We start from the raw sequence: 57671 nt of genomic DNA, 5'->3' as shown, positions 1-57671 counted from the left end.
CATCCGGTGGACGGCCGTCGGGAACGGGCGACGGCCGTCCACCGGATTCCGGCCGGCGCGGCGGCGACCGATCCGCGACAGTCGCGGGGGATTCCGGGAACCCCGGTCCTAGAGTGCCGGCCATGACGGTGATCGTGCGACTCGGCGCTGGGCTCGTCGTCCTCGTGGCGGCCCTGGCGTCGGGGCCGGCCCCGGCCCACGCCGGGCCGGCCGGTACGGGCCTCGGGCTGGAGCTGCGGACCGCCGCGCCCCGGTACCTGCCGGGCGAGCAGATCCGCCTGACGCTGACGGTGAGCAACGCCACCGGCGCGACCTGCGCGCTGGCCACGGTCGCCGACGGAACGGTGCGGGTGACCTCGGTCCGCCGGGACGGACACGAACTGGTCCCGGCCCTCGGCCGCAGCTTCTACGGCGACGGCATCGCGGCTGCCGCCACCGCCGGCACGGCGACCGTGGCACCCGGGGGGACGGCGACCGTGTCGCTGGTCGGCATCCGGACGCACGACGGCGACGACGCCGGTACCGTGGTGCTGCGGTCGGTGGCGGCGACCCCCGACGGCGGCGGGCTGGACACCCGCTGGCCGGTCGGCGTACCCGGACGCTACGAGGTGACGGCGGGCTACACGACCCTGCCGGTGACCGGGCTCGACGACCCCTGCACGGGGGCGACGGGACTGCGGACCGTCAGCTTCACCGTCGGCGACGGCACCCCGGTGCCTCAGCGGCGGTGGCCCTGGCTGCTCGGCGGTGCGCTGCTGGTGCTGGTCGTCGGGGCGTCGGCGGCGCTGCTGCTGCGTGGTCGCCGCCGCCCGGCCGCCGCCACGGTGGCCCTGGTGCTCGTCGGCGTCGGGACCGTCGTCGGCGGCACCGGCCGACCGGCCCGGGCCGACTACCAGGTCGACCCCACCGCCGGGGTGCCGGTCAGCGGCGTCGACTTCCAGGCCGCCGTGGACGGCTGCCTCCAGGGGTTCGCGGCGGCCGGCGGTGACCCGGCGGGCATCCTGCCCCGGCTCAAGGACGCCACGACACCCCGGGTACGGATCATCCCCACCCCCGGCGGCTCCGGCTCCTTCGAGACCCCGGACAGCAAGGACGGCAAGGGCTCGTCCACGGTGACCTGGAACCCGACCTCGGTCGAGCCGTACGGCGACGGCGTCGCCCGGGATCCCTGCGCGGCGCTCTACCACGAGCTGAACCACTCCGACGACATCTCCCGTGACAGCGTGCCGAAGGGGGACTGCGGGGGCACCGGGATCAAGGCGGCCGAGGTCAAGGCGACCCTGGCGGAGAACAGGTACCGGGCGGCCAAGGGCCTGCCGCCGCGCACCGAGTACGACGGCAAGACTCTGCCCAAGAGCTTCGACGAGTGCAGGAAGCCGGCGAAGAAGACCCCACCGCCGAAGGGGCCGGTCAAGCTCTGCGAGGACGGGGCGGACTGCGGCGGCAGCAACGGCGACCCGCACCTGGTGACCTTCGACCGGCACTACTACGACTTCCAGGCCGTCGGCGAGTTCGTGCTGGTCGACTCGACGGCGGGGGAACCCCTCACGGTCCAGGCCCGGCAGAGCCCGATGGGGGACTCACGGACGGTGTCGGTCAACACGGCGGTCGCCGTCCGGATCGGCGCGCACCGGGTCGCCCTCACCCTGGTCGACGGCGACACCGAGGTACGCGTCGACGACGCCGTCCTGGTGCCGGCCCCGGGGCGCACCCCACTGCCCGGCGGCGGCACGCTCACCCGCCGTGGCTCCGACACCGGGGAGGCCGACGGGTACGACCTGGGCTGGCCCGACGGCTCCGCCGTCGCCGTCGACCAGATCGGCCCGTACGGCTACCGGGTGCTGGCGAAGCTCGCCCCGGGCCGGGCCGGGAAGGTGCGAGGGCTGCTCGGCGACTTCGACGGCGACCCGACCGACGACGTCGCCACCCCCGCCGGCGCCCCGCTGGCCCAACCGGTGCCGTTCGACAAGCTCCACCCGTCGTACGCGGACGGCTGGCGGGTCACCCGGGACACCTCCCTGTTCAGCTACCCCGACGGCCGGGACACCGCCTCGTTCACCGACCGCGCCTTCCCGGCGGAGGCGGTGAGCGTGGCCGACCTGGATCCGGCGCGGCGGAGTCAGGCCGAGCAGGTGTGCCGGTGGGCCGGCATCACCGACCCGTGGCAGCTCGCCAAGTGCGTCCTCGACGTCGGGGTGACCGGCCGCCCCGAGTTCGCGGTCAGCGGCGTCGGCACCGAACGGATCGCCCCACCGGCCGCCGCGCCGATCGCCGCGACCCCGGTCGCCACCGGGACGCTGATCCCGGGCGGTAGCCCGCTGGCCTTCCCCGGCCGGGCCGGCGACGCCGTCTTCGTCGACGTCACCGCGCCCGGCCTGGCCGACGGGTGTTCCCCGTACCGGCTGTTCGACCCGACCGGCACCGAGCTGGCCAGCGGCTGCCAGGTCGCCGGCCGTGGTCACATCGACCGCACCGACCTCACCGTCGACGGCACGTACACGGTGGCCCTCGACGACGCCGCCGACGGTACCGGGCGGGCCGCCGTGCGGGTCTACCTGGCCCGGGACGTCACCGGTACGCTGCGCCCGGACGCGCCGGCGGTCTCCGCGGCGATCGTCGATCCGGGCGGCCGGGCCCGGTACCGGTTCACCGGGGTCGCCGGTCAGCGGGTCTTCGTCGAGGTGCCGGAGAGCACCCTGCCGGACCAGTGCTCCCCGCTGGAGCTGCTCGGCCCGCAGGGAACGCGGCTGGGCAGCGGCTGTGTCGTCAACGGCAGCGGCGACGTGGACGGCACGGTCCTGCCCGCCGACGGCACGTACACGGTGCTGGTGGATCCGGTGGACCGTACCGTCGGCACGGTCGCGCTGCGGCTGTTCGCCACCCGCGACCAGGTCGGCGCGATCACCGTCGACGGCCCGCCGGTCGTCGCGGCGCTCGACCGGCCCGGCGCGGTGCGGAGCTACCGGTTCACCGGTACGGCCGGCACGTCGGTGACCGTGACGGCCACCGGCGCCACCCTGCCCGACCAGTGCTCTCCGCTGGAGCTGCGCGACGCCGGGGGTGCGGTGCTCGGGTCCGGCTGTGTGGTCGACGGCGTCGGTGGCATCGGAGCGACGGTCCTGCCGGACAGCGGTGTCTACACCGTCGTGGTGGACCCGTCGGGGGCGGCCACCGGCACGGTCACCCTCACCCTGCGGCGGTGACCCGTTGCCGGCCGACGGATCGTCGCCGCAGGTGGCAGGGGTACGAGTGGTCCGGGTGGCGGAGATCGTGCCACCGTCGGGTCGACCGGGCCGGTACGGCGGACGACCGGGGGACGACGGCTGGCCGGCACCGGCGTCCCCGCGGGGCTTGAAGTCCTATCCCGGGGATAGGAAAATCCATCCATGCTGCTCGTCAGGCGCTCCACCTCCTGCCGGTCGTCGACCTGATGCGGGTCGCCGCGCACCGCTGTCCCGGACCCACCACCACCGTCTGAACGGCCGTGCCGTCCGATCCGCCCGCAGGAGGCCCGTGAGATGACCGTGCCCGACGCTCTCCCACCGCCGGTCGAGGCCGACGCGGACACGCTGCGTACGGTGCTGCGGCACCAGGCCAGCACCGTCACGGTGATCACCGCGCCCGGCGCGCCGGCGGTCGGCTTCACCGCCACCTCGTTCACCTCGGTGTCGCTGACCCCGCCGATCGTGTCGTTCTGCCTGAACCTCGGCGCGTCGAGCTGGGCCACCATGTCCCGGACCCGGCACCTGGCGGTGCACCTGCTCGCCGGCCACCAGCAGGAGCTGGCTCGCACCTTCGCCACCAGCGGCATCGACCGGTTCGCCGCACCGACCCGGTGGCGGGTCGGGCCGGAGGGGGTGCCGATCCTCGACGACACCCTGGCCTGGCTGCTCTGCCGGGTGGTCGAGCGGGTGACCGTCGGGGACCACGCGATCGTGCTGGCCGAGCCGGAGCTGATCCGGCACCCCGGGGCCGGGTCGCCGCTGCTCTACCACCGGGGCCGGTACGCCGGCCTGGCCGGTGTGCCGGAGGGGGCCTCCCGCCGTTCCGCCGCGTGACCACCGGCGGGCCGCTCCCGGAGGCGGGTGCACCGGTACCAGCTATATTGACGAAAATCGTTCAATGAGCTGGAGGTGCCCGACGTGAGACTCCGTCCGATGGTGGCGGCGACGGTCGTGGCGGGTCTCGCCGTGGCCGGCCTCGGCACCGCGACGCTCGCCGGGGCCGCACCGGCCGCACCGACACCGGGGGTGGCCGCCGCCCTGGCCGTCGGCGACTTCGACTTCACCCGCCCGCAGGTGGTGGCCAGCGGCCTGACCGTCCCCTGGGGGATGGACTTCCTGCCCGACGGCAGCGCCCTCACGGCGCTGCGCAACTCCGGCCAGGTGCTCCGGGTCCGACCCGGCCAGGCACCCGAGCAGGTGGCCCAGATCACCGGCGTGAACGCCACCGGCGAGGGCGGGCTGCTCGGCCTCGCGGTCTCCCCGGGGTACGCCCAGGACGGCTACGTCTACGTCTATCTCACCACCGCCACGGACAACCGGATCGTCCGCTTCCGGCTCACCGCGCCCCAGAACCAGGAGCCGGTCCTCACCGGGCTGGCCCGGGCCAGCACCCACAACGGTGGACGGATCGCCTTCGGCCCCGACGGGATGCTCTACGCCGGAGTCGGTGACGCCGGGCAGACGGCCAACGCGCAGAACCCGCAGAGCCGCAACGGGAAGATCCTCCGGATGCGGCCGGACGGGTCGGTGCCATCGGACAACCCGACGGCCGGCTCCCTGGTCTACAGCCTCGGCCACCGCAACGTGCAGGGCCTGGCCTGGGACGCCCAGGGGCGGCTGCACGCCGCCGAGTTCGGGCAGAACACCTGGGACGAGGTCAACCTCATCGTGGCCGGCGGCAACTACGGCTGGCCCACCGTCGAGGGCCGGGGCAACGACCCCCGGTTCCGTGACCCGCTGGTGGTGTGGTCGACCGCGGAGGCCTCCCCGAGCGGCGCGGCGATCGCCGGCAACCGGCTCTTCGTCGCCGCCCTGCGCGGCACCCGGCTGTGGACCGTGCCGCTCACCGGGACCGGTGGGGTCGGCACCCCGACCGCCGAGCTGACCGGCGTCTACGGACGCCTGCGGACCGTCGAGTACGGGCCGGACGGCTGGCTCTGGGTCACCACCAGCAACCGGGACGGACGGGGCACCCCGGCGGCGACCGACGACCGGATCCTGCGCTTCCCCCCACGGGACACCACGCCGCCCCCCACCACGCCGCCTCCGACGACGCCGCCCCCGACCACCACACCGCCGCCGACGACGCCCCCGCCCACCACCACCCCGCCGCCGGTCTCGTGCCGGGTCGGCTGGCAGCCCAACCAGTGGAGCGGCGGCTTCACCGCCGAAGTGTCGATCACCAACCTGGGCACCCCGGTGACCGGCTGGACCCTGACCTGGACGTTCGCCGCCGACCAGCGGATCACCAACGCCTGGAACGCGCAGGTCACCCAGTCGGGTGCCGCCGTCACCGCCCGCAACGCCAGCTGGAACGGCACGGTGCCGCAGAACGGCACGGTCAGCTTCGGCGTCCAGGGCACCTTCGGGTCCGGTAACCCGCGCCCCGCCGCGTTCCAGTTCAACGGGGGCGCCTGCCTGGCCCAGTGACGCGACGCGGCCGGCCGGGCACCACCACCGGTCGGCCGCCGTCCGCCGAGCCATCGCTCCCACCGCGCGGCCGGGACCGGGTGAGCACGCTGCCGGGAGAGGGGGCCGGCGTCGGTCGAACCGGGGCAATGTACCGGATTCGCCGACGCCGGCCCCTGTTCCGGTGGAGCCTGCGAGGGAGGTGATCGTGCACGGTGCGGCGGAACGGGGTGGTCGTGAACCGGAGGTTCGCCGGGCTGCTGCTGCTGACCGGCCTGATGCCGATGATCGAGGCCACCGTGCTGGTCGCCCTCGGATTCCGGGCCGCCGAGGGGGTTCCGCCGCAGGTCACCGCCTTGTGGCCCTACGACACGTACCACGATCTGCGGTGGCTCTACGTCTACCACCGCACGTGGTGGGGGTTCGTGCTCTGGCTGGGGTACGTGCTGGTCGCCCGGGGCCTGTTCACCACCGGCCTGGTGGTGCTGGCCTGGCCGGCCGGGGTGCCCCGGCCGTCGCTGGGGTGGCTGCTGCGGCGTAACGTCGCGCTCGGTGTGCTGGTCGGCGTGTTCGTCGCGCCGTGGGCGGCGATCTCGGTCGCGGCGTCGGTGGTGGCGCTGTCCTGGGTGCTGCTGGCGTCGCTGCTGCCGATGTTCCTGCTCGCGCCGTTCCTGCAACGGGTGGCCGTGGTGGAGCACTGGTGGCGGGGGCTGCCGTCGATCTCGCTGGTGGGCTGGTCGCTGTTGAACTTCGTGGTGCTCACCCTGGCCGGTGCCCTGTGCTGGCGTACGCCCGGCTGGTGGACGGTGCCGGTGGCCGGGGTGGCCGGGACGATCAACGGGCTGCTGTGGAGCCGGACGGTCCGGGCGGCGCTGCTGCCGTCGCGGCTGCGCTGGGCACGGGTGCCGGTGACCCCGCTGGCGGCGCTGCTGGCGGTCGCCGTGCCGCTGGCCATCCCCCCGGTGACCGAGCTGGTCCCGGGCAACGAACAGTGGATCAGGACGGCGGTGCTGGAACGACCGCTGCCGTCCCAGGTGACCCACGCGGTGATCGTGCTCACCGGCTACGGCTCCGACTACGGCGGCGAGCAGCCGTCCGATCCCCGGGTGCAGCGGTTCTCCTACCGGGGGCTCGACCCCGACGGCAGGCCGCTGGCGTACCGGTCGGCGGACACCACCAGATCGATGGCGGACAGCGTGTCGCTGCTCGCCCGGCAGGTGGACGGGCTGCACCGGCGCACCGGGCGGCGGGTGGCGCTGATCGGGGAGAGCGAGGGGGCGATGGTGGCCCGCACCTACCTCGCCCGCCGGCCCGATCCCGCGGTCGACATCCTCGTCATGTTCAGCCCGTTGATCTACGCTGGCCGGGCCTACTACCCGCCTCCGCACCACGCGCAGGGCTGGGGGGTGGTCACCGGGTGGCAGCTGCGGCTCATCTTCGGGCTGGCCGAGGTCGGCGGCGGGCCGGACGAGCCGTTCATCCGCTCCCTGCTCGACGACGCCCCGTTCTACCGCAACCAGCTGATGTGCCCGGTGCCGGGCGTCCGGATCGTCGCCTTCCTGCCCACCGCGACCGCCACCGAGGCACCCCCGGGCGAGTACAGCCGCATCCCGGTCTTCCAGATCCCCGGCGTGCACGGCGGCCTGCTGGACCGCCGGCTGGTCCAGGACCGGTTGATCGATTTCCTGCTCGGCAAACCGATCGCCCAGACCCGGGCCGAGTACCCGCTGCTCCAGAGCTTCGCCGCCGGCTGGCAGGCACCGCCGCTGCCGATCGCGGCGAACCCGGCCTGGGCGGGTAACCGGCAACCCGACCCGGCGTTCACCGGGAAGGTCTGCCTGCCACCCGACTGACCGGCCGTCCGGACCGGCCCGGCCCGTCGCCCGCCGGCCCGACCGGCGACGTCAGCCCCACAGCAGCTGGACGACCACCAGCACGGCCACCAGGTCCGGGCCGCGCGACACCTGACGGACCAGGTCGACCGGCACCATCGCGAACGGGGTGTTGACCATCGCCCCGCCGTACCGCATGGGTGGGCGGGTGCCGGCCCAGCAGGCCGCCGCCACGACCCCGGGCAGCAGCACCGCGTCGAGCGGAACGGGGACCGGCCGCAGGGCGGGCAGGGTGGCCAGGTACCAGAGCGTGGCACCGACCGCCGGCACCACGAGGTGCGCCAGCCGCAGCACCGCGTCGGCACCGCCGAGGGACCGCCGCAGGCCCGGGGAGCGGCTGACGGCCCGGAGCCCGCCGGTCAGCCGACCGGTCGCCAGGTACGCCAGGACCACGTGCGCGGGACCGGCGATCGACGGCAGTGCCACCGCGACGGCGTACATGGTCAGCAGCGCCCCGGCCCAGCCGACCAGGGCGCCCCGGCGGCGCGACAACCGGCGTACCTCCGCCTGGAGCAGCACCGGGAACCGGCCACCGGCGCGGAACCGTCGACCGCGCACCAGCCCGACCGAGCGCCACCGGCGGCCCTCCACCAGCGCGGCGAGCAGCGACGGATCCAGCAGCACCGCGGCGGTCGTGGCGGCGTTGGCGAACTGTGCCCCGGTGGTCAGCGCCGCCCGGTCCACCCGCCCGAGCCGGCGGAGCGCGCGGACGGTCGACGCCACCGCGACCGGCAGCAGCGCCAGCCCGACGACGGCGGTGAGCGGCACCGGCGGCACCGGCAGCGACCAGCCGGCGGGGTGCCCGAGCACCACCAGCACCGCGATCGTGGCGGCGACGGCGGGCAGGCCGACGGCGGGCAGTCCCGCCCAGCGGGGCGTGGCGCGGGCGCTCTGGGCGACGACCGCCCACCCGGTCGCGGTGGCCCCGCAGGTGACCCCGGCCAGCGCCGCCCAGCCCAGGTCGGCGGGGTGGTCGGCGCCCCCGGCGAAGGCCGCCGCGACCGCCAGCAGCCCGGCACCGACGATGCTCCCGCCGGCCAGCCCGGCGAACCGGGGGAGCAGCCACGCCCGGCGGTCCACCGGAGAGCTGACCAGCCAGGCCTGGGTGGCGGGGGTGACCAGCAGGGGTCCGATCAGCCGCAGTCCCCACCAGGCGAGCCCGGCGCCCGCCGTCACGGCGGCGACGGCGATCCAGTACCGGTCGCCCGGCTCGGTCCGGGTGACCTGCGGGGTCACCAGGTGGTCGCGGATCGCGGCGACCGCGAACCAGCCGTACAGGGCGACGAAGAGGACCAGCACGTAGGCGTCGGTGAGCACCTCGCCCAGCGAACCCGGATGGTGTCGGCGGCGGGCCTGCCGCAGCCGGGCACGCAGGTGCCGGGGGGTGGGCGCGACCACCGGCGGCGGGGAGATCCGGATCGAGGTCACCTCAGCTGCCGATCTCGATCCGCCGGTCGGCGACCGCGTCGATGAGGTCGGTGTCGTGCGAGGCCATCAACACCGCCGTGCCGGCCGCCTTCTCCCGCAGCAGCCGCTGTGTCAGCCAGGCCCGGCCCCGGACGTCGAGCCGCTGCTCCGGTTCGTCGAGGACGAGCAGCCGGCGCGGGCGGACGAAGCAGGAGGCCAGGGCGAGGCGGCGGCGCTGCCCGCTGGACAGGGTCGCCGGAAGCTGGTCGCGCGCCGGTTGCAGACCCAGCTCGGTGAGCACCTCCTCGACCGGGTCGGCGGTGCCACCGTGGGCGTAGGCGACCAGTTCGAGGTGCTCGACGACGGACAGGTCCGGAAAGAAGTCGATGTCGTCGAGGGCGGCGGCGACCGCCGCGCGGACCCGGGGGTCGGTCTCGTCGCAGCGACGCCCGTCGAGCAGCACCTCACCCTCGTCGGGGCGATCCGCGCCGACGACGCAGCGCAGCAGGGTGGTCTTGCCCGAGCCGTTCGGCCCGACGACGACCGCGACCTGCCCGGCGTCGAGGTGGAAGCGCACGTCGTCCAGGACGACCAGCGCGCCGAACCGGCGGGTCAGCCCGCGTACGGCAAGGGTGCTCACAAACAGCCACTGTCGCACGCGGGCCGGTGTGGCCGCCGACCCGCCCCGACCGGGCGGCGCGCGGTCAGCCCTTGACGGCGCCGATCAGCACGCCCTTGATGAAGTGCCGTTGGATGAACGGGTAGACCGCGACGATCGGGGCCACGGTGAGGACCACCACCGCCATCTTGATCGCCTCGGTCGGTGGCATGGACACCCCGGTGGTGCCGCCGGAGGTGTGCGGGGCCTGGCCGGCCAGCAGGTAGCTCTGCAACACCCGCTGGATCGGGTACATGTCGTTGCGGTCGATGAACAGCAGCGCGTCGAACCAGACGTTCCAGTAGCTCACCGCGTAGAACAGCCCCACCACCGCGATGACCGCCCGGGACAGCGGCAGCACGATCCGGACCAGGGTACGGAAGTGGCTGGCCCCGTCGACCCGGGCGCTGTCCAGCAGCTCCTGCGGGATGGCCTGGAAGAAGCCGCGCACCACCACCAGGTTGAACACGCTGATCGCCGGGGGCAGGATCAGCGCCCAGATGGTGTCCTTGAGGCCCAGTCCGGTCACCACCAGGTATTTCGGCACCAGCGGCGGATAGACCAGGAACGGGACCAGGAAGTAGATCAGCAGCCAGCGGTAGCCCACCGACCGCGGCTGGGACAACCCGTACGCGGCCAGCACGGTCACGGTCAACGCCAGCGCGCTGCCGATGACGGTGACCAGCGTGCTGATCCACAGCGCCCGGGTGACCGCCCCACCGGCGAAGATCGTCTCGTAGGCCGCGGTGTCGATGCCCCGGGGGATGACGACGATGCCACCGGCCTCGGCGAGGGTCTCCCGGGAGGACAGGCTGGTCACCAGGATCACCCAGAGTGGAAAGAGCACGCTGAGCACGAGCAGACCCAGGAAGGTGGCCTTGAGCCCCTGGCCGATCCGGGTCGGTGGCTCCTCCCACACCGGCCGGCGGTTGCGTCCGGTACGGGCCCGCAGTGCGACGGTCTCGGTCATTTCGAGTAGATCCCCCGTTCGCCGAGCAGGTGGGCGACCCGGTTGGCGGCCAGGATCAGGCCCAGCCCGATCGCGGCCTTGAACAGGCCGGCCGCCGCGCCGTAGCCGTAGTTCCCGGTGGCGATGGAGAAGTGGTAGACGAACGTGTCGAGCACCTCGGCGGCCTGCCGGCCCACCGCCTCACGTTGCAGCAGGAACTGTTCGAAGCCGACCGAGAGCGCGTCACCCAGCCGCAGGATGAGCAGCAGCACGATCACCGGTCGCAGGCCGGGCAGGGTGATGTGCCACAGCCGGCGCCATCGGCCGGCGCCATCGGCCGCCGCCGCCTCGTAGAGGCTGGTGTCGATCGTGGACAGCGCGGCGAGGAAGACGATGGTCCCCCAGCCGACGTCCTTCCAGACCGCCTCGGCGGTGACCAGGATGATGAAGGTGTCCGGGTTGGTCATCACGTTCCACGGCTGCATCCCGGCGTCGCGCATGGTCTGCGCCAGCAGGCCGGCGCCGCCGAGCATGGCGACGAAGAAGCTGACCACCAGCACCCAGCTGAAGAAGTGCGGCAGATAGACGACGGTCTGCACGAAGCCGCGCCACCGGCTGGACAGCAGGTTGTGCAGCATGATCGCCAGGAAGATCGGCAGCGGGAAGAAGAAGACCAGCTGGAAGGCGGTGATCGCCAGGGTGTTGCGGAACGCCTCCCAGAAGGCCGAGTCCTCGAACAACAGCTGGAACTGCCCGAAGCCGATCCAGTTGCTGCGCGCGAACGCCTGCAACGGGTTGTCCCCCAGGTAGGGGTTGTAGTCCTGGAAGGCGATGACGTTGCCCAGGATCGGCAGGTAGCTGAAGACCAGCAGGACGAGGAAGCCGGGCGTCACCATGGCCAGCAGCTGCCAGTCCCGCCGCAGCCGGGTGCGCAGCGGCACCCGGCGTGCGCGTGCCGGGCGCAGGCGGTGCCGCGCCCGGGTGGTGGGCCCGTCGGGCCGGGTCCGGTCGGACCCGGCCACGACGGCGGTGTCGCGAGTGGTCATCGCCCGGCCTTGGGCAGCGACCTGGCGAGCAGTTCCCGCGCTTCATCGCCCCCGTTGGCCTTCCACTCCTGCACGATGGCGTCGATGTCGGAGAGTGGCCGGCGGCCCCGCAGCATGTCGGTGATCTTGTCCTCGGTGGGCACCTGGTTGGCCTTGTACGCGGCCGGCATCTCCAGCTTCACGCCGTCCCAGGGGTCCTTCTCCAGGTACTTCACCATGGCGTTGGAGTAGTTCAGGAGATCCGGCACGTAGTTCGGGGTCTCCGGGTACGGGCCGATGGTCGGGTTGCGACCGCTGATGAAGAAGTACTGGTTGGCGATCTCCTTGAACGCCAGGTCGGTCTTGACCGGCCCGTTGGGCGTGCTGGTGTGGTGCTTGCCCGCCACCCCGTAGTCGCGGAGCTGCGCCTCCTGCGTGCCGAGCGGCGCGGAGCACCAGTTCATGATCCGCAGTAGCTCCTCGACCCGCTCCTTGCCCACCCCCTTCTTGACGAAGGTGAACGAGATCGGCTCGTCGTCGCCCCAGACCAGCGGGTCGCCGCCGGTGGCGGAGAAGACCGGCACCGGCTGGATGTTCAGCTTGGCGTTGACCTTCTGGTGCTCGGCCTGGGCGCCCTGCCAGAAACCCACCCCGTTGCGGGTGAAGACGATCGCGCCGTTCTTGGCGAACAACTGGGCGCTGTCCGCGCCTCTGGTGGCGATGATCTCGGGGTGGACCAGGCCGTCCTTGTAGATCTTGGCCATCACCTCGACGGCCTGCCGGTACTCCGGGGTCTCGTACTTGAACTCCGGGGTACCGTCGGCCTTCAGTCGCCAGCCCTGCTTGGAGGCCGGCACCTTGTGGTACATCTGGATCATGTCGAAGACGTTGTCGAACGCCCACACCTTCTTGGCCGGGTCGGTGACCTGCTTGGCCACGGTGAGCAGGTCGTCGAGCGACGCCGGCACCGCCAGCCCGCGCGCGTCGAGCAGGTCCTTGCGGGTGAACAGCGCCCAGGGGAACGGCCCGTCGGTCGGGTTGGGCACGGCCATCAGCCGCTCGTTCCACAGCGAGTTGCGCCAGGCCCCGCTCGGGAACGAGGCCAGCATCGGGTACGCGTTGGCCGCGTCGCCCTTGAGGTGGTCGGTGAGGTCCTCGAAGAGCACCTTGATCGCCTCGGCGAAGCGCGGGATCTTGTCCACTTCCCATTGGGGCACGCAGAGCAGATCCGGGACGTCCCGGGCGCCGAGCATCGCGTTGAGCTTGTCCGCGTAGGTGTTGCCGTCCTGGATGGTGAAGTTGACCGGGGTGCCCAGCTCGGCGTTCACCGCCTGCAGGTAGGCGCTCTGCGCGACCCCGGGTGGGGCCGGACCCCACGCCGGGGTCATCGCGGTGACCTCCTTGCCGCTGGTGCCCGGCCGCTCGGTGATCGCGTCGACCAGCGAGGTGGGGTACTTCGTGTAGCCGTCGGGCACCGGTCGGGTGCCGACGATGTCGGGCTTGATGCTCTGCGCGAGATCCTGCTGCCTCGGCAGCAGGTCGGCGTAGGAGTCCAGGTTCTGTGCGGCGCCGGAGCCGGCCGGCTTCTCGGAGCACCCGGCGAGCAGGGGGCCGCCGGCGATGGCGGCCGTGCCGAGGCCGACCAGGCCGAGGAAGTGTCGGCGCGAGGCTGTCGAGCCGGGTTCATGGGGTGTCATCGGTCCCCCTTCGAGAAGGGTCGGTGGCGGATTCGCAGGTTGGGGCAGGCTAGTTGGTCTGGATGTTAAACAAACTAATGGACGGCGGGAGATTCCTACAAGGGGCATCGATGTCCCGGCCTCGCTCCGCCCGGGGCGGCCCCGTCACGACGAGCGGTTCCCGGACCGGCTGCGTAGGCTCCCGGCATGAGCGCACCGTCCCGCATCCTGGTCTACGGGGTGTACGGCGCGGGCAAGTCCACCCTGGCAGCGGTGCTGGCCGACCGGCTGCGACTGCCCTGGCACCCGGTCGACGACCTGCTGTGGCTACCCGGCTGGGTGGAGGTGCCGGTCGACCGGCAGCGCACCCGGATCAGCCAGATCTGCCAGGAGGAACGCTGGATCCTCGACGGGGCCTACCACGGGTGGCGGGACGTGCCGCTGGCCCGCGCCGACCTGGTCGTGGCCCTGGACTACCCGCGCTGGCGCTCGTTCGGCCGGCTGCTGCGCCGTACCCTGAGCCGGCTGGTGACCGGGGAGGAGATCTGCAACGGCAACCGCGAGTCACTGGGCAGCGTGCTGTCCCGGGACTCGATCCTGGTCTGGCACGTCGGCGCGTTCGCCCGGGCCCGCCGACGGATGCGGGCCTGGCAGGCCGACCCGACCGCGCCGCCGGTGCTGCTGTTCCGCTCCCCGGCCGAACTGGACCGCTGGGTGGCCACCCTGCCCCGCCGGTGAGCGGGCCCGGGCCGGCGCACCGTCAGGAGCGCGGCGCGGCGCCGTTGTCGACGAACCGGAACACCGTTTCCAGGGTGGCGTCGCCCAGCTCCTCCAGGATCAGGCCGCGCTGGCTGGAGTACTGGAGATAGGCGGAGCTGTTGCTGATCGCGTAGGTCCGCTTGCCACCCTCCGAGCCGCTCACCACGATCGAGAACAACTGGCGCGGTTCCGTCGGCAGGCAGGGGGCCGCCGCGACGGTCAGCGGAGCGGAACCCGCCGACTGGACCTGCCAGCAGGCCCGGTCCCCGTCGGCGTCCGGCTCGGCGGTACGGACCAGATAGTGACCGGACTTCTGCGGTACGAACACGAACAGCCGACGCCCCTCCTCGCCGTCGACCTCACCGAGACCGCCGTCGTCGAGCAGGGACACCACCGACTCCGCGGCCGACGTCCGGACCAGCACGAACTGCCGCTGGCCCAGCCCCAGCGGATCGGTGCGCGGCGCACCCGACGAGGGACTGCCCGAACTGCCCGTCGTGCTCGGCGGGGGACTGCCCGAATCACCCGTCGGCCCCCCGGTGGCCGGGGCCCGGGAGGTGCCCGGGGTCGGCGTGACCGACGGGGTGCCCGGTGGCGGACCCGGCGTCCGGCCGTCCGGCCCGGCCGGCAGGGTGCCGTGCGGGGCGTCGGCGAGGCGGACCGCGGTGACACCGGCCCCCAGCGCGCCCACCAGGGCGACCCCCAGCGCGGCGGTCGCCACCTGCCGACGCCGCCGCCGGATGTCGCCCCGCCGCCGGACCTCGGTGACCGGGGCGAGTCGGCCGGTCTGCCGGGCGTGCCGGGCCAGCCCGTGCAGAGCCCCGTCGAGCGTGTCGTCAGGCTCCATGGCTCCTCCCGCCCGTTGTCTGGTGTTCGCCGCCGGTCAGATAACTGGCCAGTCCCCGGCGTCCCCGGGCCAGCCGGGTCTTGACGGTGTTCGGATTCGTCCGGGTCTCCACGGCGATCTCGGTCACGCTGAGGCCGACCAGATGGTGCAGCACGATGACCCGACGCTGCTCGGCGGGGATCCGCCGCAACGCCTCGACCAGCGCGACGTGGTCCACGGAGACCGCCTCGACCTGCTGGCCGACCGCCTCCCGGCGGTGCGCCCGGACCCGGTTCACCGCCTTGCGCCACGCGCTCACCGCGACCCGGTAGGCGACCTTGCGCACCCACGCCTCGGGGCTGTCACACTCCCGCACGGTCGACCACCGCCCCCAGGCACGGGCGTACGCCTCGGCCACCGCGTCCTCGGCCTCGGTGCGGCTGCCGACCATCGCGTACACCTGCCCCAGCACCCGCTGGGCCGAGGAGGCGTAGAACGCGTCGAACTCCTCGGCGTCACGCATTGATCAAGCTCTCCACCTGCCCGGTCGCATCTGGTCCACCTCTCAGCCACCCCGGCCCGGCCGGACCGGTCGGGACCGCCCCCCGTCCGATCCGACCGGCCCGACGTCACCGGCCGACGGGTGCCGGTCCGTTGTCGTTGAACCGGAAGCTGCTCGTCGGCTCGGCGTCGCCCAGCTCCTCGAGGATGAGACCGTACCGGGACGAGTGGCGCAGGAACGCACCGGCACTACTGATCAGGTACGACGGGGTGGTGCCGGCGGCGGTCATGATCTCGAACTGCTGGCGGGGGTCGTCAGCCTTGCAGGTGGCGGCCTGCACCACCAGCGGCTGCGTGTTGCCCGGGTTGTGCACCCGCCAGCACAGCGGCCCGGCACTCGACCGCGAGTACGCCTTGAGGAGGTACCGCTGCCCGCCCACCGGGGTCGGCACGAAGAGCTGCCGACCCTGGTCGTCGTCGACCTCGGCCAGCCGCCCCGAGTCGGTCAGCGACAGGCCGCCCTCGAACGCGCCGACCCGCACGATCGTGTACTGGCGGTTGCCCGACAACCCACGCGGCGCGGTGCTGGTCTTCGGCGGCGTGGCCGACAACCCCGCCGGCACGGCCACCGCCTGCTGCTCCACCGGGGCCGGTGGCACGTCGCCGCCACCCGGCCGGGTGTCCACGGCGCAGGCGGCCAGCGCACCGGTCAGGGCCAGCAGGCCGGCGCCGGTGAACCATCGCTTCATCGACATTGTCCGCTCCTCAGGATGGGTGGTGTGGGCGGCGGGTCGCGTCGACCTGTCGTCCTCGCCGGTGGGCGATTCACCCGTCAGGACGTCCGCCACGGCCACCCGGTTTCACCTCCGCCGAGATTTCTCCGCCGACCCGCCGATCCGCCGATCCGCCGACCCGCCGATCTGCCGCCGCGCCCGCTGATCCGCCGGTCCACCGCCGGGCGTGGGGCGGGCGGGGTGACCCGGAACGGCGCGCGGCGGACGGGCCGGATCCGCGGCGGAGTTTTGGGATGCTGTGATGATCCGGCTCGACATCGCCCGACTGGAAGGGAACCTCCGATGGCAAAGGTCATCTCCACCCTGTTCACCTCGGCCGACGGGGTGGCCGAGATCGACCCCGACTGGCACTTCCCGTACTTCGACGACAACATGGGACGGGCGGTCACCGAGGACTACGGCACCGCCGACGTGCTGCTGTTCGGCCGGGAGACCTACGACAGCTTCGCCGGGGCGTGGCCCGACCGGGAGGCCGCGGGCGGCGACGACGCGCCCTTCGCCAAGCAGCTCGGCGACCTGCGCAAGGTGGTCGCCTCGCGGCAGCCCCGGGAGCTCTCCTGGCGCAACTCCGAGCTGCTCGACGGGGATCTCGTCGAGGCCGTCACCGCCCTGCGCGACGACCCCGGGGTGGGGGGCGTCCTCATCCCCGGCTCGATCTCGGTGGTGCAGCAGCTGTTGGCCGCCGGGCTGGTCGACGAACTGCGGCTGCTGGTGCACCCGGTCGCGGCGCGCAAGGGCCGCCGGCTGTTCGACGACGGGGACACGCCGTACCACCTGCGGGTGACGGCGACCGAGGCGTACCCGACCGGGGTGATCCGGGTGATCTACGCGCCGGCCGGTGCGCCCGCCGCCGCCGACTACGACGCGGCCAAGGAGCAGTTGGCCGCCGGGGAGTAGCCCCCGTCCGCGCGGACCGCCCGGCCCCGCCGGCCACCGGTGTCGCGTGCCGCCGGCCGCCACCGACGTCGGGTGGCGTCGGCCCGGTCGGTGGTCCGCGCGGCGACGCCGCCGACCTGTCAGGCCGGCGGCCGGTGGCCCAGCTCGGCGGCGGTACGGCCGCCCTGGGCACGCAACCAGTGGACCAACTCGACGGCACCACGCCGGACGGCCGCGTCCAGCGCCGTGCGGTGCTCCCACGGTGGCACCCAGTCGAGCCGCGCGCCCCGCTCCCACAGATGGGCGGCGCAGGACTGCCGACCGCCGTGACACGCTCCCCAGAACGCCGCGTCGACCTCGCCCGACGACGGCCGGGTGACACCGGTGAACGCCTGCTCCACCCGGTCGAGCAGGCCGAGCGTGGCCGCGTCGGTGAGGGTGGTGCGGGCACCCCGGACGACGAGCCGGTATCCGGCCCGCCACTGGGCGAAGGCCCGCGCGTCGGCGAGCGGCGTGCCCCCGCCGATCACGCCCCCGGGCGCCTCGATGTCGGCACCGGCATCCAGGAGCGCGTCGATGACGTCCACGTCGTCGCAGCTGGCCGCCCAGTGCAGCGGGGTTTCGCGGTGCGGGCCGGCGAACCGAGCGTCGACGTCGGCACCGGCGGCGACCAGGACGGCCACGGTGGCGGCGCCGTGCGGAAACCGGCCCGGCCAGTCGGTGACCACGTGCAGCAGCGTGCGGGACCTGACCCCGGGGACGTCCGGGCCGGCCGGCCGGTCGACGAGGCGCGCGGTGGCCAGCCCCGGGTGCGCGGTGAGCAGCCGCCGCAGCGTGGTGAGGTCACCGCCGCGGATCGCCCCGGACACCGCGACCGCCAGCGGGTCGTCGACCGGTAGCAGCAGGGATCCACCCGTCACCCGGGCGACCCTACCCGGCGGCGTCCGGAGGCACCGGCCCGGCGGTCAGCCGATGGCCGGTGCGCCGGCTGCGGAACCGACCGGCGGGGCGGTGAACTGGAGCTGCCACCGGGAGCCGTGGCGGCTGAGCCGCACCACCGCCAGCGGGGCGACGTCGAGCCGGAACAGGGTGGCCGTCGGGAGCTGCAACACGTGCCCGACCGCCACCCGGACCACCATCGGATGGGTCACCGCCACCACCCGGCCACCCCCGCCGAGCCCGCCGTCGAGCCAGGCCCCGACCCGCTCGCGCAGCGCGACGAGGGACTCCCCGCCGTGCGGTGCGGCCTCCGGTGTCTCCCACCACCGCCGCAGCGCGTCCGGCTCCCGGGCACCCACGTCCGCCAGGCTCCGCCCCGACCAGCCGCCGTACCCGCAGTCGGCCAACGCGGTCTCGACGGTGGGGCGCAGACCGAGAGCGTACGCGGTCTGCACCGCCGCCAGCGCCGGGCTGGTCAGGCAGCGTTCCCCGGTGCTTAGCGGCCCGCCCCGGCCCTGCCCGGCCAGAGCGAGGGCGGCCCGCCGGCCGCCCTCGTCCAGGTCTTCGTCACCCGCGCCGAACACCGCCCGCCGCAGGGCGGCGGTGTGGGCGTGGGCGACCAGCCGCAGGCCGGTCGTCGGGGTCACGGGTGGATCGGTGTTCCCGTGCCGATCATCGGCTCACCGGGCTGACCGACGGCGGACCGCCCGCCGCCGGCCGTCAGTGCGCTGAACAGCAGGCCGAGCGCCGTCCAGAGCACCACCTGGGTGCCGAGGGCGGCCAGCCGGAAGTTCCACAGCAGGGTCGCCGGGAAGTCGTCCGGCACCTCCTGGAAAGCGGGCAGCACGACGTAGCCGACGATGGTGACCAGCAGGAACCCCCCGGTGGCCGCCCCGAACCGCTGCCACGGCGGCGCGTCGGCGCGGACCGACCGGTAGCCGAGCGACCCGGACCAGACCGCCACCAGGCCGAGCACCACCAGGGCCAGGTAGGCCGCGGTGCGCTGGTCGATGGTGTCGGGGTTGCCGACCGCCGGTGGATTGGCCGGGTACTTCAGGAACGGCACGACCACCGCGCCGAGCAGGGCACCACCGGCGAGCAGCAGCGCCGACCGGCCGTCGTCGGTGCCGGGCCGACGGCGGCGCAGGAGCAGGTACGCGGTCGCCAACAGGCCGCCCATCGCGGCCCCGAAGAGACCGGTGGCCAGGAACAGGCCGGCGCGCTGGCCGTCCCGGCCGACCAGCTCGTCGGCGTGGTGGTCGTCCGCCACCGGACCGGCATGGGTCGCCGCCTCCTCGATGGCGATGGCCGCGTCGATGCGCGGCTCACCGACGAGGTAGCCGAAGGCCCCCGCGAGCAGGCCGGCGACGAGACCGGCGAGCAGACCGCGGAGCAGGACGCTGGTGAACGTGGGGGGATTACGGACAGGGGTCAGTGGCACGGGACACCGAGCAGGTGCCGGCCGTCGTGCATGAGCTCGTGCAGGTACATGCCGCTGCGCGAGACCGCGCCCTGGTCGAACGCGACCAGGTAGGTGAGCAGCAGGAGTACGGCGACGACGGCCAGGGCCGCCCCCCACACGCGTGCCGACCCGACGGGGTGGACCAACGGCTGGGCGGAAGTGGGACTCGACATGGGACACGAACCTTCCCGGGGATGACGCGTCCCCATCGCAAGGCTGCGGACGACCGAGCGTCCTGGCTCGCGGACCCGTCGACGACGGAACCGCTCACAGTGGCGCGACCGCGCCGGAATCTCACCGGCTTACCTCGCGACGCCGCAGATAGTGGATCGACCGTAACGGCGCGACCCCCGACCGGTCAATCGTCACCACGTGGAATGTGAGCCGACCGGTCGGGAACCGGCGACGCGGCGGGTCGACCGTCCGCGTCCGGCGGCCCGTCCCGGGGCGGCCGGACGCGGACGCGGGTCATCGGCCGGCGGGCGTCGGTGCGGTGGCCGGACGGCGTCGTCGGGAGACTGCACCCAGGACGGTGTCGACGGCGAGGAAGGCGAGCAGGGTGAGCCCGAACAGGGGCAGCGCCCAGCCGACCGCCGCGGTCACCGGCACGCCGACGAGCAGGACCCAGCGCGGTAGGCCACGGACGCCGCCCCGGGCCGGTGGGGTGCCGGCGCGAGCGCGCCGGTCGCTGCGGGTGGGTCGACGTTGCCACCACATGCGGTAGCCCCAGACGATGACGCAGAGCAGCCCGAGGGCCAGCGCGGCGAGCAGGATCTGGTTGACCGGGCCGAAGAGGACGCCCATGTGGGCCTGGATGCCGAGGCCGCTGAGCTGGGCCAGCAGCGGCCAGTCGGCGAAGTCGCTGCGGGCGGTGACCGTGGCCGTGGCGGGGTCGACGGCGACCCGGTCCTTCGCGACGGGCCAGGTGTTGTCGACCTGGGTGACCGTCCAGGCCGAGCCCGGCTCGGGGGCCGGGGCGATCTCGACCGGACCGGCCAGCCCGGCCGTCCGGGCGGCGGTCAGCACCCGGTCGAAGGCGGCCGACTCGACCACTCCGCCCCCTGTGGACATGCCGTGATGGCCGCCGCCGGTGTCGGTCGGGTTGCCCGGCGTGGCGGTGAGGGCGGTGGAGAGCTGCGGGGCGCGGGCGTCGAGCGAGTCGAGGCCGGCACCGAAGTTCGCCCCCGCGTACCGGGACCAGGTCAACCCGGTCGCCGAGAGGAACAGCAGGCCGACGGTGAGCCACACCCCGAGGGTGGCGTGCCAGCCCCGGGTCCGGCGGACGCCCCGGGCGGCGGACAGGTCCGGCACGAGCAGATGCCGCACGGTGGCCCGGGAGGCGCGGCGGCGACGCCACCACAGCACGACCCCGCCCAGCGCGATGACCCACAACCAGCTCGCAGCCAGCTCCGAGTAGTGCCGGCCCGCCACCCCCAGGTGCAGGTTGCGGTGCAGGTCGTCCAGCCAGGTGGTGGCCGGCGTGGAGCCGAACCAGGTGGTCAACTGGCCCTGCACCCGGGCCGTGTACGGGTCGACGTACACGGTGTGCTGCTTCTCCCCGTACTCCGGTGCCGAGAACACCACCCGCGTGGTCCGGTCGCCCGTACCGGGCTGCACCGACGTGACGCTGCCCTCGGGGTGGGCGTTGCGCGCCGCCCCGACCTGGTCGGCCACCGGCAGTGGCCGCTCACCCACCCCGGTGACCGTCAACCGGTCGCCGTAGAGCACCCCGTCCACCTGCGGAGCCACCGTGTAGGCCAACCCGGTCAACGCGGCGACCAGCAGGAAGGGAGCGACCAGCACCCCCGCGTAGAAGTGCAGCCGCAGCAGCAGTGCGCCGAACGGGGAACCGCCACGGGTCGGTCGGGTGGGCGGGTCGGCGGGTGGCGCGGGTTCCGGCCTCGGCGGGCCGGACAACTCGGTGACAGACATACTCATCCGATCGGAATAGTCGAAATGAAGCCGATGGTCGCTCCGTGCCCGCGGGGTGGGTCGGTGTGCGTGGTGCCGGCGTCGCCCGATGAGATAGTCGGAGCGGCCGCCCCGACGGTTCCCGGGAATGTCCCGACCGGCACCGACGCCGGTCGGTGCGGGTATCCACGCCAGACCGGCACCGGTGCCGGAACCCTCGCCGCGCCGGTCAGGTCCCACCGGTCCGGCCGGGTCGGCACCGCCCGGCGGTGGTCGCGGCTGCCGGCGCTCACCGTGGGGCCGACACCGGACGGGTCCGGTCCCGTCGTCCCGGGGTCGGCCCTCAGCGGCGCGGTGACCGGCGTCGCCAGCGGAGCACACCGACGGCCAGGATGAGGACGACCGCCGCGCCGCCGGCCACGCCCAGCATGGTGCCCCGGCCTCTCCCGTCCCCGGCCGTCACGGCGGCGACGGCCGGGGAGGCCGGCCCGGTCGTGGGCACGGCGGTCGGCGCGGCAGCGCCGGCCGGGTCGGCCACCGTGAACGGGTACGACCCCTGCACCGGGTGCCCGTCGGCGGACACCACCCGGTACGCCACGGTGTACGTCCCGTTGGGCAGGGTGTCGGTCAGCTGGACGGTGCTCTTCGTCCCGGTGACCACCGGATCGCCGGTGGGGACGCGCCGTTTCGTCCCGTCGGTGAGCACGATGGTGGTGAAGGCCGGGTCCAGCCGGGCCAGGAATTCGAGCGTGATCTCGGTGGGCGCGCTGGGCAGCATCGCCTCCCGGGCGGGGGAGGCCGAGGTGAGGCTGTTGTGCGCCCGGGCGGGTGTCGCGGCGACGAGCAGCGCCAGCCCGGCGGCCAGCAGCGCGGCGGCGAGCCGGACGACGGCGGGACGGCGGGACGGTGTGATCATGATGCTCCGTCGGGCCGGCTCATCCGAGCACCTGCTGGCCGATCCAGCCGTCCGGCGGGCAGCCGGGCGGGACGGCGAAGACGGCGGAGCCGATCGGGGTGGTCCACTCGTTGAGCAGGTCCCGCTCGGCCAGCCGGCGTTGGATGGGCAGGAACTGCGCGGTGATGTCGGCCTGGTAGGCGGCGAAGATCAGTCCACTGTCGGCGTGCCCCTGCGGGGTCGGCACGCCGTCGTAGTTGTAGGGACGGCGCAGGATCTTCTGCCGGTCGTCGGTGACGCGGGCCCGGGTGAGGTGGGAGAAGTCGGGGATGACGGTGAGACCGTCGTCGCCGGTGGCGGCGAAGTCGGGCTCGTCGTGTTCGGCGGTGCCGGTGAGCGGCGCACCGGTGTCGAGGCGACGCCCGACGGCCAGCTCGCGGTCGGTCCGGCCGAGCAGGTCCCAGGTCTCCAGGTCCATGCGGATCCGGCGGACCACCAGGGTGGTGCTGTCCCTTAGCCAGGCCGGCCCGTCGGGCACCCACACGGCGGTGTCCAGCGGAGCCCCGGGGCGGGGGTTGGCGGTGCCGTCGAGCTGGCCGAACAGGTTGCGCTGGGTGTGGCCGGCGGGTTCGACGCCGGGGCCGCGCCGGAAGCCCTGCTGCACCCAGCGGACGGTGGCGAAGGGCCTGCTGTCCTTGACCAGCACCCGTTGGGCGTGGGCGACGGTCACCGCGTCGTCGGCGCAGATCTGCAGCAGCAGGTCCCCACCGGACCAGGCCGGCTGGAGCCGGTCGACACGGAACGCGGGCAGGTCGACCACCGACGGCGGCCGGCGGTCGTCGAGCCCGGCGGCCCGGTACAGGCCGGGGCCGAAACCGAAGGTCACGGTGAGTCGGGCGGGCAGCAGCCCGAGCTCCGCCTCGGTGTCGGCCAACGCCGGTCGACCCTGGGTGAGGCGGGCGGCGTCGTCGGTGAGCAGCCGCAGCAACCGGCCCAGCGCCGCCCGGTCGGTCCCCGGTCGCAGGGTGAGGGCGACGAACGCCGCGTGCGCCTGCGGCTCGGTGGCCACCCCCGCCTGCCGGGGGCCGTGGAAGGGCTCCACCAGACCGCCGACGGCCGCCACCGGAACCGGCTGCGCGCCGGGTGGCCGGTCGGCGGCCTCCCCGGCACCGACGGTGGTGACCGGCCCGGCACCGACGGTGGCGACCACCGCGCCGCCGGCCAGCGCGCCGCCCGCGGCCAGCGTCCCGCCGGCGAGCAGACCCCGGCGGCTGACCGTGCGGGTGCTCGGGCTGCCGGTCACGACGTCGGACCGGTGGTCGGCTGCCCACCCGTGCCGGGCGTCGGTGCACCGTGGCCGGGGGCGTAGCTCTCCTGTGCACCGGTGAACGGCTTGGCCACGGCGACGAACCGCTGGGTCCGGCCGTCACCGAAGGTGAGGGTCACGGTGAGTTCGTCACCGGCCCGCACCGGCTGGCTCAGGTCCATCAGCATCAGGTGGTCACCGCCGGGCTCCAGTACGTGGACGCCCTTCGCCCGGATCACGATGCCGCCCTGCTTCTGCCGCATGACCATCGCGCCGTCCTTCGTGGTCATCTCGTGCAGTTCCATCGGGGACACGGGCGTGGCGGCCGAGGCCAGCGTCACGTCGGTGTCGCCGTCGTTGACCAGGGTTCCGAAGACCGCCGTCATGCCCCTGTCGGCCGCCTTGACCCACGGATCGCGGATACCGAGCACCCCCGCCGGGCTCGCCGTCGCCGACGCCGCCGGGCCCGACCGCGCGGTCGCCGACGGGTCGGAGGGGCCGCAGCCGGCGACGCCGACCGCCAGCACCGCCGCGCAGGCGGTGGCCAGGACGCCGGGCGCACGACGGCGCTGCCCCAGGTGACCGGTGGTACGCATGGTTTTCCTCCGTTATGTTGGCTTCTGCCCCGTTGGTCGGTCAGCGGCCACCGAAAGTTCCCGGCCGTGTCGATCGGATCCCGACGGCCGATCCGTCCCGTCGGGTCAGGCCCGTTCGTCAGGTCAGGCCCGTCCGTCGGGTCAGGCCGCCGTCCGGTCGTGGGTGTGCGCCGAAGCGGGGTGCGGGGGCAGCAACCGCAGCGCCGGCGTGGGGGCCGACCCGTCCTCCCGGGGCAGCCGCCAGGCGGGGCGGTCGGGGCGACCGCGTCCCGCCGGGCCGTCCGGCCGCAGCCGGGGCCGGGAGAGGGCGACCACGATCAGATAGCCGGCGAGCAGAAAACCGTGGCTGACCAGCCGGGTCGGATCGACCCGTCCGGTCATCAGGTCGTTGGCCGAGAGCAGCACGAGCGCCCCGACGAAGGCGCTCAGGGTCGGCAGTAACCCGCTGGTGGGGGTGCGCCGGGCCGCCACGAAGAGGAAACCCGCCCCGACGGCGATGTTCCACGCGGCGGACTCGTGCCACAGGTGTCCCGACGTCAGGGTGTCGAGCGCGCCGTGGGCGTGGCCGCCGGCCGGACCCCGACCGACCTGGACCAGCCCCAGCACCAGTTGCAGGGCGCCGATCAGGGCCAGCCCGGCGCGCAGGCTGAGCACCAGGCGCTCCCGCCACCGCCGGGGCGCGGGCAGCGCGGCCAGGACGACCCCGGCGAGATCGCGGCCGACGAGCGCGGGGCGGGACCGGTCGGGTTCGGGGCCGACGAGCGCGGGACGGGACCGGTCGGGTTCGGGGCCGGGGGGCGGGGGAGAGGGCTGGGCGGGGGAGAGGGCGACGAGCCCGGGGCGGGGCTGATCCGGGGCGACGAGTGTCAGGCGGGACCGCCGGGTCAGCGTCGCGGCCAGCGCGAACCAGTCCCGGCAGCCCGCGCACCGGCCCAGGTGGTCGTCGGCCGCGGTTCGCTCGGCGGGGGTCTCCTCGCCGTCGAGCTGCGCCGACAGGATCTCACGCCACTGCTCGCACCCCATGTACCGGTAGTCGGTGCGCGGGCGGTCCTGGTTCCCGTGCCGGGCCGGCGGGTGTGGTCCGCGTCCCGGTACGGCTCAGCCGGCGGCGCTTCCCGGCCTGCGGCGGAGCGACCGGGGATCGCCGTCGACCGCGAGGACGAGATCCTCGCGGGCCCGCGCGACCCGGGAGCGGATGGTCCCGACCGGGCAGCCGCAGACCTCGGCGGCCTCGGCGTAGGACAGGCCGAGGACCTGGGTGGCGACGAACGCCTCCCGGCGGTCGGCGGGCAGCGCCAGCAGGAGGTCGTTGAGGACCACCTCGCCGTCGAAGCCGCTGTCCCGGGCGTCGGGCCTGTCGTGCCACTCGGACAGCGGGACGGTCCGCGGTCGGGAGGTGGCGGCGCGGACGTGGTCGACGGCGGTGCGGCGGGCGATGCCGAGCAGCCAGGTACGGGCCGACGAGCGGGCGGCGAACGACGGGAGCGACCGCATGGCCCGCAGGTAGGTCTCCTGGGTGAGGTCGTCGGCCTCGGCCGGGCTGATCAGGTGGGCGACGAACCGCCGTACGTGCTGCTGGGTCGCCCGGATGAACCGGGCCGCGGCCTCTCGGTCACCCCGGCCCGCGGCCAGCGCCCACGCGGTGATCTCCGCGTCGTCGTCGGTCACCTGCCACCTCCGTGTCCGGTGCTACCGGCCGCCATGGTCCGGCATCACCCCGTCGGCTGTCACGACGGGGTGTAGTAGGTCCCGGGTGAGCGTACGGCATACCCGGCGTCACCCCCGCCCACTGGTACGGGTGGGAGCCGTCGGCGGATCACTTCCGCGCCCGGTCGTCGCGCGGGGTGCCGCCGGCAGTGGTGGGTGAACCGTCGGCGAGTTTTGGACACCGCGACTCGATGTTGGGTATCGGCGACCAAAACTTTTGCCATCTGCGTAAAAAGTTCGTGAACTGTTGCGTGAAGTCCACGCTTCGTGAGGATGATCCGATGCGCCGTCTCCCTCCGACCCGCGGACTCGTCGGACGTGCCCTCACGGGGCTCCTCGCGTCCGTGCTCGCCTCAGCGATCGTTCTCCTCCCCGCCCCCCGGCCGGCGCAGGCGCACGGCACGCTGGCGATGTCCACCCCCGCCGCCGGTGCCACGGTGGCCGGGCCGCTGACCGAGGTGGAGCTCTACTTCACCGAGCAGGTCGCCGCCAACGCGTACTTCACCGTCACCGCCCCCGGCGGCGCCCGGGTCGACGCCGGCTGGCGGCAGGGCACCCCCCGGCCGCTGGAAAAGCCGGTACGGGAGTACCTGATGGTCGACGGGAAGTTCGAGCCCAGGGAGTACAGCACGGGGTTCCCGGCGGTGGTGGCGCTCTCCCACCTCCCGGCGGCGGGGCAGTACGCGGTGAGTTACCTGTCGGTGGCCTCCGACGGCGAGCCGGTGCGGGGCACGATGAGCTTCCGGTACACCGGTCGGGTGACGGCGGCCCCGCAGGGCTGGCGTGCCCCGGTCGACCAGCCGGACCCGGCGCTGGTGGCCGCCGCCGAGCAGCACGCCAGTTCGGGACACACCGCCGGTCCGGCCCCGGGTGGCCCGGCGGCGTCGGCGGTGCCGACCGCGCCCTCGTCGACCGCCGCCCCGGCCTCCCCGTCGGCCGCCGCCACCGACGACGAGGGCGGCCTCGGGTGGCTGGCGTGGACCGGCGCCGTGGCGCTGGTCGTGGCGGCGGTCGGCTACGCGGGTTGGCGTCGTCGCCCGGTGCCGGCCGGTCGACCGGCCGGCCGCTCCGGCGGCCGGCAGCGCGGGCCGGCCACCACCCGGCGGCGGGACGCGACCGCCCGCCCGGGACGGTCCGCGACGGCGGCCGGTCGGAAGGGCACGGCCCGTACCGCCGCCACCCAGCGTGCCGCGACCACTGCCCGCCCCGCCGCCGCGACGCGGGTCACCGCCGCCGCCACCCGTGCCGCCACCACGGCACGTACCACCACCGCGCGCACTCCCGCCACCACCGCTCCGCGTACCGCTGCGGCCACCACGCAGACCGTCGCCCCACCTTCCGACGTGACCGTCGCCCCGCCGGCCGCCACCACCGCCCCGCCCGCCGGGGCGACCGACCGGGTGGCCGGCGACGGCCTTGTCCCGGCCGGTGCCGACGGGGTCCTGACCGGTACCGGCCCGACCCCCGGTTCGCGGCTGGGTAACCGGAACCTCGCGCTGGTGGTGGGCGGCCTGGTGGTCGCCCTACTGGCCGGCTTCGGGCTGGGACGGATCGGTGCCGACACGCCGCCGGCCACCCGGACCGGCGGGACGGCACCGGCCACCGGGCCGGTCGCCGCGGCGGGGGACGGACACCAGCACGGGCCGGGCACCGGACCGCACACCCATCCCGGCGACGGGGGCGGGGCATCGGGCCAGGTGACCGGGCTGTCGGTCAACGCCGGTGGCTACACCGTCCAGCCGACGACCCGGTCCCAGCCGGCCGGCGTACGGGTGGACTACCAGTTCCGGATCGTCGGGACCGACGGTCGGCCGGCGACCCGGTTCGCGGTCGTCCACGAGAAGCAGTTGCACCTGGTCGTGGTGGGCCGCGACCTGAGCGGCTACCAGCACCTGCACCCGACGATGGCGGCCGACGGCACCTGGAGCGTCCCGCTGACGCTGGCCCGGCCCGGCGGCTACCGCATCTACGCGGACTTCTCGGTGACCGGGGCCGACGGCACCGCCCTGCCGCTGGTCCTCGGCGTCGACCACCAGGTTCCCGGTGCGCAGACGCCGGCCCCGCTGCCGGCGGCCCAGCCGACGGCGACGGCCGGGCCGTTCGCGGTGACGATGACCGGCACCCCCACGGTCGGCGTGACCGTGCCGCTGTCCTTCCGGGTCGACGGCCTCGACCCGGCGCGGCTGGAGCGCTACCTGGGGGCGTACGGGCATCTGGTGGTGGTGCGCGAGGGGGACCTGGGCTACGTGCACGTCCACCCGGAGCCGGAACTGGTGGACGGGGCGGTCCAGTTCTGGCTGACCACACCGAGCGCGGGCCGCTACCGGGCGTACTTCGACTTCCAGGTCGACGGAAAGGTGCACACCGGGGAGTACACGCTCGACCTGACCTGAGCGCCGACGGGGCGGTGGCGGGCGGGGCCGGTCGGAGGGCGGCCCGGGGTCGGCCGGTCCGTCCGGCATGATGGGCCGGTGAGAATCCTGTCCATCCAGTCGTCGGTCGCCTACGGCCACGTCGGCAACTCGGCGGCCGTGTTTCCCCTGCAACGGCTCGGGCACGAGGTCTGGCCGGTGCTGACCGTGCACTTCTCCAACCACACCGGGTACGGGGCCTGGCGGGGGCCGCTGCTGGCCCCGGCCGACGTGGCGGAGGTGATCGAGGGAATCGCCGACCGTGGCGTGCTCGGCAGCGCCGACGCGGTGCTGTCGGGATACCAGGGCGACCCGGCGATGGGTGCGGTGATCCTCGCCGCGGTGGAGCGGATCAAGGCGGCCAACCCGGCGGCGGTGTACTGCTGCGACCCGGTGATGGGCGACACCGGCCGGGGGATGTTCGTCCGGCCCGGCATCCCGGAGTACCTGCGTGACGTGGTGGTGCCGCGCGCCGACATCATCACCCCGAACCACTTCGAGCTGGACTTCCTCGCCGGCCGGACGACCACCTCCCTCGACGCGGTACTGGACGCCGTGGACGTGGTGCGGGCGACCGGTCCGCGACACGTCCTGGTCACCAGCGTGCTGCACGGCGAGGTGCCGGCCGGCTCGCTGGAGGTGCTGGCCGTCTCGGACGAGGGCGCCTGGTCGGTGACCACCCCGCTGCTGCCGATCAGCCCCAACGGGGGTGGCGACGTGACCGCGGCGCTCTACCTGGCGCACCTGCGGACGACGGGATCGCCGGCGACGGCGCTGGAGCGCACCATCGCCTCGGTCTTCACCGTGCTGGAGCGGACCCTCGCGGCGGGCACCCGGGAGATCCAGCTGATCGCGGCCCAGGACGCGATCGCCGATCCGCCGACCCGGTTCGCCGCCCGCCGGCTGCGTTGACCGCGGGTCGGCCGTGTCAGCTGCGTTGACCGCCGGTCGGCCGTGTCAGCTGCGTTGACCGCCGGTCGGTCGTGTCACCCGGGCCGGCTGCGCCGGGCGGGATCAGCCGGCGTGCAGGGCATGGGCGAGCCGGTGGACGGCCTCGTCCATCAGGTCGGGCGGGGCGGACGCGTAGCTGAGCCGCAGGTGCGGGGCGGGCGGCTCGGCGGCGTACCAGGGGCGGCCGGGGAAGACGACGACGCCGGCGGTGGCTGCGGCGGCGGCCAGCGTGACGTCGTCGGTCCCCTCGGGCAGGCGGACCCACAGGTGCAGGCCGCCGCGCGGGACCGGCTGCCCGGCGAGCTCGGGCAGGTGCCGGTGGAGCGCGGTGAGCAGCGCCTCGCGGCGGGCGCGCAGCGCGGTGCGCAGGGTGCGCCGGTGCCGCTCCCAGGCCGGGCCGCTGACGAACTCCATGGTGGCCTGTTGCAGCGGCCCGGCGACGAAGAAGTCGTCGAGCAGTCTCGCGGCCCGCAACCGGAGGCCGGCCGGGCCGCGGGCGCCGATCGCGGCGATCCGCAGGCCGGGGGCGGCGGACTTGGTCAGCGACCGCAGGTAGACGACGTGCCCGTCGGGGTCGTCGGTGACCAGCGGCGGCGGGGGCGACCCGTCGATGGTGAGGTCACGGGCGTAGTCGTCCTCGATCAGGAAGGCCCCGGCGTCGCGTACCGCCTCGGCCACCCGGGCCCGACGACGCGCCGCGAGCGTCGCGCCGTGCGGGTTGGCGTACAGCGGCTGGCAGTAGAACAACCGTGCGCCGGTGCGGGCGAACGCGGCGGCGAGCTGGTCGGGGCGTACCCCGTCGGCGTCGGTGGGGACCGGCACCACCCGCAGCCCGGCGGCCCGGGCGGCGGCCAGCGCGCCCAGGTAGGTCGGTGACTCGACGAGCAGGGTGTCGCCGGGCGCGGCGAGGGCGCGCAGCGCCGACGACAGGGCGGCCTGACCACCGGAACAGATCACCATGTCCTCGGCGCGCAGCGCACCCCCGGCCTCCCGGGCGAACCAGGCCCGCAGATCGGCCCGGCCGTGCGCCGGGTCGCGCTGCCAGGACGCGGGTTGCCGGGCGGCGCGGGTGAGCGCCGCGCCGAGCGCGGCGGCGGGCTGGAGATCGGCGTCCAGGTAGCCGCCGGAGAGCGGGATCGCTCCGGCGGGCGGCAGCGCCAGCAGCGCCCGCATCTCGTCCTCGCCGGGCCGGCCGGGGCCCAGCGCCACGGTCTGCCAGGACAGGTCGGCGGCGGGTGCCGGTCGGGGCGGGACGGCCACGAAGGTGCCCCGGCCGGCGCGTGCCTCGATCAGCCCCTCGGCGACCAGCTGCCGGACGGCGGCGGCGACGGTGACCGGGGAGGCGTGGTGCCGGGAGGTCAGCTCGCGGACCGACGGCAGCCGGGCGCCGGGAACCGCGACGGCCACCGAGCGGCGCAGATCGTCGATAACACGCTCGACTGCGTTATCGTGTTCCATGAGAGCTGAGAGTAACGCTACTGTGCCCGTCGCGGTAACAGCCGACCGGTCGACCGGCCTCGTCCTGGGCGCGCTGGGCGTCTGCGCCTTCAGCCTGTCGCTGCCGGCCACCCGGGTCGCGGTGCAGCAGCTCGACCCGTGGTTCGTCGCCTTCGGCCGGGCTGTCGGCGCGGCGCTGCTGGCCTGGGCGTACCTCCGGTTCACCGGTGCCCCACGACCCACCCGCGACCAGCGCCGGCGACTGGCGGTCGTCGCCCTCGGCGTGGTGGTCGGCTTCCCGCTGTTCACCTCGCTGGCGCTGCTCGACCAGACCGCCGCGCACGGCGCGGTCGTCATCACCGTGCTGCCGGCCGTCACGGCCGTGTTCGCGGTGCTGCGCAGTGGGGAACGGCCGCCGCCGCTGTTCTGGATCGCCAGCGGCGGCGGGCTGCTGACGGTGCTGGTCTTCCTCGCCGTCGGGGGCGTGGTGCGCGGTGCGCCGGCCCCGTCGGACCTGTTCCTGCTCGTCGCGGTCGTGCTCTGCGGCCTCGGGTACGCCGAGGGCGGCGCGCTCGCCCGCGAGCTGGGCGGTGCCCGGACGATCTGCTGGGCACTGTGGTACGCGCTGCCGGCCACCGGCGCGGCCACCCTGGTCACCGCCGTGGCCCGTCCGCCGTCGGCCGACGCCGTCGCCTGGTCGGCATTCGGCTACCTGACCGTGGTCTCCATGTTCCTCGGCTTCTTCGCCTGGTACGCGGGGCTGGCCCGGGGCGGCATCGCCCGGGTCGGCCAGCTCCAGCTCGCCCAGCCGGTGCTCACCCTGCTCTGGTCGGCGCTGCTGCTCGGGGAGCGGGTGCCGGTCGGCGCGCTCGGCGCGGCCCTGCTGGTGCTGGTGAGCGTCGTGCTGATCCAGCGCACCCGGGACCGGGCCGCGACGCCACACCCACGCCCGCACCCGGAACGCGATCCCGCCAGGGGGTAGCCCCCGGGGCCGGTCAGCCGTCGCCGGCGGGTCGCGCCGCGCCGGAACGGGACGCCGGGGAGGCGCTTGCCGGCGGTGGTGGTGCCATTGTCGTCTCCGGCGGCCGTGGCGGCGAGATCCAGGTGACCAGCACCACTGAAATGATCATGAGGAGGAACCACGAGGCGAGCTTGGTCGGCGACACGGGATCCCAGCCGGTCACCTGGCCGGGGTAGAGCCACGCCTGCGACCAGGTGGCGATGTTCTCCGCCAGCCAGATGAAGAAGGCGACCAGGAGAAAGGCCACCGGTAGCGGCATGCGCAGCCGGTGCCGGAAGACCCGGAAGTGCATCACGCAGCGGCCGAACACCGCCGCGACGGCGGCGATGAGCAACCACCTGACGTCCGGCAGATAGTGGTTGGTGAAGAAGTTGACGTAGATCGCGGTGGCCAGGACGGCCGTCAACCAGCGCCGGGGATAGCGGGTGAAGCGCAGGTCGAACAGTCGGTTGACCCGGACCAGGTAGGACCCGACCGCGGCGTACATGAAGCCACTGAACAGCGGCACCGCGCCGAGCCGCAGCACCCCGTCCGGGGCGTAGGACCACGAGCCGACGTACGTCTTGAACAACTCCATCGCCGTCCCGACCAGATGGAACAGGACCACCACCCGCAGCTCGCGCAGGGTTTCCAGCCGACCGGCCAGCATGCCCACCTGGATGGCGACCGCGGCGACGGTAAGCAGGTCGTTGCGGGCGAGGGCGGCGTCCGGCGGATACCAGAGCCGGGCCGCCAGGATGACGGCCAGCATCGCCCCGCCGAACACGCAGGCCCAGGCCTGCTTGAGCCCGAAGGCCAGGAACTCGGTCAACCAGCCGGCCGGCCCGTGGCGGGGCAGCCGGGCGAGGACCGCGTGCAGGCGGACGTCGAGCGCGCGTTCGGCCGTGGTCAGGGCGCTCGGTCCGGGCACAGGGGGCATCGGTGGCGACGCTACCGGTTCCCGGGTCGGCGGCTGCCGACGGTCAGGGGGAGGTCGAGAGCGCGCTGAGGAGGCCGATCCCACCACAGCAGAGCAGACCGACCAGGGGCAGCACGACGAGCGCGATGCTGTAGTTCGACCACATCCCGAACTTCGTCACGTCGGTGCCCTGCCCGTCGCGGACCCGGTTGCGCCAACCGCCGAAGTTGAACACCAGCGGGTACGCCACCCCGGGCGGGACGGTCAGCGCGGTGGTGACGATGGGGATACCCATGAAATCGGTGTAACGGACGTCGTGCGCCCCGGCCGGGACGACCACGTACCAGGTGCCCTCACCGGGAATCGAGACCAGCCGACCGTCGATCTTGAAACGGCTGGTGGTCGGCACGGGCACCAGGTAAGGCCCCCGGTTGACCGAGACGACCAGCACCGCGTGGCCCGGCGGCGGCGGGACCGGCTGCGGATAGGCGATCATCGGCGTGACGCCGCCGGGGGCGGACGGGTACGGCTGCTGAGGGGGATACGACACGGGCACATCCTGGCACGACCCCTGACCACGGTCCACGCCGACGCCCTCCGAGCGGCGCGGAGGGGGCCGACCGGCGGACGACCACCCCGCGCCGGCAGGTCTGTCCCGCTCGGGTTGAACCGTCGGCACCCCGGTTCGTAGAAGGGGGCCGGGACGGGAGGATGTCGGTGCGACCGAGGGTGTGGAAAGCGATGGTGGGGATGCGGCGAGCCTTTGTCATGGTGCTGCTGGTCGGGATCGCGCTGGTCGTACCGGCGGGACCGGTGGGTGCGGTACCCGCCGAGACCGGTCGGTACTACGTGGTCGGACCCCCGGTCGACGGCCAACGGGAGTACCTCTACGCCATCGCGCTGCGTACCCTCGGTAACGGCAACCGGTTCCGGGAGATCGTCGACCTCAACGTGGGGCGGGTGCAACCGGACGGCGAGACGTTCACCGACGGTGTGGTCCTGCGCCCCGGCTGGCGGCTCGTGCTGCCCCGGGACGCGAAGGGCCAGGGGGTACGGATCGGCCGCCTGCCGCAGGTCGCCTCGCGTCCACCGAGCCCACCGAGCCCGAGCGCGCGGGCTTCGACCCCTTCCCGGCCCACCGCGACCCCCCGTACGGCGGCTGCGTCCACGACGGTCGCGTCCCGGCCCGCCGCCACCCCGGCGCAGGCGGGCACCCGGGCGGTCGGACGACCTCCCGACGCCCCGCAGTCGACCGGCCCGTTGAGCCCGCTGCTGATCCGGGCCGGTGCCGGGATGCTGGCGGTGTTCTTCGCCGCCGTCGCCGTCATGTTGCTGCGTCGGGGCGGGGGCCGCCGGGTGGTCCTGGAGGACGACGGACCCTGGCCGCCACCGCGGCACCACACCCCGACCCCCGCCGAGATCGCCGCCGGACCGACGGCCGACGACCCGGAGCCGCCGCCAGCTCCGGCGCCCCTGCCCGCACCGCCGGCTCCGGCGACCCTGCCCGCCTTGCCGCCACCGGCGACCCTGCCCGCGCCGCCGCCACCGGCCATCCTGCCGGCACCGCCCCGGTCGACCCATCCGCTGCCCCCGCCGATGACCCGATCGGCGCCACCGCCGCTACCGGCGCCACCACCACCCGCCCCTGCGGCACCGCAGGCGCTACCGGCCCGGCCGCCGAAGCCGGTGTGGCCGCCCCGGACACCGCAGTCGGCACCACCCCGACCCACCGCAGTGGACGTACCACGGGCAGCCACACCGGCCCCGGCATCAGCCCCGGCACCGGCACCGGCATCAGCCCCGGCCCCGGCACCGGCACCGGCACCGGCACCGGCTCCGGCCACGCCGGCACCGGCTCCGGCCACGCCGGTCGAGGCGGCTCCGGCCGTTCCGCCGGTGGGGTCACCGGATCCGGCCCGGCCGGCGACCGTAGCCCCGGCCCTGCCCGCCGCCGAGCTGCCCCGACCGGCGGTGCCGAGTGGGAACGACGTGCCGTACCTGCACACCGAGCTGGAGACCGGGCTGGGGGTGATCCGGGTCAGGCTGGTCGGGGTGGCGGCGGGCCGGGGTGCTCCCGCCTATGCCTGGCTCGGCCCGGACGAGGCCGCCCCACCGGCGAGCCTGCCGTTGGTGCTGGGGCGCAGGGGGCCGTGGCGGCTGCACGTCGACCTGGGGCGGGCACCGGACGTGCTGACCCTGGTCGGCGACACCGACGACTGCCGGCACACCGCCGCCCTCTTCGCCCGGCAGTTGCGCGCCGCCGGGATCGGTGTGGCCACCGTGGGCGGGGTGCTCGGCGGGCAGGCCCCGGAGGGCTGCCGGTCACTGCCGGGACTGCCTGCCGCTCCCGCCCCCGGTGCGGACCCGCCCCCGCCGTACGTGGTGTTCACCCCCGGTCTGGCCGCCACGGAGCTGGCCGGGGCGCGTCGACTCGCGACGGACACCGGTGGACGGTGCGTGCCGGTGGTGATCGGGCCGGTGCCCGCCGGCCGGTGGTCGGTTCAGGTGGGCTCGGCCGACGGGCGCGCTCCGGCGGCCCGGTCGGGTACGGCGGACTGAAGGCCGGCGACGGCGGACGGCAGCGGCCCGGGAACCACCTCGGTGATCCGCTGCCAACCGCCGGCCTGCGCCCGGTACGCGCGCTGCACCACGATCCGGTCGTACGACCGGCTGCCGAGGACCAGCGGCACTCCGGCCCGGTGCAGCCGCTCCACCCTGGTCCGCACCAGGCGCAGCCCGGACACCATGGCGTGGGTGGCGTCGACGTCGACGGTACGGCCGGCCGGCACCCGTACCTCCAGCAGCAACCGGCCCGGCCGGGCCACGGGCCGCTGCTGGTAGAGCGGTAGCCAGCCCCGGGGCAGCCCGCGCGACCGCGCCGGCAGCAGGGCGTACGCCTGCCGGGTGCCGAATCCCGGCCAGCGGCGGACGTCCTGGGGCAGCCCGGCGACCGACCGGCTGGTCGGCGCGGGACGGATCCGCAACGGCTCGTCGGTGGTCTCCACGGTGGACCGCAACCGCCCGAAGCCCTCGGACCGCAACGCGCCCAGCACCCGTACCCGGTCGAGGCGGGCCGCCGGCAGCAGATAGGTGTCCGGACCCCCCAGGACGTGTCTGAACCGGGCCGGGACGTGTGAGCGCAGCACCCCTGTCGGGATCGCACCACCCGGCCCGACCCGGACCCGCAGCAGGTCGCCTCCGGTGGGCGCGGACCGGGGGTCGAGGAAGGCGGCCAGGAACAACTCGACGCTCGGCACGCCCTCGGTGACCGCGCTGGCCGGATCGCCCTCGATGAGGACGAACGCCTCGAACACCTCGGCGTTGACCTGCTGGCCCCGCCGTAGCCAGGGCGGGCCGTAGTCCGCCGCGCGACGGTTCTCGGTGACCAGGGCGGGCCGGCGGAGGGAGCCGGCGAGCGTCGCCGTCGCGTCCCCGGTCACCGTGCCGTCCACCGCCGGGGACGCGACGGCGATGCTGCCGGGGGTCGGGGCGGGGAGTCCGGTGCCGGTCGGCAGGGCCGTCGGGTCGTCGGTGGCCGTGCCGTCGACTGCGGCGTCGCCCGCCTCGGCGGTGGGGACGGCCGCAACCGCGATCCGCTGCCGCTCCCGTCGGGACACCAGCAGCCCCTCGGGGGTGGCGTCGAGGGTGGACGCACCGTCGGCGTACCGCGGCCGGTGCGCCTGCCAGGCGGCGACCGCGCCGGCCGGGTCGAACGCGCGCAGGTCACGCCGGTCGTCGACCAGGTCGGCCCGGCCGCCCGCGGGTGGCGTCCAGACGGTGGCCCCGGTCGTCTCGGCCAGCTCGGCCACCTGCGTGCGGAGTCGGGCCTGCTCGTCGGCGTCGGACGGCCAGGTCAGCCAGAGGCGCAGGTCGGCACCGTAGAGCGGCAGGTCGCCGAGGAGTGCGGCGAGCCGGTCGCCACCGTGCACGGCCTGGGTGCCGCTGTAGTCGCCGACCAGGAAACCCCCGGAACGGGCCGTGACGGCGACCGTGACCACCCCGGTCGACGCGCCCAGCCGGTGCGCGGTGGCCCGCCTGGTGACGAAGTCGGCCCGGGTGGCGAGGGCGAGCCCGTCCGGCAGCGGTAGGCCCACCACTCCGGTACGGGGACGGACCAGACCGTCGTCCACCGCGAACCAGCCCGGCAGCGGGGTGGCGAGATCCGGTGGCTGGAGCACGAGCCAGTCCATCGGCTGGCGGGTCACCCGGTCCAACGGCACCGCGTCCAGGGGGACGACGTCGGTGCCCGGTGGGGTGGTTGCGCCGGCGGTCCGGTCGGTGGCGTGCCGGATGTCGGAGCCGTCCGGGCTGACCAGCACGTCGTGCCCGAGAAGCCCGGCCACCTCGGTGAACAGGTCGAGGTGCCGGGCCCCGTCGTCGGCGAGGATCCGGACGTCCTGGGCGGCGTCCCCGCCCCGCCGGACCAGGGTGGCGACGGCACGGGCGTCGAGGGGCCGGTCGGGGGCGGTGGGCACCACCAGGCGTCCGCCCGGTCCGGGCGCCAGCCAGAGGTCGAACAGCCCGGCGATCCGGCGGTGGCGGCGTGGGTCGAAGCGCCGGGTGGCCGGCACCCGGTCCAGACCGTGGCCGTCCGCCGGTCCTGTCGCCCGCCCAGACCCGTGCACCATCGCCCCACTTCCGTCTCCACCGGCACGGGTCCGTCCGTGCCGTCCGCCCGCCGCCGTTGACAGTGGACGTCCGTCCGTCTGCCGGTCACCCGCTCCCGCCGAGGGGTACGGCCCGAGGAGATCTGCCCGTCATCAGCTGCCGGTACTCTCGGCAGACCTCATGACGAGGATCATGGAAATCTGGTTCAGATTGATTTGAACGGACCGGCCGCAGATCCGCAATAGACGGGTGAAGGCCGGTGACGCTCGGCCATGGTGACTGAAGGGGGACACCCAGTGCTGGCGAAGCGCTCGATCCTTGCCCGCCTGCTCGCGGTGGCGATGGCCGGCTGCGTGCTGATGACGCTGACCGGGCCGGCGGTCGCGCGGGCCAAGAAAGATCCGCAGCCCTACGTGAAGTACTACGTGGTCGCGGCACAGTACCAGGGTCAGCCGGAGAGCCTGACGGAGATCGCGCGGCGGTTCCTCGGCAGCGGTGAACGCTCGGCCGAGATCTACCACCTCAACACCGGGCGGGTGCAGCCGGACGGCTCCCGGCTGACCGACCCGGGCCGGCTGAAGGCCGGCTGGCAGCTGGTGCTGCCCTGGGACGCGGCCGGTGCCGGGGTGACCTACGGCCAGCTCCCGACCGGCAAGAGCCCCACCCCGGGTGCCCGCCCCACCGGGGCGCCCGGTCCGGGCGCCACCGCCAGCCCGAAGCCGAGCCCGAGTCCGAGCCCGAGCCGGACCGGCGGTTCACCCGGACCGGGCGGCGCCGGCCCGAAGTGCACCGCCACCACGGGGTCGAGCAGCCGGTCGGACTGGGCGCAGCTGCGGATGGCCGCCGACAGCGCCTGGACCCTGACCCGGGGCAACGGTGTCAAGGTGGCCGTGGTCGACACCGGTGTCGACGCGACCGTCCAGCAGCTGAGCGGCCGGGTCGCCGTCGGCGCGGACGTGACCGTCGGCAACGGGCGCGGGGACACCGACTGCCTGGGCAGCGGCACCGCGATGGCGGGCATCATCGCCGGGGACAGCAGCGTCGACGGCAGCCCGGTCGGCATCGCCCCGGACGCCACCATCCTGCCCGTGCGGGTCGTCCGCGGCTCGGGTGCCGCCCGGCCGGGCGACGCGGCCAACGCCATCGAGGTGGCGGTCAGCGCGGGTGCCTCGGTCGTCGCGGTCGGGTCGCACGTCGACCTCACCGACCCGGCGGTGGCGACCTCGGTGGCCACCGCGCTCGACCATGACGTCCTGCTGGTGGCCGGTGCGCCGACCAGGGCGGTGCCGCCGCCGTCGCCCGCCGGCCGGTCCGGGGGAGGGGCGCTGCTGCTCACCGGTGGGGTCGGAGCCGGCGACCAGCTGGCCGAGCAGTACGCGGCGGGCGCGGTCGAGGTGGTCGCGCCCGGGGTGGACGTGGCGAGTCTCGGCGTCGGCGGCGGCCGGGCGGTCAGCAACACCGGCACCGAGTTCGCGGTGGCGTTCGTGGCCGGTCAGGCGGCGCTCATCCGGGCGGCCCAGCCCGACCTGACCGCCGCCCAGGTCAAGGAGCGGATCCGTGGGACCGCCGACGCGATCGGCGCGGCGGCCCCGGACGCCCGGTACGGCTCCGGAATGATCAACCCGGCGGCCTCGGTGTCGGTGGCGGTGGACGACCGCAACCAGGTGGCCAGTCAGCAGCAGGGTAACAACGGCGTGGCGCTCGCCGTCATCCTCGGCATCGCGCTGCTCTGCGGTGCCGGCGTCGTCTTCGGGCTCCGGCTGCGCCGCAACCGGTTCGGCGGCTGACCCGCGCCGCGCGGCAGCCGAGCGTCGGTCGATACCCGCTGCCCCTGCGCTGCCCGTGCGGCAGCCGCCCACCGGACGGTGCCCGGTGCCCCCTGTGCGCTACGGGGGCACCGGGCAGCCGGCTGTCGTGGTGGTCGGCTACCGCCGGGTGAAGGTCTGCTTCGGGTTGAACACGCAGATCCAGGACATCATCGGGGCGCCCACCCCGTGGCCGTCGACGTCCAGACACCGGTCGGTCTCCCGGTTGAACAGGGACGTGCGGTCGTTGTAGGTGACCCACTCCCATTTCTGGGCCGGGTTGCCGCTGCACACGGCGACCTGCACGGGCGTGCCGTCCTTCTTCTCACCCCAGGCCACGTCGAGGCAGAGGCCGTTGGCCCGGACGCTGCCGTCGGAGCGGAAGTCCCACCACTGCGACTTCTCCTCCTGACACTTGCGCAGCACGGCGCGTACCCCGTCGCTGGTGCCGGCGGTGACGCACAGCCCGGTCTCCTTGCCGACGAGCTGCTTGGTGCCGGCCGGCCGGGTCGGTGCCGCCGCTGGCTTCGGCTTCTTGGCCGGCGGGCTCGCGGCGGTCGTCGTCGGGGCGGCCGGGGTGCCGCTGGGGGTGGGCGACGGCGTCGTGGTCGGGGTGGGCGAGGGGCTTGGAGACGGCGACGCCGCCGGCCGGAGACGGCCGTCCAGGGCGTAGTAGTCGGTGTGGTCCCGGACGGTCCGCAGGAACGTCTGCGTCCCGGCGTCCAGCTCGCCGCCGGTCTGCCGGACGGCGGCCGGGCCGTTGCGGTACGCGGCCAGCGCCAGCAGCGACGGGTCACCCTCCAGCCCGGACAGTTCCCGGTGCAGGGCGCACAGGGCGGTGCCGGCCGCCGGGATCGCCACCTGCGGATCCCAGGCCGAGGCGTCGGTCGGGCCGTAGGCCTGCCAGACCTCGGGGCGGAACTGCGCGATGCCCCGCTGCCCCTCGGGGCCGAGCAGGTTGACGTCGAAGCCGGACAGCGCCATCAGCTGCGCGGCGACCATCGGCGGCGTGACCTCCGGGCAGACCGAGCCGGCCCGGACCACGAGCGCGGTGTAGCCGCCGGGGACCGCCTTGGGCTGCTGGACGCCGCCGCTCGGGCGGGGCTTCCCGGAGCCGCCGAACGCGGTCAGCTTGGCGTAGTAGGCGGCGTACCCGCTGGCCTGGTCGACGTACTCGACGGCGTCGGCGGGCACCCCCTTGGCGTCGCGTACCTCGTCGAGGCCGGTGTGGAAGGCGGCCAGCGAGAGCCGCCAGGCCTCCCCCGGGACGTCCGCCAGCCGGACCTGGCCGTTGAGGTCGCACATCAGGTGGGCCAGGGCGAGGATGTTGGCGGCGGGATCGGAGCGTTCCGCGCCCGGCCACGGCGCCCACGACTTCCACGCGGCGGCGTCGAGACCGGCGATGCCCTGGCCGCCGGAGGCGGTCCGCTTGGCCCGACCGTCCAACCCCGACTCGGCCATCAGCTGACCGGCCAACCGGGCCGGGGTGAGCGTCGGGCAGGAGCGGGCGGCCGCCGTGATGGTCGTCAGGTGCTCCTCCGAGACGGTCCGACCGGTCAGGTCGTCGTCCCGGGCGGAGGCCGCGCCCCAGCCGACGGCGGCCACCACCATGGACGCCACGGCGAGGCCGGCGAGTACGGCGGCGGCGGTACGACGGGGGATCGACCCCAGTCGGGAACGTACGGAGGGATGATCGGATTTCACGGGAGGTGTCCCTTCCGGGGTGGCGACGTCACTGTCGTGACGGACGCGCGATGTCCTCGGTTCACCGGGCTCGGGTCGGATCGGATGATTTTGGTCCGGTCGACATTGAACCGAGGCCGGTGGCGGACCGTCAACGTGGCTACCGCCGGGCCGGGCCGGATGTGCACGGGGTGCCGGCGGCGATGGCCGTACCGTTGATCGGAGCTGTGATGCTGACTCGCCGCAGGGTACTCGCAATGGGTTTGGGCGGCGCCGCCGTGGTCGGTGCGCCGCTGGTGGCGGCCCCGCTGATCTCCCGGGCGCGGGCCTCGGGTGGGCTGCCGCTGACTGTGGTGAACAGCACAGGCCGGTTCGCCGACTCGGCGATCCGGATGTACGTCGTGGGCACCGACCCGACGACCGGCGCGATGGGCTACGTCCGGGAGAGCGGACAGTTCACCCCGGCCGATCCGGCGCACAACGGGCCGGACGGCGCGGCCGACATCGGGGTGCCGCTGGCCGGGTCCGGGACGACCCGGTTCGTGCTGCCGATGATGTCCGGCCGGATCTACTTCGCCATCGACGGCCGGCTGCGGTTCACCGTGGTCACCGACGGCAACGGGCGGCCGGCGCTGCAGTACCCGGTCGGCTGGGTGGCCGACGATCCCAGCTTCGGGGTGCTGCACGACTGCTGCGAGTTCACCTACGACGCGACCGGGATGTACTGCAACACCACCACCGTGGACATGTTCAGCATCCCGCTGTCGATCCGGCTGCTCGGCGACGTGGAGCAGGCCACCGGCAAACTGGTCGACGGCGGCCGGGACGCGATCTTCGCCGAGCTGGCCCGCCAGCCCGGCTTCGAGCGGCTGGTCGTCGGCGGACTGCGGGTCCTCGCGCCCGGCAAGGGCATCGAGACGGGCCGCTTCGACCCGGGGTACTACGACGGCTACATCGCCGAGACGTGGGACCGGTACAGCCGTACCGACCTGCGCGTACGCGGCCCGGAGGGCAGCTACCGGGGCCGGGTGGTCGACGGGCGGCTGGCCTTCGACGGCCTGCGGGCGTTCGACCGGCCCTCCACACTGAACGTGTTCCACTGCGACGGGGCGCTCGCCGCGCCGAACGACAGGTTCTCCGGCCCGGTGGCGGCGATCCTCGGCGCCGGATTCAACCGGTCGGTGCTCGACCAGCCCGACCAGCCGACCACCAACCGGGACGCCTACTACCAGCACCCGGTTACCAACCACTACTCCCGGGTGCTGCATCGGCACAGCGCCGACGGCCGGGCGTACGGCTTCCCCTTCGACGACGTCGCCGACGACGCGTCGTACATCCAGGACGTCGCGCCGAGCGAGATGATCATCACGCTCACCCCGTTCGGCGCGGGTCCGGCCGAGGTCGAGCCGCCCGGGGCCACCCCCACGACGGTCGTCGCGTCACCACCGGGGCTGGTCGCCCGGGAACGGGAGGAGGGGCAGGAGACCCCGGCGGCCGGCGTCGACCGGCACCGGGGGGTGGGCCGGGAGATCGCGGCGGCGGGCTTCGACCGGGAGCAGGGCGTCCGGACCGAGCCGTGCAGCGAGGGCGGTGCCCACCTGGGGTTCCTCGCGCACGGCGACTGGGCCGGCTACCGGGGGGTCGACTTCGGCCGCGACCCGGCGACCCAGTTCCAGGTGCGGGTGGCCTCGGGCGCGCCGTCGGGCGTCTCCGGTCTGATCGAGGTACGCCTCGACGCCCCGGGCCTGCCGCCGGTGGGCAGCATCGCGGTGGCCAGCACCGGTGGCTGGCAGAACTGGGTGACCGTGCCGGGGAACCTCGCCCCGGTGACCGGCGTGCACGACGTCTACCTGACCTTCGCCAGTGGACAGCCGCAGGAGTTCGTCAACGTCCGCTGGCTGCGGTTCAGCCGATGAGTCCGACCGCCCTCGCCGCCCGCGCCGACCGGCGGGCCGGGGTGCCGACCGTCGCCGTCGGTCACCCGCGGCACCGGCCGGACGGTCGACGGCCCGGTCAACCGTCCGATGAGCACGGTTATGCTCTCTTCCTAGGCGGGCTCGGCGTCGGGACGCCGGCGCGGCCGTACGGGTGCGACCCGTACGTCAGGGGGAGGCGTTCTGTGTCGGCGGTGCCCAACGAAGCACCCGGGGTCACCGGCGACGCGGCGGTCGAGCGGGCCGACCCCGAGGCCCTGATGCGCTGGATCCACGAGCAGTACCGGGCGCCGCTGCTGCGCTTCCTGACCCGGCTGGTGCTCGGTCGGCAGGAGCTCGCCGAGGACCTCGTCCAGGAGACGTTCCTGCGCACCTGGCGGAACCTGTCGACCCTGGCAGAGGACCCGCGCCGGATCGCCCCGTGGCTCTACACGGTCGCCCGGCACGTGGCCATCGACGCGATGCGCGCCCGGCAGGCCCGCCCGCCCGAGGTGGTCATCCCCGACCTCAACCGGCTCGCCTCGGCCGACGACGAGATGGACCGGGTGGTCAGCACCCACACCGTCCGGCTGGCGCTGCAACAGATCAAGCCGGAGCACCGCGAGGTGCTCGTCGAGATGTACTACAAGGGCTCCTCGGTCGCCGAGGCCGCGCAGCGACTGGGAATCCCGGAGGGTACGGTAAAGTCCAGAACGTATTATGCGGTACGCGCGCTGCACGCAGCGATCGGCCCGACCGAGTCGTCCTGATGACGCGACGTGTCGATTTCCCGCTCGACCCCCCGGACGGCTGCCGTCCCGGGGGTCGTCACACCGTCACCGGTGTCTCCGGGTCGAGAAGGAGGGCGTGATGCGCACCGGCGGCGAACATCCCACCGCTGAGCACGCCGCCCTGGCCCTCTACCTGCTCGGCGCGCTCGACGAGGCCGACCGGGTCGCCTTCGAGGCACACCTGGCCGGTTGCGGGGAGTGCCTGTCCGCAGCGGCGGAGATGGGCAGCGTGACCAGCGCCCTCGGCGGGCTCGACGCCGCCGACTGGGGTGACCTGGGTGGCCTGCCGGAGTTCGTGCCACCCGCGGAGTTCGCTCCCCCCGCGGGCCACCCACCGGCCGGCGTCGCCCCGGCCACCGGCGTGGTGCCCGACGCTCCCGGCACGGCCCCCGGCACCGACGTCGGAGCGGGGGCGGACCCGCCCCCGGGGAAGGTCGACCCGCCCGCCGGGACAGCGGCGGCCACCGCTGCCGACGCACAGCCGGGCACGGCGGTGACCCCGGCCGTGACCGCCGGTGGGGCGGCCCCTCGGGGCGCTCGCCGGGGTACCGGCCCGCGTGCCGCCGACGGCGGCCGTCCGGGCGGGAGGCGGCCAGCGGGCAGCCGCCCCGGAGGCGGCGGACCGGGGACGACGTCCACGGCGGCCGGCAGCCGACCCGCCGACCCGGCCCGGCGTCGCCGGCTGGTGCTCTGGAGCGGGGTGGCCGCCGCGGTGGCGGCCGTCGTCCTGGCCGGCGGGGTCGCCGTCGTCACCGGTTTCGGTGGCCGCAGCGGGGTGGTCCTCACCGCCACCGGGGAGGCACCGGCCCAGGGGGTGAGCCTTTCCGTGGCGATCACCACCGACGAGGGGACCGGCTCCACCATCCGGATCACCGCGACCGGCCTGCGCCAGGGCCTGCGCTACCGGCTGTTCGCGGTGACCCGCGACGGCGCCACCCACGTGGTACGCGACTGGACCGCCTCGACCGGGCCGCAGGAGGTGACCGGGGAGCTGTCGCTGCCGGTCGCCGACCTCGCCTTCGTCACGGTGGGACTGGTGGACGGCACCGCGGTCGTCACCGCCCCGATCTCCCGCTGAGCCGTCCCGGTGACCGTCCCCGGGCGGGCCAGCCCGGACAGCCGCCGGGCGGGTCCGCCCGGCGTCGTCAGTACGGCTCGGTGTGCGGGACCTCCTTGGCCCGGTGCGCCCCCACCTTGCACCCGGCGAACGGGCCCGCCGGGTTGCGCAGGCTGTTCAGCACCGGTTCGAGGTAGTCGCGGTGCCAGTTCGCCGGACCGCACAACCCGGCGTCCGGCCCGGTGAGCTCCTGCCAGGCCAGCCACAGGCCGTGTAACTGGGCCACCGCCTCAGGGTGCCGCCACCACTGCCCGCACCAGGGCGCGGCCGAGGAGACCTCCCGTGCGTAGACCGGTACGAGGAGCAACCGGACCCAGTTGCTGAGCAGCGTCAGCTCCTCGGTGTACTCGTCGTCGCGCAGATAGAGGATGAACGGCGAGGTGGTCGGCGGGTCGTCCGGCGACCCGTCCTCGGCGGGGCGTTGCTCCTGCTGCGTCACCGTCATCGGAACTCCTCGTCGGTGTGTCGGTCGGGTCGGGGCCCGCAGGGTCGTCCCCGGTCGGTCGGCCCGCCCGGGTCGGGGTCCGCCGGTGGGCTCGGCGGCGGGTCGGCTCAGTCGCCGGTGGGTTCGGCGCTGGGCGTCGCGGTCGGCGGGAACGACGGCGGTGGGCCGCCGAGCCCCTGGTACTTCGCGAACAGGGACCGCACCTGGGCCAGGTAGAGCTGCGCCTCGTTGGTCGAGGGGACGCCGCCGGCCCGGCGTACCTCGTCGATGCCGACGGCGTACGCGACGAGCGTCAGATCGAGCACCTCACCGATCGCCTGGCCGTTGTCCAGCAGGGCCTGGGCCTGTGCGGCCAGCGCGCAGACGTGGGCGGCCTGGGCCGCGATCGAGTCCTCCTCGTCGGTCGCGTCGGTGTCGCCGTCGTCGTCGGCGTCCTTGCCGTACCTCGTGAAGACCTCGGGTGGGAGTTGGGAGATGCCCTTCTCCCCGTTCGCACCCACCTTCGCCGGATCCCACCCGGAGGCCACCTCGATCTGCGCGGCGATCACCACGGGACCGATCTGGGGACAGGTCTTCCCGGCCTCCTCGATGCTGTCGGCCAGCCCTTCGGGCACCTGCTCCGGGTCGAGGGCGCCCTTGCCGTCGCCCTGCGCGGCGGCCAGCGAGTCGTCGGCGGCGCGGACCGGGTCGGCCGAGCCGCCGCCACCGAAGAGCAGGATCAACGCGACCAGCGGGGCCAGCAGCACGCCCAGCGCGCCGATCACGAAGACGCCGGCGGCGCCGATCACCCCGGCCACCGGGGTGGCCAGGCAGCTCAGTCCGGCCGCCACGGCCGCGCCGATCAGGGCCGCGGTGCTCCGGTTGGACTTCTGTGTCGGCTCCGCGCCGTCGTTGTCGGACGCTGCCATGTCGCCTCCCAGGCTGGTCGCCACCGCTGTGGAAAAAGTTCGTGCTCGGCGTGAACCGGAGGGCGGGAGCCCCCGTAGAGGCGTCCGTCGACCGCCCGGCCCGCCGTACAGACGGGACCGGACCCGGGGTGGTTCAACCGGGACGCCGACGAACTGGATCGATATTTCCGAGGAGGTGGGGTGCATGGGGTCCGCGACGACGGGGGGCCTGGCAGCACGGGTGCCACCGGGGCCGACGTCCGCCCGGCCCGGCCCCGGGCCGGGCGGGCCGCCCCGGCGGTCGCTGTCCGAGGCGGGGCTGGGCTGGATCGCGGCGCACGGGGGTGCCGGCGCGACGACGCTCAGCCGACTCTTCGGCGGCACCGACCTGGGCTGCCGGTGGCCGGACGCGGCCCGCGCGGAGCCGGCCACGGTGATGCTGGTCGGCCGGACCGACGCCGAAGGTATGCGGGCGGTGTCCCGGGCGCTCAACGCCCTGCGGGAGGGCCGGCACCCGCCCGGGATGCGGCTGGTCGGCCTCGTGCTGCTGGCCGACGCCCCGGGCCGGTTGCCGCCGCCGCTGGCCCGGCGGATCCGGGTGCTGCGCTCGGTCACCCCGGTGCACCGGGTGCCCTGGATACCCGCCTGGCGGCTCGGACAGCAGCCGGCACGGGCGCCCAGGGCGCTGGAGAAGCTCCGGGCGGCGACCGGACTGGCCGGGGACGGGAGGACGTCGTGACCGTCGACCACGGGCTGTTCACCCGGCTGCCGGTGCTCGGGCCGGCCGGGCCCTCCCCGCTGCCGGCCTTCACCCCTCCACCGCCCTACAACCCGGCCGGCGGCGCGGCGGACGACCTGTTGAACCTGCTCGCCTGGGGGGTCAGCGCCGCCGGTGTCGCCGGGCTGCTCATCCTCGGCATCTCGATGGCCGTCCAGCTCAACCGGGGCGTGCCCGGGGAGATGAGCGAACACTTCCGTGGGGCGGCGTTCGTCGCGCTGGGCTGCGTGCTCGGCGCGACCGCCGGACCACTCGTCATGTTCTTCGGCGACCTCGGACTCTGAGCCGATCGCCGCCGGCCGGACAGCGCATCCCGCACTGCCGGCCCGTCCCACCCCGTCACCGTCGGGGCGTCGTCGACGCGTCCGACGATGCCCCCTGCCCGAAGGAGCTGTTCCGATGTCGTTCACGAGCCTGTCCCAGCACGCCGCGGCCTACCTGGTCGTCCGGTTCCCGATGGCCCTCGACCCGACCCCCGCCACCGGTGGCGGGATCAACCCGACCCCCAACGCACCGGGCCAGCTGACCGGCCTGGTGAACAAGCTGCTCGGCCTGATCGCCTGGGCCGGCACCGCCGCCGGGGTGGCCGGCGTGCTGATCACCGGCACGATGATGGCGATCTCGGTGAAGCGGGGGGAGAGCTCCGAGCACATGTCCCGGCTCGGCCTGGTGCTCGGTGGTTGCATCCTGGTCGCCGTCGCCGGCCCGCTGGCGAACTTCTTCCTCGGCGGCGCCGGCACCACCGCCGGGCAGCCACAGTGATCGGCGGGCGCGGCCGGTCCCCGGCGGACCCGCCGTTCTGGACCGAGCGCGGCTGGCTCCTCTCCGTGGCGTTCCTGGTCGGGATGGCGCTGCTGGCGGCCGTGGCCTGGGTGTCCTCCGGCGCGACCGGGCAGACGCCGGTCGACCCGGTGGGCCGTACCGCCGTCGCGCAGGTGGCGCAGTGCCCGCCCCGGCCGGTGGTGGCGGCGGGACCGGCGGTGCCGCCGGACGACGTCACCTGGCGGACCCTCGACGGCGGGGACCGGGTGCCGGTCTCCGCGACGCAGGGACCGTCGCGCACCGCCGACGGGGTGCTCGGCTGCTTCGCGCACACCCCGATCGGTGCGGTGCTGGCGGCGCACGCCGTGCCCACCCAGCTGGGTGGACCCGCCTGGCGGGCCGTCACCGACCGGCAGGTGCTGCCGGGACCGGCCCGGGACGTGCTGGTGGCCCGGCTGGAGGCCGCCGCCGGAGTGGTCACCAGCCGTGGTGGCGGCAGCTACGCCGGCTTCGCCCTCGCCCGCTACGCGGCCAACACGGCGCGGGTGCAGCTGCTGGTCAAGACCGGTGCCGGGGGATACGTGGCGACCCTGGTCGAGCTGCGCTGGGACGCCGGGGACTGGAAGTTGGTGCCGTCCCGGGCCGGGGTGGTGCACGCCTCCATCGGCACGGTCACCGGCAGCGCCGGCTACACCCTCTGGAGGAAGTGATGGGCGGGTGTTCACCCCCGAGTCCGCTCGACATCATCACCGGCTTCTTCTCGTTCCTCGCCGATCCGATCGGCACCCTGGTCCGGATGATCGCCAACCTGATGCTGGCCGCCGCGATCTCCATCTTCGCCGAGCTGAGCGCCTCGGTGCCGACGCTGGGCACCACGACCGAGGGCGGCCCGGACGACGTGCCGAGCCTGATCAGCGACCAGATCGAGTGGGTCGTCACCTATCTGGCGATCGGGTCGGTGCTGTTCGCCGGTGCCCGGATGGCGATGGAGCGCAAGGGCACCGCCGGACGGACCGCGTTGCAGGGCTTCCTGCGGGTCATCCTGGTCGCCGGGGCCGGCTCGTGGGTGGTGGGCCGCGCGGCCAGCCTCTCCGACGGCTTCTCCGACCACCTGCTCAAGTCGGCGGCCATGGAGGTCGTGATGGGGGTGCCGTGTGTGGACAACGGCTCCACCATCGAGTCGTTCCTGCTGCTGGTGCTGGCCTTCCTGCTGCTGATCGCCGCCATCGTGCACGTGCTGATGCTCTACCTGCGGCTGGGCGTGATGACCATCATGCTCGGCACCCTGCCGCTGGCCGCCGCCGCGTCGATGACGAACTGGGGTGCCGGCTGGTGGCGCAAGCACATCGGCTGGACGGTGGCGTGGCTGCTCTACAAACCCGCCGTCGGTCTGATCATGTTCTCCGGTGCGGAGATGCTCGCCGTCGGCAGCCGGACACAGAACTCCTCACACATCCGGATCGCCGGCATCGGCGTGCTGCTGCTGTCGGCGGTGGCCCTGCCGGCGCTGCTCAAGATCGTGGTGCCGGCCACGGCGGCGCTGGGCACCGGCGACCCCACCGGGACCGCCGTCTCGGCTGCGGGCGGCATGGTCGCCTCCGGGGCGAAACGGGTCGCGGGATCCGCCCTGTCGCAGGGCGGTGGCGGGGGCGGCGCCCCGTCCGGGGCACGGGGACCGCAGGGCCGGCGGGGCGACACCGGCGGGCGGGGCTCGACCGGTGGCGAAGGGCGCACCGGCCGTACCGGTGGCGGCAGCGCGGCGGCCGCGGGTTCCGCGGCCCGGCTGGCCGGACCGGTCGGGGTCGCGATCGACGGGGCGCACCGCGCGGCCCGGGCCGGTCGGAACATGGCGGCCGGCACGGTGTCGGGCGCGGACGGCGACGCCGGCCACAACTGACGGCGCGGGCCGACGACCGCCGGGGAGAGCCCCGGCCGGGTCGTCGGCCCGCTGAGATGAGGGAGAGACGATGTCGACGGAAGCCACCATCGAACCGACGTACGGCAACTGGCGCCGGCCCCGCCGGGCCGGGCTGGGTCCACTCGGTCTGGTCGGCACGGTCGGGGTGTTCGGCGGGCTGGTGCTGGTGCTGCTGGCCTCGCTGGCGTCGCTCCAGGCGGCCCTGGTGGTCGGCGCACCGCTCGTGGTGGCCCTGCTGCCGATGGCGGTACGCACCCAGGACGGCCGCAACCTGTACCAGCTCCTGGCGTTGCGCATCGGCTGGTCCCGTCGGGTGGCGCGGCGGGAGCACCTGTACGTCTCGGGGCCGCTGTCGGCCCGGCCGGGTGGCCGGTTCCCACCGCCCGGCCTGCTCGCCGGGGTGCTCGCCCGGGAGGGCCGGGACGCCTACGACCGGCCGTTCGGGGTGCTGCACCACCGCAGCCGCAACCTGTACACCATCGTGTTGCGCTGCGAGCCCGACGGCGGGTCGCTGGTCGACCCGGAGCAGGTGGACACCTGGGTGTCGCTGTGGGGCGAGTGGCTGTCCCGGCTCGCCCACGAGCCGGGGCTGCGGGGCGCCTCGGTGGTGGTGGAGACCGCCCCGGACCCGGGTACCCGGCTCGCCGCCGAGGTACTGCCCCGGCTGGACGCGGCGGCTCCCGCGGCGGCCCGCGCCGTGCTGGAGGAGGTGGTCGACGACTACCCGTCCGCGTCGTCGGAGATGAACTCGTACATCACCCTCAGCTATGCCCCGGTGGGCGGGGCACGGCGCGATCCGGAGGACGTCGTCACCGACCTGGCGATCCGGGTGCCCAGCCTGCTGACCGGGCTGATCGGTGCCGGCGGGGGCGTCGCCGAGCCGCTGTCGGCCGAGCAGATCGCCGAGGTGGTCCGGGTGGCGTACGACCCGGCCTGCGCCGCCGAGGTGCTCAGCGTCCGGGCCGAGCACGGCCGGACCGGGCTGGAGTGGGCCGACTGCGGGCCGGTCGCCGCGGTCGAGTCGGTGGACGCCTACCAGCACGACTCGGGGGTCTCCCGGACCTGGCTGCTCACCCTGGCCCCCCGGGGCACGGTGCGCTCCAGCGTGCTGCGCACCATGCTCGACGCCTCGGCCGGAACCCGGCGCAAGCGGGTGGCGCTGCTCTACCGGCCGATCGACCCGGCGACCTCGGCCCGGATCGTCGAGGCGGACCGGCGGACCGCGCAGTTCATGGCCACCTCCGGGCGGGGCATGGTGCAGGCGCGGGCCGCCGCCGAGGTGCGCGCCGCCGAGCAGGCCGCCGCCGAGGAGGCCACCGGTGCCGGGTTGGTGGAGTTCTCGCTGATGCTCACCGTCACCGTCGACGACCGGTCCCAGCTCGACGACGCATCGGTGCTGGTCCGCAACATGACCGGGGCCACCCGGATCGCGATGCGACCGGCCCACCGGATGCAGGCGGCGGCGTTCAGCTGCACCCTGCCCACCGGAATCCTTCCGTGGGAGCAGACCGTGCTGCCACACGAACTCCAGGAGGCGATGTGACCGGCGTACCGGCACCGCGCGCGGACGGGCTCGGCGCGGGTTGGCCGGCCGGGACCTCGGGGGCGCGGACCGCGCTGACCGGGCTGGTCGGCGACCCGGACGACGGGGCTCCCACCCCGCCGAAGAAGACCCGGCCGTCGCGGCCCCGCCGTGAGCTGCCCGTGCCGACCCGGGGCTGGGAGGGCGCCGGTGGCGGCCGGGTCGGTTACCTCGACGCGCCCACCATGTGGCGGGCCACCACCGTCCAGGCGTGCGGGCTGTGGCCGTTCTCGGCCGGCTCCGGTGCGCCGATGTCCGGGGTGCCGCTCGGGCAGCACCTGTTCACCGGTGCCACGGTCTGCGGGGATCCGATCTCCTGGTTCACCCGCGCCCGGTACATCTCCAATCCGTCGCTGTTCATGCTGGGCATGCCCGGCCTGGGCAAGTCGACCCTGATCAACCGGATGGCGGTGGGCCTGGCCGCGACCGGCGTGGTGCCGCTGGTGCTCGGTGACCTCAAGCCGGACTACGCCGACACGGTCCGGGCGCTGGGCGGGCAGGTGATCCCGATCGGCCGGGGCGTCGGCGGGATCAACGTGCTGGACCCGGGGGCGATGGGGCTGGCCGCCGAGCGGATCGGCGGGCGGGCCGGCCGGGCGCTGGCCGCCGAGACGCACGGCCGGGTGCTGAACATGGTGGCGGCGCTGCTGACCATCGTGCGCGGCCGCGCCCTGGACGATCACGAGCAGTCGGTGCTCTCGGCCTGCCTGCGGCATCTGCGGGACCGGACCCCGCAGCACCGGGCGCCGCTGCTGCCGGACCTGCTGCGGGTGCTGGAGGAGGGGCCGGACCGGGTCCGCGCGGTGACCCTGGACCGGGGTCAGGAGAGCCGCTACCGGGACGCGGTGGATCCGCTGCACCGGTCGTTGCTGGGCATTCTCGACGGGGCGCTGGGCGACACCTTCGGCTCGACCACCTCCACCCGGATCGACCCGGACGCTCCGGCGGTCTGCATCGACATCTCCCGGATCGGGGAGTCGGACACCCAGCTCACCGCGGCGGCGATGCTGGCCGCCTGGTCCGAGGGCCTGGGCACGGTCGCCGCCTCGCACGCCATGGCCGACGCCGGGCTGGCCCCCCGCCGCTGGTTCTTCACCATCCTGGACGAGCTGTGGCGACCGCTGCGGGCCGCCTCCGGCATCGTCGACCGGATCGACGCGCTGACCCGGCTCAACCGGTCGCTCGGCCTCGGCGACGCGAAGATCACCCACACCCTGAAGGACGCCGAGGCGTTGGGTTCCGACGCCGACCGGGCCAAGGCGCGCGGCTTCGTGGAGCGGGCCGGGATCGTCGCCTGCGCCGGCCTGCCGGCGGCGGAGATGACCGACCTGGGTCGGGTGATCGGCCTGTCCAAACGGGAGATCGAGCTGGTCTCCTCCTGGTCGTCGCCGCCGGGGTGGGCGAGCACCGGCAGCGACGAGGAACCACCCGGGCGGGGCCGGTTCCTGATCAAGGTGGGTGGTCGGCCTGGCATCCCGATCCGGGTGTCCATCACCGACACCGAGCGGCGGCTGCACGACACCAACCAACGCTGGGTGCAGAACGGGTACGCAGCCCAGCAGGCCGCCGAGCGGGCGGCGGCCCGGCAGGCGGTCTTCGAGGCCGAGGCGGAGCTGGGCAACCTGGCCACCCGGCCGGAGCTGGCCCACCTCGCCGACGAGGCCGTCGCGGGCGGTCCAGGGTGGCGGGGATGAGCCGGATGTCGTCGGGTTCCCCCCGCGGGGCCGACCTGTTCTTCTGGGCGTTCTGCCTGGTGGTCCTCGCCAACGCGGCGCTGTTCACGGTCGCCTGGCTGGGCGGCACCCTGGGCGCCGCGGTGACCGGGCACGGCTGGCACCCGCCGCCGTTCACCCTCGGCGCGTACCTGGCGTTGATCTCCGGTGACACCGGCACGCTCTGGCCCGGTGTGTCGCCGTACGCGGTCTACTCCGGGATGCTGGTGGTGGCGGTGCTGGTCGTGGTGCCGGCGGTGACGGTCGGGCGCGGGCTGCTCGACCGGCGCGGGCGGGGCGTCGGGCTGGCCCGGGTGCGCGACCTGGCCCCGCTGACGCCTGCCGGGATCGCCGCCCGCGCCCGGGAGCTGCGTCCCTCGCTGGCCGGGGTGCGGCAGCTGGCCCCGGACGAGACCGGCAACCTGCTCGGCGACCTCGCGCCGAACGGCCCGGAGCTGCGCTCCTCCTTCGAGGACGTGGAGCTGGACCTGATGGCCCCCCGGGCCGGCAAGTCCACCGGTATCGCGGTGCCCCGGGTGCTGCGGGCCCGCGGCGCGGTGCTGCTGACCTCCAACAAGTCCGACGTGTACGCGGTGACCCGGGCCGAGCGGGAACGCGTCGGTACGGTGTGGACCTTCGATCCGCAGGGCATCGCCCACGTGCCCCGTCGGATGTGGTGGGACCTCCTCGCCGACTGCGTGACCATCGAGGGCGCCCGTCGGCTGGCCGGGCACTTCGTGGCCTCGGTCAACGACGACACCGCCAAGAAGGACTTCTGGATCTCGGCGGCGCAGAACACCCTGACCGCGCTCTTCCTGGCCGCCGCCCGGGGGCGGGCACCCGTCGGCGAACTGCTCGGCTGGCTGGCCGACCCGGCCGACCGTACCCCGATCGACCTGCTCCGCGACGCCGGGATGGCGGCGATGGCCGAGCAGCTCCAGGGCACCGTACGCGGGGCGGTGGAGACCCGCGACGGCATCTACGAGACGGCCCGGCAGTGCGTTGCGTGCCTGCTCGACCCGGAGATCCTCGCCTGGGTGTCCCCCGACCCGTACCTGCCGCAGTTCCGCCCGGAGCGGCACGTGCTCGGCCGCGACACCCTCTACCTGCTCTCCAAGGACGGGGGTGGCTCCGCCGCCGGGGTGATCGCCGGCCTGGCCGACGCGACCCTGCGGGCGGGCGTGGTGGCCGCCGAGCGGATGGGTGGCCGCCTCGACCCGCCGATGACGGCGGTGCTGGACGAGGCGGCGAACGTGTGCCGGATCTCCGACCTGCCCGACCTGTACTCGCACCTCGGATCCCGGGGGATCAACGTGGTGACCCTGTTGCAGAGCTACCGGCAGGGGTCGCGGGTCTGGGGTGAGGCCGGGATGGACGCGTTGTGGGGCGCCGCCACCATCAAGCTGCTCGGCGCGGGGCTGGACGACGCGGACTTCGTGGAGAAGGTCTCGAAGCTGGTCGGCCAGCACGACGTGAGCACTGTCAGCGTCTCGCGCAGCCGGGACGGCTCGTCCCGGTCCACCTCGTACCGGCAGGAGCACGTGCTGCCGCCGGACCGGATCCGGGCGCTGCCGAAGGGGACCGCCCTGCTGCTGGCCACCGGCATCCGGCCGGCGGTGATCACGCTGCGGCCCTGGTACAAGGAGCCGGACGCGGGTCGGATCTCGGCGCAGGCCCGGCAGGAGGTCGCGGCGATCACCGAGCGGGCCGCCGGCAAGGCCACCGCGCCGCCGTGGCAGGCGAACCGGTGAGAAACCCCGACCGCCGGCTGAACCAGGACGCCGGGCCGGTCGTAAAGGGCGTGTCATCCGTTGGTCGAGCACTGAGGAGCGCAGGTGTCTTCACCCCATCAGCCGCCGCCGGGCCGGACCGGGAGTTCCACCGGCAGCGAGGGCAACAGCATCCACTACCCACCCACCGAGAACGAGTACGGGGAGGTCAGCTACACCCCGAGCAACTACACGCCGAGCAACTACAGCCAGGTCAGCTACGGGCCGGTCAGCTACACCCCGAGCAACTACAGCCAGGACGTGCCGAGCAGCTCGTCCGTCGCGTCCGGCTACGGCCAGTACGGCGCGGCCGACTACCAGGACCTGGTGGTCCAGCCGTACGATGCGGCCGACTACCAGGCCGACGTGGTCCAGCCGCACGGTTCGTCGAACTCCTCGGGTCGTAGCAGCCCCGGCCCGGGTGACTCGATCAGTGTCGAGTGGAGCGAGGGGGAAACCAGCGAGCACTCGCTGGACAGCGGGAACCGGGTGATGACCCTGATCAAGGCGACCGGCAACTGGATCTACGAGAACGACGAGAAGATCGTCAACTTCGTGTCGATGGTCGCGTCGCCCGGGGTGCAGGGCGCCGCCGGGCTGCGGGGCAACGCGGTGGCCAACAGCGTGGGTCTGGCCCTGGCCGCCGGCCCCGGCGCGTACGTGGTGGGCAAGGAGGTGGTCAACTCGCTGCGCGCGGGCCGGCAGGGTGACCTGGTCCGGGCCGCCTACGGCGCGGTGGCCGCCGCGGGCGCGCTCACCTGGGGCGTCGGCTACGCGCCGGGTCAGGACACCACGGCCGGCAACTCGGGAGCCGTCGTGCACGGGGTGGGCTCCGGGCTCATGGTCACCCGCGGCCCCCGGGAGCAGCCGAGGCGCTCCCACCAGGACACGGAGTCCCGTGGGGAGATCGCCGACACCGCCAGTTCGCACCGCAGGAGCGGGACCACCTCCCGTGATCACACCTCGCGCAACCACACCTCCCGGGGCCACACCTCGCGCGACCACACCTCGCGCGACCACACCTCGCGCGACCACACCTCGCGCGACCACACCTCCCGGGGCCACACCTCCCGCACCACCGGCCGCGACAGCGGCTCGTCCCACGAGCCGGCGAGCCGGCGCAACGGCACCGACCGCACCCGTGACCAGCACCGGCGGGGCGGTGGTGGCAGCAGTGGTGGCGGTGGCGGTGTCGTCCGGTAGCACCCGCCGGTCGTGACCGCCCTTGTCGGGGTGCCGCCGTCTCCCGGGACGTGGACCCGGCGGCACCCCGACGTCGTGGCGGGTGGGCGGGGGCACACCCCGCCCCCGGCCCGCCCCAGCACCCGCACCGGCCGTCGCCGCTCAGTGGGCCGGCAGGGCGAACCGCCAGCGACGTGACCTCAGCACCGGTACGGCCCGGTCGACCGCGGCGACGCTCTGGCTGCGGTCCCCGCCGCCGTCGTGCAGCAGCACCACCGCGCCGGGGGTGACCCCGTCGAGCAGCCGGCGGACGAGTTCGTCGGTGCCCGGCGGCTCCCAGTCCCCGACGGCCAGCCGCCAGCCGAGCGGCCGCATGCCCAGCGCGGCGGCCACGGCGGGGCTCGCCCCCCACGCCCCGTAGGGAGCGCGGAAGTACCGGATCCGGGCGTCCGGCACGGCCCGCCGGATGGCCTCGTTGGTCTCCCGCAGATCCGCCTCGATCCGTTCGGGCGACCAGGAGGTCATGTCGTCGTGGTGCATGCTGTGGTTGCCCAGCCGGTGACCGTGGGCCACGATCCGGCGGACCACGTCGGGGTGGGCCTGCACCTGCTCACCGCAGAGGAGGAACACCGCCGTGATCCGGTGCCGCCGCAGGACGGTGAGCAGCCGCAGCGTGTCGGTGGGGTTCGGGCCGTCGTCGAAGGTGAGGCTGACCACCCGTCCGCCGCCCCGGGCCGTGTCGAGGATGTCGGCGCTCACCGCCGGCCTACCGGCGCGGCTTCGGCGTCGCCCGCATCCGCACGTACGGCGGGCCGGCGTAGATCAGGTCGCCCTTCATCACCTGGTACGCCCGCTTGGGCTGGTAGTTCTCGTCGTAGATGGTGGCCAGGCCCTGCGGCGGGTCGTCGAAGGTGCCGGGCACCCAGGAGTGCCGGTCGGTGAAGCCCCAGACGGTGAACGACAGGCAGCGCGGCTCTGCCAGGCAGGCCTGCAACAGCACGTGGAAGTTCGCGGCGGACGCCTGGAGCCGCGGGTTGATCTCCTCGGAGTCGCCGGCCTGCACCCCGTCGGTCAACCGGCTGCGCACGTCGACCTCGGTGAACGCGGTGGACAGCCCCAGCCCGGCGAAGCGGTGCAGCGCGTCGGCGACCTGGAGGGTGTCGTAGTTGCCGTACTGGGTGCCCAGGTGGCCCTGGCTGCCGACCCCGTCGATCGGCACGCCCCGGGCCAGCAGCCCCTTGACCATGTCGTACACGAACTGGGTCTTGTCGTTGGCCGGGTCGCCGGAGCCGAACGCCTCGATGTTGTAGTCGTTGTAGAACAGCAGGGCGGTCGGGTCGGCGGCGCGGGCCCAGCGGAACGCGTCGGCCACGTAACCCGGGCCGAGGTGTTCGGCCCAGAAGCCCTTGTAGTGCAGGGTGGACGGGGTGTCCCAGGGGTCGCTGACCGCCTCGTTGACCACGTCCCACTGCCAGATCCTGCCGCGGTAGCGGCTGGCGACGGTGGTGATGTGCTTGCGCAGGATCGACCGTAGCTCGGTGTTGTCGATGGATCCGTCGGCCACCCCGTCGGTGAGCCACTTGGGCAACTGGCTGTGCCATACCAGCACGTGGCCGCGGACCTTCTGGCCGTTGCGTCGGGCGGTGGCGACGAGCTCGTCGGCCGCCGACCAGTCGTAGGTGCCCCGGGTCGGCTCCAGCGACTCCCACTTCATCACGTTCTCCGCGGTGACCGTGGAGAACTCGTCGCGCACGATCTCCCGGTACCGGGGCTCGGCCGGGTCGGCGAGGGCGACCATGTCGACAGCGGTGCCGACGTACAGGCCGTGGCGCTGGCCCAGGGCGCGCAGGCTCTGCGCGGTCGGGTCGTACGGTCGCTGCGCCGTCGCCGGCACGGCGTTCAACACGCCGGCGGTCGCGACGGCGACCAACCCGGCAGCCATCCACCGTCTGAGCATCATCCGCGTTCCTTTCCCGGGGCACGTCGACAGGTCGACGGCGGTGAGGTGGGGGAGGGGTGCGGCACCGCCAGCGCAGCGCGCGGGGCCGGCCGCACCGGAGCCAACCGATAGTCAGCGATCAATTTCCGGAAGCCGACTGGAACGTTACGAGCGGGAGCCGGCCGGGTCAACCATCGAAACTTCCGGAACTCCTGGTCAACGCGGCGGACGATCATCGCAACTGTTTCGG

General features: G+C 74.5%; 50 protein-coding genes and 1 riboswitch. Of the genes, 23 read left to right on the top strand and 27 right to left on the bottom strand.

Going from position 1 to position 57671, the window contains the following annotated elements:
- The first annotated feature begins 122 nt into the window (after window positions 1-122).
- The 4 genes from O7625_RS24130 to O7625_RS24115 all read left to right on the top strand — a co-directional run bounded on the left by O7625_RS24130 (window position 123) and on the right by O7625_RS24115 (window position 7486).
- On the top strand, window positions 123-3203 hold the full coding sequence (locus O7625_RS24130) for a VWD domain-containing protein (RefSeq protein ID WP_282341768.1): 3081 nt from the start codon (window positions 123-125) through the stop codon (window positions 3201-3203).
- Window positions 3204-3518: 315 nt separating this feature from the next.
- A complete protein-coding gene (locus O7625_RS24125; RefSeq protein ID WP_282341766.1) occupies window positions 3519-4058 on the top strand; it encodes a flavin reductase family protein in 540 nt (179 codons plus the stop codon).
- A gap of 84 nt (window positions 4059-4142) precedes the next feature.
- Complete coding sequence (locus O7625_RS24120; protein WP_282341765.1) at window positions 4143-5654, top strand: PQQ-dependent sugar dehydrogenase; 1512 nt, start codon at window positions 4143-4145, stop codon at window positions 5652-5654.
- Between the two features lie 194 nt (window positions 5655-5848).
- On the top strand, window positions 5849-7486 hold the full coding sequence (locus O7625_RS24115) for a hypothetical protein (protein WP_348773968.1): 1638 nt from the start codon (window positions 5849-5851) through the stop codon (window positions 7484-7486).
- Between the two features lie 51 nt (window positions 7487-7537).
- Here O7625_RS24115 and O7625_RS24110 read toward each other — a convergent pair whose 3' ends face one another.
- The 5 genes from O7625_RS24110 to O7625_RS24090 form a co-directional block, all read right to left on the bottom strand.
- On the bottom strand, window positions 7538-8953 hold the full coding sequence (locus O7625_RS24110; RefSeq protein ID WP_282341764.1) for a DUF6297 family protein: 1416 nt from the start codon (window positions 8951-8953) through the stop codon (window positions 7538-7540).
- A gap of 1 nt (window position 8954) precedes the next feature.
- Window positions 8955-9572: an ABC transporter ATP-binding protein gene (locus O7625_RS24105; RefSeq protein ID WP_282341762.1), complete on the bottom strand. Its 618-nt coding sequence runs from the start codon at window positions 9570-9572 to the stop codon at window positions 8955-8957.
- 64 nt (window positions 9573-9636) lie between these two features.
- Window positions 9637-10560 carry a carbohydrate ABC transporter permease gene (locus tag O7625_RS24100; RefSeq protein WP_067311154.1) on the bottom strand — a complete coding sequence of 308 codons (924 nt, stop codon included), beginning with the start codon at window positions 10558-10560 and terminating at the stop codon, window positions 9637-9639.
- Window positions 10557-11585, bottom strand: a complete 1029-nt coding sequence (locus O7625_RS24095) for an ABC transporter permease subunit (RefSeq protein ID WP_282341760.1) — start codon at window positions 11583-11585, stop codon at window positions 10557-10559. The genes O7625_RS24100 and O7625_RS24095 overlap by 4 nt, the downstream gene beginning before the upstream one ends.
- Window positions 11582-13261, bottom strand: a complete 1680-nt coding sequence (locus O7625_RS24090; RefSeq protein WP_067311160.1) for an extracellular solute-binding protein — start codon at window positions 13259-13261, stop codon at window positions 11582-11584. Before O7625_RS24090 ends, O7625_RS24095 begins: the two co-directional genes overlap by 4 nt.
- Before the next feature lie 186 nt (window positions 13262-13447).
- On the opposite strand from O7625_RS24090, the gene O7625_RS24085 reads away from it, so the two are divergent.
- Window positions 13448-13978 (top strand): adenylate kinase, encoded by a 531-nt coding sequence (locus O7625_RS24085; RefSeq protein ID WP_282341758.1) that lies wholly within the window; start codon window positions 13448-13450, stop codon window positions 13976-13978.
- A 22-nt stretch (window positions 13979-14000) separates the two neighbouring features.
- Here the strand turns inward: O7625_RS24085 and O7625_RS24080 are convergent, their stop codons facing one another.
- The 3 genes from O7625_RS24080 to O7625_RS24070 all read right to left on the bottom strand — a co-directional run bounded on the left by O7625_RS24080 (window position 14001) and on the right by O7625_RS24070 (window position 16081).
- Window positions 14001-14846 carry a hypothetical protein gene (locus tag O7625_RS24080; RefSeq protein WP_282341756.1) on the bottom strand — a complete coding sequence of 282 codons (846 nt, stop codon included), beginning with the start codon at window positions 14844-14846 and terminating at the stop codon, window positions 14001-14003.
- The gene (locus tag O7625_RS24075; protein WP_067311168.1) at window positions 14836-15348 is read right to left on the bottom strand and encodes a sigma-70 family RNA polymerase sigma factor; all 513 of its coding nucleotides are present in this window, start codon (window positions 15346-15348) and stop codon (window positions 14836-14838) included. The genes O7625_RS24080 and O7625_RS24075 overlap by 11 nt, the downstream gene beginning before the upstream one ends.
- A gap of 106 nt (window positions 15349-15454) precedes the next feature.
- The gene (locus O7625_RS24070; RefSeq protein ID WP_282341754.1) at window positions 15455-16081 is read right to left on the bottom strand and encodes a hypothetical protein; all 627 of its coding nucleotides are present in this window, start codon (window positions 16079-16081) and stop codon (window positions 15455-15457) included.
- 321 nt (window positions 16082-16402) lie between these two features.
- Here O7625_RS24070 and O7625_RS24065 point away from each other — a divergent pair, with 321 nt between their 5' ends.
- Window positions 16403-17017 (top strand): dihydrofolate reductase family protein, encoded by a 615-nt coding sequence (locus O7625_RS24065; protein WP_282341752.1) that lies wholly within the window; start codon window positions 16403-16405, stop codon window positions 17015-17017.
- Window positions 17018-17136: 119 nt separating this feature from the next.
- Here the strand turns inward: O7625_RS24065 and O7625_RS24060 are convergent, their stop codons facing one another.
- The 10 genes from O7625_RS24060 to O7625_RS24015 all read right to left on the bottom strand — a co-directional run bounded on the left by O7625_RS24060 (window position 17137) and on the right by O7625_RS24015 (window position 25773).
- A complete protein-coding gene (locus tag O7625_RS24060) occupies window positions 17137-17916 on the bottom strand; it encodes an ankyrin repeat domain-containing protein (RefSeq protein WP_197700031.1) in 780 nt (259 codons plus the stop codon).
- A 45-nt stretch (window positions 17917-17961) separates the two neighbouring features.
- Window positions 17962-18582 (bottom strand): histidine phosphatase family protein, encoded by a 621-nt coding sequence (locus tag O7625_RS24055; protein ID WP_282341748.1) that lies wholly within the window; start codon window positions 18580-18582, stop codon window positions 17962-17964.
- The gene (locus O7625_RS24050) at window positions 18579-19376 is read right to left on the bottom strand and encodes a CbtA family protein (RefSeq protein WP_282341746.1); all 798 of its coding nucleotides are present in this window, start codon (window positions 19374-19376) and stop codon (window positions 18579-18581) included. The genes O7625_RS24055 and O7625_RS24050 overlap by 4 nt, the downstream gene beginning before the upstream one ends.
- The gene (locus O7625_RS24045) at window positions 19367-19570 is read right to left on the bottom strand and encodes a CbtB-domain containing protein (RefSeq protein ID WP_084261432.1); all 204 of its coding nucleotides are present in this window, start codon (window positions 19568-19570) and stop codon (window positions 19367-19369) included. The genes O7625_RS24050 and O7625_RS24045 overlap by 10 nt, the downstream gene beginning before the upstream one ends.
- 60 nt (window positions 19571-19630) lie before the next feature.
- Window positions 19631-19699, bottom strand: a riboswitch (cobalamin riboswitch).
- A gap of 166 nt (window positions 19700-19865) precedes the next feature.
- Window positions 19866-21335, bottom strand: a complete 1470-nt coding sequence (locus tag O7625_RS24040) for a PepSY domain-containing protein (RefSeq protein WP_348773967.1) — start codon at window positions 21333-21335, stop codon at window positions 19866-19868.
- A gap of 316 nt (window positions 21336-21651) precedes the next feature.
- The gene (locus O7625_RS24035; protein ID WP_282341744.1) at window positions 21652-22224 is read right to left on the bottom strand and encodes a copper resistance CopC family protein; all 573 of its coding nucleotides are present in this window, start codon (window positions 22222-22224) and stop codon (window positions 21652-21654) included.
- A gap of 19 nt (window positions 22225-22243) precedes the next feature.
- Window positions 22244-23506 carry a Dyp-type peroxidase gene (locus tag O7625_RS24030; protein ID WP_282341743.1) on the bottom strand — a complete coding sequence of 421 codons (1263 nt, stop codon included), beginning with the start codon at window positions 23504-23506 and terminating at the stop codon, window positions 22244-22246.
- A complete protein-coding gene (locus O7625_RS24025; protein WP_282341741.1) occupies window positions 23503-24105 on the bottom strand; it encodes a copper chaperone PCu(A)C in 603 nt (200 codons plus the stop codon). Before O7625_RS24025 ends, O7625_RS24030 begins: the two co-directional genes overlap by 4 nt.
- A 141-nt stretch (window positions 24106-24246) precedes the next feature.
- Window positions 24247-25128 (bottom strand): zf-HC2 domain-containing protein, encoded by an 882-nt coding sequence (locus O7625_RS24020; protein WP_282341739.1) that lies wholly within the window; start codon window positions 25126-25128, stop codon window positions 24247-24249.
- Window positions 25129-25203: 75 nt separating this feature from the next.
- On the bottom strand, window positions 25204-25773 hold the full coding sequence (locus O7625_RS24015; RefSeq protein WP_067311190.1) for a sigma-70 family RNA polymerase sigma factor: 570 nt from the start codon (window positions 25771-25773) through the stop codon (window positions 25204-25206).
- Window positions 25774-26156: 383 nt separating this feature from the next.
- On the opposite strand from O7625_RS24015, the gene O7625_RS24010 reads away from it, so the two are divergent.
- Complete coding sequence (locus O7625_RS24010) at window positions 26157-28205, top strand: copper resistance CopC family protein (protein WP_282341737.1); 2049 nt, start codon at window positions 26157-26159, stop codon at window positions 28203-28205.
- A 78-nt stretch (window positions 28206-28283) separates the two neighbouring features.
- Window positions 28284-29135 carry a pyridoxal kinase PdxY gene (gene pdxY / locus O7625_RS24005; protein ID WP_282341735.1) on the top strand — a complete coding sequence of 284 codons (852 nt, stop codon included), beginning with the start codon at window positions 28284-28286 and terminating at the stop codon, window positions 29133-29135.
- Between the two features lie 102 nt (window positions 29136-29237).
- On the opposite strand, the gene O7625_RS24000 is transcribed toward pdxY, so the two are convergent.
- Window positions 29238-30632, bottom strand: coding sequence for a PLP-dependent aminotransferase family protein (locus tag O7625_RS24000; protein WP_282341733.1), 1395 nt, complete (start codon window positions 30630-30632; stop codon window positions 29238-29240).
- Between O7625_RS24000 and O7625_RS23995 the strand changes: the two genes are divergently transcribed.
- Entirely contained in the window at window positions 30631-31593 is a 963-nt protein-coding gene (locus O7625_RS23995; RefSeq protein ID WP_282341732.1) for a DMT family transporter, read from the top strand. The genes O7625_RS24000 and O7625_RS23995 overlap by 2 nt on opposite strands.
- A gap of 13 nt (window positions 31594-31606) precedes the next feature.
- Here the strand turns inward: O7625_RS23995 and O7625_RS23990 are convergent, their stop codons facing one another.
- On the bottom strand, window positions 31607-32551 hold the full coding sequence (locus O7625_RS23990) for a DUF817 domain-containing protein (protein WP_348773966.1): 945 nt from the start codon (window positions 32549-32551) through the stop codon (window positions 31607-31609).
- A gap of 43 nt (window positions 32552-32594) precedes the next feature.
- Window positions 32595-33080: a hypothetical protein gene (locus O7625_RS23985; protein WP_067306928.1), complete on the bottom strand. Its 486-nt coding sequence runs from the start codon at window positions 33078-33080 to the stop codon at window positions 32595-32597.
- 218 nt (window positions 33081-33298) lie between these two features.
- Here O7625_RS23985 and O7625_RS23980 point away from each other — a divergent pair, with 218 nt between their 5' ends.
- Window positions 33299-35089, top strand: coding sequence for a hypothetical protein (locus O7625_RS23980; protein WP_282341731.1), 1791 nt, complete (start codon window positions 33299-33301; stop codon window positions 35087-35089).
- Here O7625_RS23980 and O7625_RS23975 read toward each other — a convergent pair.
- Entirely contained in the window at window positions 35032-37158 is a 2127-nt protein-coding gene (locus O7625_RS23975; protein WP_282341729.1) for a hypothetical protein, read from the bottom strand. The two genes, O7625_RS23980 and O7625_RS23975, sit on opposite strands and share 58 nt — an antisense overlap.
- Before the next feature lie 276 nt (window positions 37159-37434).
- Here O7625_RS23975 and O7625_RS23970 point away from each other — a divergent pair, with 276 nt between their 5' ends.
- Window positions 37435-38925: a S8 family serine peptidase gene (locus O7625_RS23970; RefSeq protein ID WP_282341727.1), complete on the top strand. Its 1491-nt coding sequence runs from the start codon at window positions 37435-37437 to the stop codon at window positions 38923-38925.
- A gap of 138 nt (window positions 38926-39063) precedes the next feature.
- On the opposite strand, the gene O7625_RS23965 is transcribed toward O7625_RS23970, so the two are convergent.
- Window positions 39064-40647, bottom strand: a complete 1584-nt coding sequence (locus tag O7625_RS23965; protein WP_282341725.1) for a ricin-type beta-trefoil lectin domain protein — start codon at window positions 40645-40647, stop codon at window positions 39064-39066.
- 236 nt (window positions 40648-40883) lie between these two features.
- Between O7625_RS23965 and O7625_RS23960 the strand changes: the two genes are divergently transcribed.
- The 3 genes from O7625_RS23960 to O7625_RS23950 all read left to right on the top strand — a co-directional run bounded on the left by O7625_RS23960 (window position 40884) and on the right by O7625_RS23950 (window position 44408).
- A complete protein-coding gene (locus O7625_RS23960) occupies window positions 40884-42542 on the top strand; it encodes a beta-1,3-glucanase family protein (protein WP_282341723.1) in 1659 nt (552 codons plus the stop codon).
- Between the two features lie 212 nt (window positions 42543-42754).
- The gene (locus O7625_RS23955; protein WP_067306925.1) at window positions 42755-43309 is read left to right on the top strand and encodes a sigma-70 family RNA polymerase sigma factor; all 555 of its coding nucleotides are present in this window, start codon (window positions 42755-42757) and stop codon (window positions 43307-43309) included.
- 100 nt (window positions 43310-43409) lie between these two features.
- On the top strand, window positions 43410-44408 hold the full coding sequence (locus tag O7625_RS23950) for a zf-HC2 domain-containing protein (RefSeq protein WP_282341720.1): 999 nt from the start codon (window positions 43410-43412) through the stop codon (window positions 44406-44408).
- A gap of 67 nt (window positions 44409-44475) precedes the next feature.
- Here the strand turns inward: O7625_RS23950 and O7625_RS23945 are convergent, their stop codons facing one another.
- Both O7625_RS23945 and O7625_RS23940 read right to left on the bottom strand, forming a co-directional pair.
- Window positions 44476-44892 carry a DUF4913 domain-containing protein gene (locus O7625_RS23945; protein WP_282341718.1) on the bottom strand — a complete coding sequence of 139 codons (417 nt, stop codon included), beginning with the start codon at window positions 44890-44892 and terminating at the stop codon, window positions 44476-44478.
- 107 nt (window positions 44893-44999) lie between these two features.
- Window positions 45000-45800 (bottom strand): transglycosylase SLT domain-containing protein, encoded by an 801-nt coding sequence (locus tag O7625_RS23940; protein WP_282341716.1) that lies wholly within the window; start codon window positions 45798-45800, stop codon window positions 45000-45002.
- Between the two features lie 184 nt (window positions 45801-45984).
- On the opposite strand from O7625_RS23940, the gene O7625_RS23935 reads away from it, so the two are divergent.
- The 9 genes from O7625_RS23935 (at window position 45985) to O7625_RS23895 (ending at window position 55503) form a co-directional block, all read left to right on the top strand.
- Window positions 45985-46518: a hypothetical protein gene (locus O7625_RS23935; RefSeq protein ID WP_231932624.1), complete on the top strand. Its 534-nt coding sequence runs from the start codon at window positions 45985-45987 to the stop codon at window positions 46516-46518.
- Window positions 46515-46841, top strand: coding sequence for a hypothetical protein (locus O7625_RS23930; RefSeq protein ID WP_197700034.1), 327 nt, complete (start codon window positions 46515-46517; stop codon window positions 46839-46841). Before O7625_RS23935 ends, O7625_RS23930 begins: the two co-directional genes overlap by 4 nt.
- Before the next feature lie 115 nt (window positions 46842-46956).
- The gene (locus O7625_RS23925; RefSeq protein WP_282341715.1) at window positions 46957-47319 is read left to right on the top strand and encodes a hypothetical protein; all 363 of its coding nucleotides are present in this window, start codon (window positions 46957-46959) and stop codon (window positions 47317-47319) included.
- Window positions 47316-48029 (top strand): hypothetical protein, encoded by a 714-nt coding sequence (locus O7625_RS23920; protein WP_282341714.1) that lies wholly within the window; start codon window positions 47316-47318, stop codon window positions 48027-48029. Before O7625_RS23925 ends, O7625_RS23920 begins: the two co-directional genes overlap by 4 nt.
- Window positions 48029-49216 carry a hypothetical protein gene (locus O7625_RS23915; RefSeq protein ID WP_067306867.1) on the top strand — a complete coding sequence of 396 codons (1188 nt, stop codon included), beginning with the start codon at window positions 48029-48031 and terminating at the stop codon, window positions 49214-49216. Before O7625_RS23920 ends, O7625_RS23915 begins: the two co-directional genes overlap by 1 nt.
- Window positions 49217-49286: 70 nt before the next feature.
- Window positions 49287-50780, top strand: coding sequence for an SCO6880 family protein (locus O7625_RS23910; protein ID WP_067306865.1), 1494 nt, complete (start codon window positions 49287-49289; stop codon window positions 50778-50780).
- The gene (locus tag O7625_RS23905; protein ID WP_282341711.1) at window positions 50777-52513 is read left to right on the top strand and encodes an ATP/GTP-binding protein; all 1737 of its coding nucleotides are present in this window, start codon (window positions 50777-50779) and stop codon (window positions 52511-52513) included. The genes O7625_RS23910 and O7625_RS23905 overlap by 4 nt, the downstream gene beginning before the upstream one ends.
- Window positions 52510-54282, top strand: coding sequence for a type IV secretory system conjugative DNA transfer family protein (locus O7625_RS23900; RefSeq protein WP_282341709.1), 1773 nt, complete (start codon window positions 52510-52512; stop codon window positions 54280-54282). Before O7625_RS23905 ends, O7625_RS23900 begins: the two co-directional genes overlap by 4 nt.
- Window positions 54283-54366: 84 nt before the next feature.
- Entirely contained in the window at window positions 54367-55503 is a 1137-nt protein-coding gene (locus O7625_RS23895; protein WP_282341707.1) for a hypothetical protein, read from the top strand.
- Window positions 55504-55644: 141 nt separating this feature from the next.
- Here the strand turns inward: O7625_RS23895 and O7625_RS23890 are convergent, their stop codons facing one another.
- Both O7625_RS23890 and O7625_RS23885 read right to left on the bottom strand, forming a co-directional pair.
- Window positions 55645-56241 carry a polysaccharide deacetylase family protein gene (locus O7625_RS23890; RefSeq protein ID WP_282265477.1) on the bottom strand — a complete coding sequence of 199 codons (597 nt, stop codon included), beginning with the start codon at window positions 56239-56241 and terminating at the stop codon, window positions 55645-55647.
- A gap of 7 nt (window positions 56242-56248) precedes the next feature.
- Window positions 56249-57442 carry an endo-1,4-beta-xylanase gene (locus tag O7625_RS23885; RefSeq protein WP_282341705.1) on the bottom strand — a complete coding sequence of 398 codons (1194 nt, stop codon included), beginning with the start codon at window positions 57440-57442 and terminating at the stop codon, window positions 56249-56251.
- Between the last annotated feature and the right edge of the window lie 229 nt (window positions 57443-57671).

Origin of the sequence: Micromonospora sp. WMMD714, assembly GCF_029581315.1 — a bacterium.
Taxonomy (GTDB): domain Bacteria; phylum Actinomycetota; class Actinomycetes; order Mycobacteriales; family Micromonosporaceae; genus Micromonospora; species Micromonospora rifamycinica.
Note: the sequence above shows the minus strand (reverse complement) of the source record. Positions and strands in the feature narration are given on the sequence as shown.

Bases quoted from the DNA above. Each gene is read 5' to 3' on its own strand.
- O7625_RS24090 (WP_067311160.1), bottom strand. From the start codon at position 13,261: ATGACACCCCATGAACCCGGCTCGACAGCCTCGCGCCGACACTTCCTC.
- O7625_RS24075 (WP_067311168.1), bottom strand. From the start codon at position 15,348: ATGCGTGACGCCGAGGAGTTCGACGCGTTCTACGCCTCCTCGGCCCAG.
- O7625_RS24085 (WP_282341758.1), top strand. From the start codon at position 13,448: ATGAGCGCACCGTCCCGCATCCTGGTCTACGGGGTGTACGGCGCGGGC.
- O7625_RS24065 (WP_282341752.1), top strand. From the start codon at position 16,403: ATGGCAAAGGTCATCTCCACCCTGTTCACCTCGGCCGACGGGGTGGCC.
- O7625_RS24040 (WP_348773967.1), bottom strand. From the start codon at position 21,335: ATGAGTATGTCTGTCACCGAGTTGTCCGGCCCGCCGAGGCCGGAACCC.
- O7625_RS24020 (WP_282341739.1), bottom strand. From the start codon at position 25,128: ATGGGGTGCGAGCAGTGGCGTGAGATCCTGTCGGCGCAGCTCGACGGC.
- O7625_RS23960 (WP_282341723.1), top strand. From the start codon at position 40,884: ATGGGTTTGGGCGGCGCCGCCGTGGTCGGTGCGCCGCTGGTGGCGGCC.
- O7625_RS23910 (WP_067306865.1), top strand. From the start codon at position 49,287: ATGTCGACGGAAGCCACCATCGAACCGACGTACGGCAACTGGCGCCGG.
- O7625_RS24080 (WP_282341756.1), bottom strand. From the start codon at position 14,846: ATGGAGCCTGACGACACGCTCGACGGGGCTCTGCACGGGCTGGCCCGG.
- O7625_RS23990 (WP_348773966.1), bottom strand. From the start codon at position 32,551: ATGCCCCCTGTGCCCGGACCGAGCGCCCTGACCACGGCCGAACGCGCG.
- O7625_RS24025 (WP_282341741.1), bottom strand. From the start codon at position 24,105: ATGCGTACCACCGGTCACCTGGGGCAGCGCCGTCGTGCGCCCGGCGTC.
- O7625_RS24125 (WP_282341766.1), top strand. From the start codon at position 3,519: ATGACCGTGCCCGACGCTCTCCCACCGCCGGTCGAGGCCGACGCGGAC.
- O7625_RS23940 (WP_282341716.1), bottom strand. From the start codon at position 45,800: ATGGCAGCGTCCGACAACGACGGCGCGGAGCCGACACAGAAGTCCAAC.
- O7625_RS24100 (WP_067311154.1), bottom strand. From the start codon at position 10,560: ATGACCGAGACCGTCGCACTGCGGGCCCGTACCGGACGCAACCGCCGG.
- O7625_RS24035 (WP_282341744.1), bottom strand. From the start codon at position 22,224: ATGATCACACCGTCCCGCCGTCCCGCCGTCGTCCGGCTCGCCGCCGCG.
- O7625_RS23950 (WP_282341720.1), top strand. From the start codon at position 43,410: ATGCGCACCGGCGGCGAACATCCCACCGCTGAGCACGCCGCCCTGGCC.
- O7625_RS23900 (WP_282341709.1), top strand. From the start codon at position 52,510: ATGAGCCGGATGTCGTCGGGTTCCCCCCGCGGGGCCGACCTGTTCTTC.
- O7625_RS23935 (WP_231932624.1), top strand. From the start codon at position 45,985: ATGGGGTCCGCGACGACGGGGGGCCTGGCAGCACGGGTGCCACCGGGG.
- O7625_RS23995 (WP_282341732.1), top strand. From the start codon at position 30,631: ATGAGAGCTGAGAGTAACGCTACTGTGCCCGTCGCGGTAACAGCCGAC.
- O7625_RS24095 (WP_282341760.1), bottom strand. From the start codon at position 11,585: ATGACCACTCGCGACACCGCCGTCGTGGCCGGGTCCGACCGGACCCGG.
- O7625_RS24130 (WP_282341768.1), top strand. From the start codon at position 123: ATGACGGTGATCGTGCGACTCGGCGCTGGGCTCGTCGTCCTCGTGGCG.
- O7625_RS23915 (WP_067306867.1), top strand. From the start codon at position 48,029: ATGGGCGGGTGTTCACCCCCGAGTCCGCTCGACATCATCACCGGCTTC.
- O7625_RS24045 (WP_084261432.1), bottom strand. From the start codon at position 19,570: ATGTCGAGTCCCACTTCCGCCCAGCCGTTGGTCCACCCCGTCGGGTCG.
- O7625_RS23925 (WP_282341715.1), top strand. From the start codon at position 46,957: ATGTCGTTCACGAGCCTGTCCCAGCACGCCGCGGCCTACCTGGTCGTC.
- O7625_RS24070 (WP_282341754.1), bottom strand. From the start codon at position 16,081: ATGTCGATGAAGCGATGGTTCACCGGCGCCGGCCTGCTGGCCCTGACC.
- O7625_RS23980 (WP_282341731.1), top strand. From the start codon at position 33,299: ATGGTGCTGCTGGTCGGGATCGCGCTGGTCGTACCGGCGGGACCGGTG.
- O7625_RS23975 (WP_282341729.1), bottom strand. From the start codon at position 37,158: ATGGTGCACGGGTCTGGGCGGGCGACAGGACCGGCGGACGGCCACGGT.
- O7625_RS23945 (WP_282341718.1), bottom strand. From the start codon at position 44,892: ATGACGGTGACGCAGCAGGAGCAACGCCCCGCCGAGGACGGGTCGCCG.
- O7625_RS24000 (WP_282341733.1), bottom strand. From the start codon at position 30,632: ATGGAACACGATAACGCAGTCGAGCGTGTTATCGACGATCTGCGCCGC.
- O7625_RS23885 (WP_282341705.1), bottom strand. From the start codon at position 57,442: ATGATGCTCAGACGGTGGATGGCTGCCGGGTTGGTCGCCGTCGCGACC.